This window comes from Parasediminibacterium schistidii (assembly GCF_046546515.1).
Classification (GTDB): Bacteria; Bacteroidota; Bacteroidia; order Chitinophagales; family Chitinophagaceae; genus Parasediminibacterium.
Map to the genome: position 1 here is coordinate 1 of NZ_JBKHKJ010000018.1, position 57,671 is coordinate 57,671.

46 protein-coding genes, 1 tRNA gene and 1 pseudogene (1 of these 48 running past the window's edge) are annotated in these 57,671 nt (G+C 39.5%); 16 read left to right on the forward strand and 32 right to left on the reverse strand.

Going from position 1 to position 57,671, the window contains the following annotated elements:
• Positions 1-1,322, reverse strand: a 1,322-nt coding sequence (locus tag ACHFIY_RS11420) for a citrate (Si)-synthase, eukaryotic (RefSeq protein ID WP_410846227.1), incomplete at its 3' end; no start/stop codon positions are given.
• A 1,414-nt stretch (positions 1,323-2,736) separates the two neighbouring features.
• Here ACHFIY_RS11420 and ACHFIY_RS11425 point away from each other — a divergent pair.
• Positions 2,737-4,143, forward strand: coding sequence for a T9SS type A sorting domain-containing protein (locus ACHFIY_RS11425; protein ID WP_410846228.1), 1,407 nt, complete (start codon positions 2,737-2,739; stop codon positions 4,141-4,143).
• Between the two features lie 213 nt (positions 4,144-4,356).
• Entirely contained in the window at positions 4,357-6,090 is a 1,734-nt protein-coding gene (gene ggt / locus ACHFIY_RS11430) for a gamma-glutamyltransferase (protein WP_410846229.1), read from the forward strand.
• A 139-nt stretch (positions 6,091-6,229) separates the two neighbouring features.
• Here ggt and ACHFIY_RS11435 read toward each other — a convergent pair whose 3' ends face one another.
• Complete coding sequence (locus ACHFIY_RS11435) at positions 6,230-6,640, reverse strand: OsmC family protein (RefSeq protein ID WP_410846230.1); 411 nt, start codon at positions 6,638-6,640, stop codon at positions 6,230-6,232.
• A 43-nt stretch (positions 6,641-6,683) separates the two neighbouring features.
• Here ACHFIY_RS11435 and ACHFIY_RS11440 point away from each other — a divergent pair, with 43 nt between their 5' ends.
• Positions 6,684-7,514: a hypothetical protein gene (locus tag ACHFIY_RS11440; protein WP_410846231.1), complete on the forward strand. Its 831-nt coding sequence runs from the start codon at positions 6,684-6,686 to the stop codon at positions 7,512-7,514.
• Here ACHFIY_RS11440 and ACHFIY_RS11445 read toward each other — a convergent pair.
• Positions 7,489-7,776, reverse strand: coding sequence for a hypothetical protein (locus tag ACHFIY_RS11445; RefSeq protein WP_410846232.1), 288 nt, complete (start codon positions 7,774-7,776; stop codon positions 7,489-7,491). The genes ACHFIY_RS11440 and ACHFIY_RS11445 overlap by 26 nt on opposite strands.
• Here ACHFIY_RS11445 and lipA point away from each other — a divergent pair.
• A complete protein-coding gene (gene lipA, locus ACHFIY_RS11450) occupies positions 7,775-8,704 on the forward strand; it encodes a lipoyl synthase (RefSeq protein WP_410846233.1) in 930 nt (309 codons plus the stop codon). The two genes, ACHFIY_RS11445 and lipA, sit on opposite strands and share 2 nt — an antisense overlap.
• 238 nt (positions 8,705-8,942) lie before the next feature.
• Positions 8,943-9,548, forward strand: coding sequence for a DUF4294 domain-containing protein (locus ACHFIY_RS11455; RefSeq protein ID WP_410846234.1), 606 nt, complete (start codon positions 8,943-8,945; stop codon positions 9,546-9,548).
• 77 nt (positions 9,549-9,625) lie between these two features.
• On the opposite strand, the gene aat is transcribed toward ACHFIY_RS11455, so the two are convergent.
• The 7 genes from aat to ACHFIY_RS11490 all read right to left on the reverse strand — a co-directional run bounded on the left by aat (position 9,626) and on the right by ACHFIY_RS11490 (position 15,835).
• Positions 9,626-10,270 carry a leucyl/phenylalanyl-tRNA--protein transferase gene (gene aat, locus ACHFIY_RS11460; protein WP_410846235.1) on the reverse strand — a complete coding sequence of 215 codons (645 nt, stop codon included), beginning with the start codon at positions 10,268-10,270 and terminating at the stop codon, positions 9,626-9,628.
• A gap of 22 nt (positions 10,271-10,292) precedes the next feature.
• Positions 10,293-10,601 carry an ATP-dependent Clp protease adaptor ClpS gene (locus ACHFIY_RS11465; RefSeq protein ID WP_410846236.1) on the reverse strand — a complete coding sequence of 103 codons (309 nt, stop codon included), beginning with the start codon at positions 10,599-10,601 and terminating at the stop codon, positions 10,293-10,295.
• Positions 10,602-10,864: 263 nt separating this feature from the next.
• Positions 10,865-11,974, reverse strand: coding sequence for a lipid-A-disaccharide synthase (gene lpxB / locus ACHFIY_RS11470; protein ID WP_410846237.1), 1,110 nt, complete (start codon positions 11,972-11,974; stop codon positions 10,865-10,867).
• A 111-nt stretch (positions 11,975-12,085) separates the two neighbouring features.
• Positions 12,086-13,354 (reverse strand): MFS transporter, encoded by a 1,269-nt coding sequence (locus ACHFIY_RS11475; RefSeq protein WP_410846238.1) that lies wholly within the window; start codon positions 13,352-13,354, stop codon positions 12,086-12,088.
• A gap of 1,048 nt (positions 13,355-14,402) precedes the next feature.
• Positions 14,403-15,035, reverse strand: coding sequence for a deoxynucleoside kinase (locus tag ACHFIY_RS11480; protein WP_410846239.1), 633 nt, complete (start codon positions 15,033-15,035; stop codon positions 14,403-14,405).
• A 22-nt stretch (positions 15,036-15,057) separates the two neighbouring features.
• Complete coding sequence (gene folK, locus ACHFIY_RS11485; protein ID WP_410846240.1) at positions 15,058-15,552, reverse strand: 2-amino-4-hydroxy-6-hydroxymethyldihydropteridine diphosphokinase; 495 nt, start codon at positions 15,550-15,552, stop codon at positions 15,058-15,060.
• Between the two features lie 49 nt (positions 15,553-15,601).
• A complete protein-coding gene (locus tag ACHFIY_RS11490) occupies positions 15,602-15,835 on the reverse strand; it encodes a hypothetical protein (protein WP_410846241.1) in 234 nt (77 codons plus the stop codon).
• Positions 15,836-16,083: 248 nt separating this feature from the next.
• Here ACHFIY_RS11490 and ACHFIY_RS11495 point away from each other — a divergent pair, with 248 nt between their 5' ends.
• Both ACHFIY_RS11495 and ACHFIY_RS11500 read left to right on the forward strand, forming a co-directional pair.
• Positions 16,084-17,310, forward strand: a complete 1,227-nt coding sequence (locus tag ACHFIY_RS11495; protein WP_410846242.1) for a 4-hydroxy-3-methylbut-2-enyl diphosphate reductase — start codon at positions 16,084-16,086, stop codon at positions 17,308-17,310.
• A gap of 108 nt (positions 17,311-17,418) precedes the next feature.
• Entirely contained in the window at positions 17,419-17,958 is a 540-nt protein-coding gene (locus tag ACHFIY_RS11500) for a hypothetical protein (protein ID WP_410846243.1), read from the forward strand.
• A 196-nt stretch (positions 17,959-18,154) separates the two neighbouring features.
• Here the strand turns inward: ACHFIY_RS11500 and ACHFIY_RS11505 are convergent, their stop codons facing one another.
• The 4 genes from ACHFIY_RS11505 to glmS form a co-directional block, all read right to left on the reverse strand.
• Positions 18,155-18,460, reverse strand: coding sequence for an RNA recognition motif domain-containing protein (locus ACHFIY_RS11505; RefSeq protein WP_410846244.1), 306 nt, complete (start codon positions 18,458-18,460; stop codon positions 18,155-18,157).
• A 177-nt stretch (positions 18,461-18,637) separates the two neighbouring features.
• Positions 18,638-18,711, reverse strand: a tRNA-Arg gene (locus tag ACHFIY_RS11510).
• Positions 18,712-18,786: 75 nt separating this feature from the next.
• Positions 18,787-21,027 carry a DUF4954 family protein gene (locus tag ACHFIY_RS11515; RefSeq protein ID WP_410846245.1) on the reverse strand — a complete coding sequence of 747 codons (2,241 nt, stop codon included), beginning with the start codon at positions 21,025-21,027 and terminating at the stop codon, positions 18,787-18,789.
• Positions 21,028-21,141: 114 nt separating this feature from the next.
• Positions 21,142-22,980, reverse strand: coding sequence for a glutamine--fructose-6-phosphate transaminase (isomerizing) (gene glmS / locus ACHFIY_RS11520; RefSeq protein WP_410846246.1), 1,839 nt, complete (start codon positions 22,978-22,980; stop codon positions 21,142-21,144).
• A gap of 77 nt (positions 22,981-23,057) precedes the next feature.
• Between glmS and ACHFIY_RS11525 the strand changes: the two genes are divergently transcribed.
• A complete protein-coding gene (locus tag ACHFIY_RS11525; protein ID WP_410846247.1) occupies positions 23,058-23,663 on the forward strand; it encodes a GNAT family N-acetyltransferase in 606 nt (201 codons plus the stop codon).
• Positions 23,664-23,687: 24 nt separating this feature from the next.
• Here the strand turns inward: ACHFIY_RS11525 and ACHFIY_RS11530 are convergent, their stop codons facing one another.
• The 5 genes and pseudogenes from ACHFIY_RS11530 to ACHFIY_RS11550 form a co-directional block, all read right to left on the reverse strand.
• Complete coding sequence (locus ACHFIY_RS11530; RefSeq protein ID WP_410846313.1) at positions 23,688-24,059, reverse strand: magnesium chelatase subunit ChlI family protein; 372 nt, start codon at positions 24,057-24,059, stop codon at positions 23,688-23,690.
• A pseudogene (locus ACHFIY_RS11535) lies at positions 24,048-24,173 on the reverse strand (ATP-binding protein); the annotation flags it as partial. The gene ACHFIY_RS11530 and the pseudogene ACHFIY_RS11535, both read right to left, overlap by 12 nt.
• A 967-nt stretch (positions 24,174-25,140) precedes the next feature.
• Entirely contained in the window at positions 25,141-27,537 is a 2,397-nt protein-coding gene (locus tag ACHFIY_RS11540; RefSeq protein ID WP_410846248.1) for a hypothetical protein, read from the reverse strand.
• Positions 27,534-28,661 (reverse strand): hypothetical protein, encoded by a 1,128-nt coding sequence (locus ACHFIY_RS11545; RefSeq protein ID WP_410846249.1) that lies wholly within the window; start codon positions 28,659-28,661, stop codon positions 27,534-27,536. Before ACHFIY_RS11545 ends, ACHFIY_RS11540 begins: the two co-directional genes overlap by 4 nt.
• Positions 28,662-28,672: 11 nt before the next feature.
• Positions 28,673-29,683, reverse strand: coding sequence for a hypothetical protein (locus ACHFIY_RS11550; RefSeq protein WP_410846250.1), 1,011 nt, complete (start codon positions 29,681-29,683; stop codon positions 28,673-28,675).
• A 590-nt stretch (positions 29,684-30,273) separates the two neighbouring features.
• On the opposite strand from ACHFIY_RS11550, the gene ACHFIY_RS11555 reads away from it, so the two are divergent.
• Positions 30,274-30,822, forward strand: coding sequence for a hypothetical protein (locus ACHFIY_RS11555; RefSeq protein ID WP_410846251.1), 549 nt, complete (start codon positions 30,274-30,276; stop codon positions 30,820-30,822).
• Positions 30,823-30,929: 107 nt separating this feature from the next.
• Here ACHFIY_RS11555 and ACHFIY_RS11560 read toward each other — a convergent pair whose 3' ends face one another.
• The 3 genes from ACHFIY_RS11560 to ACHFIY_RS11570 all read right to left on the reverse strand — a co-directional run bounded on the left by ACHFIY_RS11560 (position 30,930) and on the right by ACHFIY_RS11570 (position 35,009).
• Positions 30,930-33,926 carry a type IV secretory system conjugative DNA transfer family protein gene (locus ACHFIY_RS11560; RefSeq protein ID WP_410846252.1) on the reverse strand — a complete coding sequence of 999 codons (2,997 nt, stop codon included), beginning with the start codon at positions 33,924-33,926 and terminating at the stop codon, positions 30,930-30,932.
• On the reverse strand, positions 33,926-34,414 hold the full coding sequence (locus ACHFIY_RS11565; RefSeq protein ID WP_410846253.1) for a hypothetical protein: 489 nt from the start codon (positions 34,412-34,414) through the stop codon (positions 33,926-33,928). Before ACHFIY_RS11565 ends, ACHFIY_RS11560 begins: the two co-directional genes overlap by 1 nt.
• Before the next feature lie 208 nt (positions 34,415-34,622).
• Complete coding sequence (locus ACHFIY_RS11570) at positions 34,623-35,009, reverse strand: META domain-containing protein (protein ID WP_410846254.1); 387 nt, start codon at positions 35,007-35,009, stop codon at positions 34,623-34,625.
• 342 nt (positions 35,010-35,351) lie between these two features.
• On the opposite strand from ACHFIY_RS11570, the gene ACHFIY_RS11575 reads away from it, so the two are divergent.
• Positions 35,352-35,576, forward strand: a complete 225-nt coding sequence (locus tag ACHFIY_RS11575) for a helix-turn-helix domain-containing protein (protein WP_410846255.1) — start codon at positions 35,352-35,354, stop codon at positions 35,574-35,576.
• A 110-nt stretch (positions 35,577-35,686) separates the two neighbouring features.
• On the opposite strand, the gene ACHFIY_RS11580 is transcribed toward ACHFIY_RS11575, so the two are convergent.
• The 3 genes from ACHFIY_RS11580 to ACHFIY_RS11590 form a co-directional block, all read right to left on the reverse strand.
• Entirely contained in the window at positions 35,687-36,064 is a 378-nt protein-coding gene (locus tag ACHFIY_RS11580) for a single-stranded DNA-binding protein (protein WP_410846256.1), read from the reverse strand.
• A gap of 22 nt (positions 36,065-36,086) precedes the next feature.
• Complete coding sequence (locus tag ACHFIY_RS11585; protein ID WP_410846257.1) at positions 36,087-36,299, reverse strand: hypothetical protein; 213 nt, start codon at positions 36,297-36,299, stop codon at positions 36,087-36,089.
• 721 nt (positions 36,300-37,020) lie between these two features.
• Positions 37,021-37,227, reverse strand: coding sequence for a hypothetical protein (locus tag ACHFIY_RS11590; RefSeq protein WP_410846258.1), 207 nt, complete (start codon positions 37,225-37,227; stop codon positions 37,021-37,023).
• Positions 37,228-37,585: 358 nt separating this feature from the next.
• Here ACHFIY_RS11590 and ACHFIY_RS11595 point away from each other — a divergent pair, with 358 nt between their 5' ends.
• The 5 genes from ACHFIY_RS11595 to ACHFIY_RS11615 are packed head-to-tail and all read left to right on the forward strand — an operon-like array spanning position 37,586 to position 42,450.
• Positions 37,586-38,839: a hypothetical protein gene (locus ACHFIY_RS11595; protein ID WP_410846259.1), complete on the forward strand. Its 1,254-nt coding sequence runs from the start codon at positions 37,586-37,588 to the stop codon at positions 38,837-38,839.
• An 11-nt stretch (positions 38,840-38,850) separates the two neighbouring features.
• Positions 38,851-40,095 carry a glycosyltransferase family 4 protein gene (locus tag ACHFIY_RS11600; RefSeq protein WP_410846260.1) on the forward strand — a complete coding sequence of 415 codons (1,245 nt, stop codon included), beginning with the start codon at positions 38,851-38,853 and terminating at the stop codon, positions 40,093-40,095.
• Positions 40,095-40,967, forward strand: a complete 873-nt coding sequence (locus ACHFIY_RS11605; RefSeq protein ID WP_410846261.1) for a hypothetical protein — start codon at positions 40,095-40,097, stop codon at positions 40,965-40,967. The genes ACHFIY_RS11600 and ACHFIY_RS11605 overlap by 1 nt, the downstream gene beginning before the upstream one ends.
• Positions 40,960-41,913, forward strand: coding sequence for an ATP-grasp domain-containing protein (locus ACHFIY_RS11610; RefSeq protein ID WP_410846262.1), 954 nt, complete (start codon positions 40,960-40,962; stop codon positions 41,911-41,913). Before ACHFIY_RS11605 ends, ACHFIY_RS11610 begins: the two co-directional genes overlap by 8 nt.
• A gap of 9 nt (positions 41,914-41,922) precedes the next feature.
• Complete coding sequence (locus ACHFIY_RS11615; protein WP_410846263.1) at positions 41,923-42,450, forward strand: ATP-binding protein; 528 nt, start codon at positions 41,923-41,925, stop codon at positions 42,448-42,450.
• A 946-nt stretch (positions 42,451-43,396) separates the two neighbouring features.
• On the opposite strand, the gene ACHFIY_RS11620 is transcribed toward ACHFIY_RS11615, so the two are convergent.
• From ACHFIY_RS11620 to ACHFIY_RS11630, 3 genes are read right to left on the reverse strand one after another with little or no spacing between them, the layout of a single operon-like run.
• Complete coding sequence (locus ACHFIY_RS11620; RefSeq protein WP_410846264.1) at positions 43,397-44,026, reverse strand: DUF7002 family protein; 630 nt, start codon at positions 44,024-44,026, stop codon at positions 43,397-43,399.
• Positions 44,027-45,673: an adenylosuccinate synthetase gene (locus tag ACHFIY_RS11625; RefSeq protein WP_410846265.1), complete on the reverse strand. Its 1,647-nt coding sequence runs from the start codon at positions 45,671-45,673 to the stop codon at positions 44,027-44,029.
• Positions 45,655-47,034, reverse strand: coding sequence for an ImmA/IrrE family metallo-endopeptidase (locus ACHFIY_RS11630; protein ID WP_410846266.1), 1,380 nt, complete (start codon positions 47,032-47,034; stop codon positions 45,655-45,657). Before ACHFIY_RS11630 ends, ACHFIY_RS11625 begins: the two co-directional genes overlap by 19 nt.
• 191 nt (positions 47,035-47,225) lie before the next feature.
• On the opposite strand from ACHFIY_RS11630, the gene ACHFIY_RS11635 reads away from it, so the two are divergent.
• Complete coding sequence (locus ACHFIY_RS11635; RefSeq protein ID WP_410846267.1) at positions 47,226-48,119, forward strand: ArdC family protein; 894 nt, start codon at positions 47,226-47,228, stop codon at positions 48,117-48,119.
• Between the two features lie 420 nt (positions 48,120-48,539).
• Here the strand turns inward: ACHFIY_RS11635 and ACHFIY_RS11640 are convergent, their stop codons facing one another.
• From ACHFIY_RS11640 to ACHFIY_RS11655, 4 genes are all read right to left on the reverse strand, one after another.
• Positions 48,540-50,192 (reverse strand): peroxidase family protein, encoded by a 1,653-nt coding sequence (locus tag ACHFIY_RS11640; protein ID WP_410846268.1) that lies wholly within the window; start codon positions 50,190-50,192, stop codon positions 48,540-48,542.
• A gap of 928 nt (positions 50,193-51,120) precedes the next feature.
• Positions 51,121-55,086, reverse strand: coding sequence for a galactose oxidase-like domain-containing protein (locus tag ACHFIY_RS11645; RefSeq protein ID WP_410846269.1), 3,966 nt, complete (start codon positions 55,084-55,086; stop codon positions 51,121-51,123).
• A gap of 1,130 nt (positions 55,087-56,216) precedes the next feature.
• Positions 56,217-57,638 (reverse strand): UvrD-helicase domain-containing protein, encoded by a 1,422-nt coding sequence (locus ACHFIY_RS11650; RefSeq protein WP_410846270.1) that lies wholly within the window; start codon positions 57,636-57,638, stop codon positions 56,217-56,219.
• Positions 57,628-57,671, reverse strand: the 3' portion of a protein-coding gene (locus ACHFIY_RS11655; RefSeq protein WP_410846271.1) for an ATP-dependent nuclease. It continues 1,672 nt past the right edge of the window; the window shows 44 of its 1,716 coding nt (coding positions 1,673-1,716); the start codon falls outside the window, past its right edge — the gene reads right to left on this strand; it ends in the stop codon at positions 57,628-57,630. The genes ACHFIY_RS11650 and ACHFIY_RS11655 overlap by 11 nt, the downstream gene beginning before the upstream one ends.

Below are 57,671 nucleotides of genomic sequence, written 5' to 3' on the forward strand. Positions count from 1 at the left end.
TAATCCCATATTTCTCCCTTGCCATCAAGCCATAGTTTCACAGCTTCGGTGGTTACGCTTTTTGGCCTTTCTAATGGGAAAGCCAAGGCCCTATCCCAGCACAAGCTAGCAAGAACGCCCAACGCCCGGCTTACAGCAAAGAGAACCGTATAAAACTCATATTCTACCATGCCGTAGTGTACCAGTAATGCACCACTATGCGCATCTACATTTGGCCATGGGTTTTTTATTTTGCCTAGCGATTGCAAAATAGGTGGAACTGTTTCGTAAATATTCCAAACAGTGCGGCATAGCTTGTCTTCTGGCATATGTTTTTTTCCAAACTCCATTTGGGCAGTAAACCTTGGGTCTGTTTTGCGCAGCACTGCATGGCCGTAGCCTGGTACCACCTTCCCGCCAGTCAATGTATCTTGTACATACTTTTCAATTTGTTCTTTCGCTGGCAAGTCAGTATCTAGTTGTTCCTGCATTTCAAAAATCCATTTTATCACTTCCTGGTTGGCCAAGCCATGCAACGGGCCAGCCAAGCCATTCATGCCTGCGGCATAAGAAAGATAAGGATCGCTCAATGCGCTGCCAACCAAGTGCGTGGTATGTGCAGACACATTGCCCCCTTCATGGTCAGCATGTATGGTCATGTATAACCGCATCAGTTCTTTAAAGCCCTCGTCGTCATACCCTAGCATGTGAGCAAAATTGCCAGACCAGTCCAGCAAGCCATTTGGGTTGATATGTTCGTTGTTTTTATACTTCCTTCTATATATATATGCGGCAAGTCGTGGCAAGCGTGCAATCAAATCCATTGAATCGTCAAAAACAACGCTCCAGTAGTCTTTCTTGTTCATGCCTTTTGCATACTCTTTTGCAAAGACACCTTCAGTTTGTAAGGCCATCACGCCAATTACAAACATGGTCATAGGATGGGTGGTAAGTGGAAGTGCGTCAATTGCTGCAAACACATGCGCTGGCACATGGCTGCGGCGCTGCCAAAAGCCAGTTACATTTTCAACATCATTTTTAGTAGGCAGTTCGCCAATAAGCATCAAGTAAAACAAGCCCTCGGGCAATGGTTCGCCATCTTCAATAAATTGTGGCAGTTTTTCCTGTAATTCAGGTATGGAATAACCCCTGAAACGGATGCCTTCTTGTGCATCCAGCAAACTTGTTTCCGTAACCAAGCCTGTAATGCCCCTCATCCCTTGATAAGCCTGTGCCAATGTAACTTCTCCAATTTTTTTGTTGCCATGTTCCTTTAGTAATTCTTTAATAACTGTACTTTCAGCATCAGCCTTTGCTTTAAACCGCTCTTTTAATAATTCCATTGTCCTTTATTGTTTATAGTATTTGAGTTCCTGATTTACAAACTATACTTCCTTTAGCTTCTTTGCCTGTTGGATTTTTTAAACTAAACAATATTTTGTACAAAAAATACCATGATTGTGTATTTTAAACACATTAATAAGTTCATTTACCCACCATTCCATGGGAGTTTTACGATTTTTTTAAGACTGCGATAAAGATAAAAGAACTTTCAATTGAACAGCAAAAGAAAAAAAGAAAGATGTGGATTATTTGTTGAACAATGGGTTCAGCAAACGTTGCCGCTGAAAATTAAGGCATTTTTTTTTTGATACATGTCAGCTTTATTGCCTCTTAGGCATAAAAACTCAAAAAAAGCTAACAATTAAAAAAAAGAAAGATTTACAGTGGGAAATAATGTTGCCCTTCATGCATTTCAAAATTTCGCCTTTTTTTTATTTGGCAGAAGTACGAAATATTTAATCCTGCTAATATTTAATTCATTGCCATGCTCTTTGCTGTCCAGCAAACATCCTATATGGGGGCATTTTTGGATGCTCATGGGGGCATATTTCCCCCATATAGGATGTTTATTTTGGGCTATATACCTAGGCATGCGAATTTTACATTAAAGGAGCAACTAAAGGCATCTTGGCCTTGCCTCCCGCATCAGATGTTAGTTAGCTTAGAAAAATGATAATCCACCATCAAAATCTTATCAGTTTCTTATCAATAAATTATTATTCTATTATAATAAAACTATCATTCCATTATCAACACATTATCATAAAATTCACTTAAATTATCATAAAAATGAGGCTTAAAAAACACAAATAGTTGAATATCAATTAGTTACATGCAAAAAAGGGAAATAGCAAAAAAATAAATCACTAAAAAATAAGAAAATAACCTATTTCAAATCTCCGCTAAGCTCTTCGCATTCCCTCCCTTATTCTTACCCCCCTCTCCTTTTGGAGCTAGAGTATATAAACATCTTTTTTAGTTCTTTTAGTGTAAGCAAAATAAATAGATGCAAGGGAAATCTATCATAAAATCACTTGCATTTTGTCAAGTTTTGGCTCCCCCTCGCCTTTGTTCTTGCTCCCTCTCCCTTCGGAGAGGGCTGGGGTGAGGTCGGGGGTTGGGGGTGAGGTCTTCACACTAGCCTTTGGAGAGGGTTTGGGTGAGGTCAGGATTTAGGCTGGGGTTTTCACAATCTTATAGTAATGCTTCTTCTAAATAAAAAGTGCAGATTTGAAATGAAACCGATGCCCTGCAAGCGTTTTATATTGATATTGACCTGTTAGATTTGGCAAGTTTTGGAGAGTTAACAAATAAAAAAACTGTAGTTCAATGAAAAACTTTTATAACTCAGAATATTACTTAAATAATAACAATATTTTTTCTACTTTTATGCAACAATAAACGATTGATTGTATGAAAAGAAACTTTACATCCTTGTTATGCCTGTTAGCAATTGCCCCACTTACAGGTTTTTCTCAGAACATTTTTAGTGGTGAAAGGGTACAAATTGTAGGCTCATTCCAAGGCTACACCACCACACCCTATGGAACAGACTACCGCACCACCACTTACAGGCGGGTATCGATAGATACCTCAAACCCTACCGATGGCCGAGGGCAATGGGCAACCACCATCAATGTGCAAACAACCAATGGTGATGTATTGCCTATGAACATGCCCGGTGGCGGCGGCGCTGGATTTTTATTTATAACTGGCCCTACAAGCTCGCCTTATCAAAACAAGTGGGCTTTCAATGGCGTAGGCCAAGCAGCATTGAATGGCATTAACACTGTTGTGTACAATGGCACTACAGACATGGGGCTAAATATGGGATCTGCTGGCTATTATACTTTTGTATTTAACGATGCTGGCTATAGCAACACCAACGCTAAATTTTTTGTTGGGGTAACAGACACTGTTCCTGTTACACCAAAGCGTGCTAGTGAATCTCTTGTATTTTTATTAAACGGCAACAACGATAGTGTCGTTGTTATCAATGTTGTTGTTAATACCAAGCCTTCGGCCAATGAAAATATATTCGTCCGTTATACAAAAAACATTTCAGGAGATTTTTCAGGGAAAGATTCTACTTTCATTACCCGAGCCATCCCCAGTTCTGATACTACTTTTTCTGCAACAGTGCCTCCTCATGTAAAGTATTATGTATTTACCAGCACTGTTAGCTTGGCAACACTTTCAACCACAACGGAAAGCAATAAATCGCTGGCAGCCATAAGGTACGACGACAATGCTGGCAAGGACTATATCACCCTTTCGGGGTTACCTGTTGCACTTAGTGCTTTTGATGGCCAATTAAGCAACAATACCATTGCCCTTTCATGGAAAACAGCCACGGAAGTAAACACCGCAAGCTTTGAAATTGAAAAACTAGACGGCACCTGGAAAAAACTAGGCATTGTAGCTGCCGCCAACAAACCCAATGGAAGCACTTATACATTCATTGACAAAAATTTACTCGCAGTAAATACCTACCGATTAAAATCAATAGATAAAGATGGCTTGTTTGTATATAGCAAAGTAGTTGTTGTGAATGCACCAAACAACAAAGAATCCATACGGGTTTACCCAACAGTTATTAAAGGTAGGCAAGTAAACATTGCATTAAACAGGTTAACCGCAGGAAAAGCAAATATTAGCCTTGTAGCACTTGACGGCAGGGTAATGCAAAGAAGTACCCTCAGTATATCTGCTGGCAGCACATTGCTTCCTTATACTATGCCAAGCCTGCCTAGGGGCAACTATATCATTAAAGTAGAAACAGAGGCCAACAAACAATCTTTTAAAGTAGTGGTGCAATAAGGAAGGTTTTTAAAACAATGCTCCCTATTTTTTATAAAGTCAATTTATAAATAACAAATAAAGGGGTACAATTTTTCAATTGAAAAAATTGTACCCCTTTATTTGTTGGCTTTCTACCCAACTTTGCCAATATTCTTACAGTTGCACTATTACATCCTTGGATTATTAACACTGTATAATGTATATTTCAATTTGTATCAAGTAAATTTATTTATGAAGAAAAGTTTATTATGCCTAGGTGCTATCGGCCTGCAATTATTAACTGCACAATTGGTAAATGCACAAAGCAAAACAGCTATTGTAGGTGCTGGCAAAGCAGTTGACCCCTACAACTACGCAATTGTAAAAACAGCTGAATTTAAAAACGGGTCTGTTAGCTGTGCCCACCCCTTAGCTAGCATGGTAGGCGCAAGTATCATGAAACAAGGTGGCAACGCATTTGATGCCGCCATTGCAGTACAGTTCGCCTTGGCAGTTGTTTACCCAGCGGCAGGCAATATTGGTGGCGGCGGTTTTTTGGTAGCCCGCACCAAGGAAGGAAAAAACATATCCATCGATTTTAGGGAAACAGCTCCTGGCAAAGCTACTAAAGACATGTACTTAGACAAAGATGGCAATGCCATAACCAAACTATCTAAACTTGGGGCTTTGGCTAATGGTGTACCGGGAACTGTAGCAGGTGCATTTGAAATTTTGAAATATGCCAAGCTACCTATCAGCACATTAATACAGCCTGCTATCGATATTGCCGAGTTTGGTTTTGTAATTTCTGAAAAAGAAGCAAAAGGACTAAATGGCACAAAAGAGTCTTTTGTAAAAAATAGTACTATGCCTAGTGCTTATGTAAAAGAAACCATTTGGAAAACAGGCGACACCTTGGTTAATAAAGACCTTGCCGAGACCCTCAAAAGAATAAGAGACAACGGCCAAAAAGGATTTTATGAAGGCAAAACAGCACAGTTAATAGTGGATGAAATGAACCGTGGCAATGGCATTATCAGCTTGCAAGACCTGAAAGACTACAAAGCAAAAAGCCGCACAGCCCTCCAGTTCGACTATAAAGGCTACACCATTATTGGTATGCCGCCACCAAGCAGTGGCGGTATTATTATTTGGCAGATGATGAAAATGATTGAGAACAGGAACATTGCCCAGTATGGCTTTCAAAGCCCTAAAGCCGTGCAATTGATGATTGAAGTAGAGCGCAGGGCTTATGCCGACCGTGCCGAGCATCTTGGCGACCCTGATTTTTGGAAAGTGCCTATGAAAACACTGAGCGACAATACTTACTTGGCCAAACGCATGGAAGATTATGACAGCACTAAAGCCACGCCTAGCAAAGACATAAAAGCAGGTACTATACATGAAAGCAATGAAACCACACACATTAGCATCTTTGACAAAGAGGGCAACATGGTAAGCGTAACCACAACACTCAACGGTGGCTATGGCAACAGGACGGTGATTGGCGGCGCAGGGTTTATCATGAACAATGAAATGGACGATTTTAGTGTGAAGCCCGGTACGCCCAATATGTTTGGGGCATTAGGCGGTACCGCCAATGCTATAGAGCCACACAAAAGGATGCTTAGCTCCATGTCGCCTACGTTGGTTTTAAAAAATAACAAGCCATATATTGTAGCTGGCACGCCAGGCGGCACTACCATACCTACATCTGTTTTTCAAACGCTGGTAAACATGCTGGAGTTTAACATGAACGCAGAAGATGCGGTGAACAAGCCAAAATTCCACCACCAGTGGATGCCCGACCAAGTAGATTTTGAGCCTACATTTAATAAAGACACAAAAACAGCCTTGGAAGCAATGGGCTATAAAATGACGCCCCGTGCCCAACTTGGCCGCACAGAAGTTATACGCATATTGCCTGATGGCAAGAAAGAAACTGCCGCCGACAAGCGTGGGGACGATAGCGTAGCGGGGTATTAAAATAATCAGCTTAATGATTACTAGCTTATAATGATAAAATGTAAAAGGATGGGCTTTTTAATTAAAAGTCCATCCTTTTACATTTTTCCTAGCCGTTGGTGTCTCACCAACAGCTAAGAAAATTCATAACTCATAATTTTTAATTCCCCCACTTAAACTGTATATCCAATTCCATATCCGGGTGCAGGCTTCTTTCCACGGGGCATGTGCGGGCTACCCTTTCCAGTATTTCTTTTTGGTGGTCATCTGCCACAATCCCTTTTGCAAGATACACATGGGCTTTAATACCGCCTATCCTTCTTGGTTCTACCTTCATTATTTTGGTAATTTCCACACTGCTACCCTCGAGGTTAATGCCCATGGTCTCTGCCTTAATGCCCATGGTGGTAAGCATACAACTGCCTAAAGCCGTGGCTACCATATCGGTAGGGCTAAACCTTTCCCCTTTGCCATGGTTATCTACTGGCGCATCGTTTTCTATTATAGACCCACTAAGCGTATGTTTCATTTCAGTTCTTAACGCCCCTTTATAAATTACGGTTGATGTCATTGTATTAATTTTACATAAATTTACAATTACAAATATATACGTCGTGAAGCATTTTGTTACAGCAATACTTATTATAGTCCCTTTTTTGTTATTGGCACAAAGCCAGCCTACCACTACTACCTCCACCAGCACAAGGAAACAACGTGCAGCAGCCCGCAAGGCGCATATTGACGAACTGATAAAACAAGAAGAGGAAGGTGCTTTAATTTATCAAAAACAAGGGCTTTTTGGGTTGAAATTCAATACCGATGGGTTTGATTTCCTGTATGAGCATGGCAAGTACAAGACCATTACCAAAACAAATATATGGTGGCTGCAGCTAGGCGAAAGGAAACAACGCAACCAATACAAGCAGCAACCTTCCAGAGCAACCTACGCTGGCCTCGGCATTGCAACAGTAGGCAGTTCTTTTGCTTTAGGCAAAATAAACAACTTTTACCATTTACAGCTTGGCTTTGGCAAACAGCGGCTTATTGGCGGCAAAGGAAGCAAAAATGGCGTAGCTGTTTCTGCCATTTATGGTGGAGGGATTGTCGTTGGCATTTTAAAACCATATTATGTGCAGTACTATAATCAAACCACTGGCACACAGTCTGATATTAAAAGTACCGATTCAGCCTTTTTAGATGGGGGCAATATATTAGGTGCTTCTGGCTTCTCTAAAGGGCTAAATGAATTGCAGTTTGTGCCGGGTTTACATGCAAGGGGGGCAATAAGGTTTGACTATGCGCAATACAGGGAAATAGTATCGGCTTTGGAAGTAGGTGTTCAAGCCGAGTTTTATACCCAAAAAATACCATTATATGTCTTGAATACAGAACACAATCTGTTTTTCAATGCTTATGTTTCTATTGAATTTGGGAAAAGGAAATAAAAAGAACTATTTGAATGGGAAGATGATGTTCCTTTGTTTTATAAATACCCTGTGAGTATTTGTTTTTGCCACAAAGAAAACCAAGTTTAAAAGGTATCTGGTAATATAAATCTAGTTCTTTTTTTCTTCTTCTTTCCTTCGTGCCACTTTGAGCTTTCGAGCCTTTGTGGCGAAAAAACACTTGAGTAGAAAAAATACTTGTACACACGCAAAATAAAATGGCTTTGTTTTCGTTTACATAAGCAGTAAAAATACTTTTCATGCAAGAATTACCTGTTGTTTCTGCTATACCTACTGATACAATTATTAAAAAGCCAAATTGGCTAAGGGTAAAATTGCCCATTGGCGAAAGCTATAAGCATGTGAGGGGGTTGGTTGACAATCATAAATTACATACTATATGCGAAAGCGGCAATTGCCCCAACATGGGGGAATGCTGGGGTGAAGGCACCGCTACTTTCATGATACTGGGCAATGTATGCACCCGTAGCTGCGCATTCTGTGCAGTGGCAACAGGCCGCCCAGAAGCTGTGGACTGGGACGAACCGCAACGCGTGGCAGAGGCCATACACCTAATGAGGGTGAAACATGCCGTGATTACCAGTGTGGACAGGGACGAGCTGAAAGATGGTGGGTCTATTATATGGCACAACACCATAAAAGCCGTAAAAGCACTGAACCCTAACACTACTTTAGAGACTTTAATCCCAGATTTCAGGGGATTTGCAGACCAGATACAACGCATTATAGACGCTGCCCCGGAAGTGGTGAGCCACAACATGGAAACAGTGGAGCAAAACACTCGGAAGGTAAGGATACAGGCAAAATACCGCAGAAGCCTAGATGTGCTAAGGATATTGAAAGAAGGCGGGATGCGCACCAAGACGGGCATGATGCTAGGCATTGGCGAAACAAAAGACGAAGTAATAGAAAGTATGGAGCATTTGCGTGCCGTGGACGTGGATGTGCTTACGCTAGGGCAATACCTGCAACCTACCAAAAAACATTTGCCTGTGCAGCGCTATGTGCATCCTGACGAGTTTGCAGAGTTAAGGGAAATAGGCTATGAGCTAGGTTTCGATTATGTAGAAAGTGGCCCACTGGTACGCTCATCTTACCACAGCGAAAAGCATGTTTACCAAGGCTACGGCAGGAACAAATGGATGGATGAAAAGCGAATAGCAGTGTAGGATTATATAGCTTCAAAGGCTCGAAGGCTCAAAGCAGCACTAAGAAAAAAAGAAAAGAAAATTATATGCTTCTGCCTACTTTTTTCTTTTTAACCTTTGGGCTTCTTTGAGTCTTCGAGCCTTTGTGGCAAAATAAAAAAATATTTTCATTTGCTTCATGTTATAAAGGTTACTTATTTTAGTACTGGGAATTATAATAGAGAGTAAATAACTTTTCCATTCTCAACTTAAAAGTGCCATGAAAATATATGTTGCCACGATAATAGCCCTTTTACTTTACACACAAGCTGCAAAAGCCCAAAAAATGGGTATTTACGACACCATAAAAGTATATGCCTATATCACGCCCCAAGGCGATACTATACCTAGTGGCAACTTGTGGCCAGTTATGGTAGAAACGAAAGTTTCTCCAAAATGGAAAAAATACTGGGTAGAATGGACAAGGTTGCGCAATGCAGTGTATGTTACCTACCCGTATGCAAAAGCAGCCAGCAGGACTATCAATGAAATCAATGCACGGCTGGTAAACGTTACCGACAAAGACCTAAGAAAAGTCATCATCCACTCCAAAGAAGCTGAACTAAAAAAGCAGTTTGGCGATAAAATAACGCAGCTATCAGTTTACCAGGGCAAGGTATTAATGAAATTAATCTACAGGGAAACTGGCGATAATTGCTACGAAATCATTAAAGAATACAAAGGGGGCTTCAATGCAGGCTTTTGGCAGTCGGTAGCGTTTGTTTTTGGCAGCAGCCTAAAACAAAACTATGATGCTACAGGCAACGACAAGGTAATGGAAGCCATTGTAAAAGATGTGGAAAGGATGTATGGGTATCATAGTTAGTCGTAAGTCATAAGTGGTAATTCGCCAGTAGTAAATGGCAAATGTTTTTTGACTTACTACTTATCACTTACCACTTTTTAAATAAACTGCTCTAAAATGTGCATGAATTGTTGCCGCATAATCATTTTTGCCCCAAGGCTTTCCAGATGTTCTGTATAAACTTGGCAATCTATCAATACTACTCCTTCTGCTTTTAATTGTTCAACATACTTTATAAACGCATATTTGCTGGCATTGCTTTGGTGGCTAAACATGCTTTCCCCAAAAAATAATTTACCCATGCGTATGCCATATAACCCGCCTACCAATTCGTTATTAGCCCATACTTCTGCACTGTGCGCATAGCCAAGTTCGTGCAGGGCTATATAAGCATCTACTATTTCAGTTTTAATCCATGTGCCATCCTGCCCCTTGCGTTCTTTGGCTTTGCAGGCATTGATAACAGCAGGGAAATCTTTATTAACGGTAAATTCAAATGCATTTCTTTTTAGCAAGGTTTTCATGCTTTTGCTTACCACCAATTCATCAGGTAGTAATATAAACCTGGGGTTTGGGCTCCACCACAGCGGTATTTCGCCATCATACCATGGGAAAATCCCTTTTTGGTAAGCCAATAGCAAACGTGGCACTTGCAAGTCGCCCCCAATGGCCAGTAGCCCATCTTCCATTGCATCTTCTACTGGTGGGAACCAAAGTTTTTCATCTAAAACATGCAAGGGCATACGCTGCTATTATGATTTGTAATTACCTTCTTACATTTTGCTCAATGGTTGCCCCAATGCCCCTTTCTGTAATGGCCTCGCACATAGGTTTTAAAGTGTCGTAGCTGCCTACTTTTACGGCATACTTGCCTTTGTAGTGTATCATCATGGCACATTGTTCGGCCTGTTCTACTGAGTGGCTGCATACTTCTACCAATGTTTCAATTACCCAGTCAAACGAATTTACATCATCGTTCCACACGATAATGCAATAGTTGGGAGTGTTTTCAGTAAGCACATCTACATCGCCTTGTTCCCATGGCATTGTTGCAATATCCTTTGTCTTTTCCATATTTTGGTATTGTATATTACCTGATGCAAAAATATAGGTTATTCTAAACCCTTTGGGAAAGTTTTTACCACAAGGTTCTCAAGGAATAAGAAACACAAGGTACACAAGATTATGGGGGACTTATAAAGCCCGCAAAGGATTTTAAAAATCCCAAGTGTAACGCACAACTTAAATAGCAGGTATTTTGCTTAGTGTACTTTGTGCAAATACTACGTGTTCCTTGTGGTTATATTCTTTTGCTTGCTTACACTAAAAGATAAAACCTACCCCACCATTTCATAAATGCTTTTTGAAGCATTCGCAGAGGCATTGCCTCCTTCCGAAAGCAATTTTTTTAGAGCAGCATAGTCTTGCTGCAATTGGGTTTCTTTTTCTGTGTCACTTAATAGTATAGCCAACTCCTTTTCCAGGTTTTGGGTGGTCATTTCATCTTGTATCAGTTCTTTTACCACCAGCTTATCCATTATCAAATTCACGAGGCTTATGAATTTAATCTTTATCAGCCGTTTGCCTATTTGGTAGCTTATGTTGCTGCCCTTGTAGCAAACTACTTCTGGCACGGCAAATAATGCTGTTTCCAAAGTAGCGGTGCCGCTGGTTACTAATGCTGCTTTGGCCTGCATCAACAGGCTATAAGTGCCATCCCCTATCGCTCCAACATTGCTATACGGGCTTAGGAAAGGTTCATAAAAACTATCTTCCTGCCCAGGGGCTTTTGCTACTACAAATTGGTATTGCGGGAATTTTTTGCTTACGGCCAGCATCACAGGCAGCTTTTTTTCTATTTCTTGTTTGCGGCTGCCCGGCAGCAGTGCCACTATTGGCAAGCCTGCCGGGGCTTTTGAGTTTGAATGGGCTTTCTTATAGCTATCAATTACTTCTACTAGTGGATGGCCTACATATTCCACATCCCAGTCCCAAACATTTTTAAAATAATCTTTTTCAAAAGGCAGTATCACTAGCATTTTATCGATGCACAGTTTCATTTTCTTTACCCTATTGGCCTTCCAAGCCCATACCTGTGGTGATATATAATAGGCTATCTTGTAACCCTGCTGCTTGCCCCATTCCGCTATGCGCAGGTTAAACCCTGGGTAATCTATCAATACCAAAACATCGGGCTTAAAAGCAGTAATATCTTCTTTGCAAAACCGAATATTTCGTAGGATGGCAGGCAGGTTTTTCACTACTTCCACAAAACCCATGAAAGCCAGCTCCCGGTAATGCTTAACCAGTGTTGCACCAGCAGCCTCCATCATATTGCCACCCCAGCAACGGACATGGGCATTGCTATCAAGCAGGTGCAACTGCCGGATAAGGTTGCTGCCATGCAAATCGCCGCTGGCCTCGCCTGATATGATATAGTATTTCATGATGGTTTAATTTCGTGAGAAAGTTGACCGTTAAACGTTAACCGTGAATCAACATCCTAATTGCCCAACGGTATGACTTCGGTAATCGGTCAACGGTACACAGTTCTCGGTTCAATATTCCATTTCCCTCAATGCTGGGGCTTTGAACCAAGTAGTTGCTACTACCAGAAGGGTCATGCAGCCGCCAAAAACAACGGAAGGTATTACGCCTAGCAACTTGGCAGCCACGCCGCTTTCAAACTGCCCTAGCTCGTTGCTGCTGTTGATAAACATAGAGTTTACGCTCATTACACGGCCACGCATACTGTCAGGCGTTTTGAGCTGCAAGATCGTACCACGGATAACCACGCTAATGCCATCTAACATGCCACTTATTGCCAAGGCAACAAAGGATAGCCAAAATATCTTGGACAAGCCAAAGGTAACAATACAAAGCCCGAAGCCAGCAATTGCGTACATAAGTTTTTTGCCCTGCCCTTGGCGGATGGGCTGCAGGGTAAGGATGATGATAATAATAACAGAGCCAATATCGGATGCGGCATTTAGCCAGCCAAAACCTACTGGCCCTGCTTTTAAAATATCCTTGGCAAAAACAGGTATCATAGCCACTGCGCCGCCAAACAAAACGGCAAACAAATCAAGCGAAAGCGCCCCTAATACTTCCTTCGTGGTGAATACAAAACGAAGCCCTTCCTTCACGCTTTCCATGGTTTTCTTTTCGCCGCTTCCCTTCATTGGCGGCTTAGGTTTCAAGCGGAAAAGAAAGGAGAAGCCCAGCATGGTAAGCGATGCTACTACTGCCAATGCTCCCGTGTTGCCTATCCCTGCTATCAGGAAACCTACGCCTGCATGGCCTAAAACAGATGCTGAAAGCCAGCCGCCCTGGTTCCAGGTAGTGGCATTCTGCAATATATCTTTAGGCACAGTGGAAGCAATAATGGCATGGAAAATAGGGCCAGTGAAAGAACGGAAAACCCCAGTAAAAAAAATGATAATGTATATGCAAAACACAATAGCGTGGCTACTGAACATGACAGCCGAAACCTTGGTAGAAAGGGCAGCCAGCATCAATACTGCAATAAAGTACAATACAACACCCCGTAGCATTAGCTTCCTTTTCTCGCTGATGTCTATCACATGCCCCGCATAAAGTGATAAAGAAACGGCTGGCACTACTTCGCTCAAGCCTATAAGGCCAATAGCAAATGGGTCTTGTGTTAACTCATAAACCCACCAGCCTACCAAAGTGCCCAGCATACGAAGCCCCATAATGAACAGGAACCTGCCGATGAGGAAGTTCCTAAATTCTGGCACCTGTGGTGCAGCAAAAGCGTTGTATGCTTTAGCAGGCGTGGGTTGAATGTCTTTTTCTATGTGCATAATAGTTTTTTAAAGGTAGTAAGTGATAAGCTGTAAGTTGTAAGTCATAAGTGGTAAGTGTTAAGAAATAAATATATAGGTAGTTTACGCTCCCACCGCCTACCACGGGTTGCACCCGTGGCTACTTTTATTCAACCCTTTCAGGGTTTTAGGCAAATGCACCTAATTTGAAATATTTATCCTTTGGAGAAGATTTACTTATTATATCTTACTCGCTCTACCTTACTTACGACTTACTTACGAAGGGCTTTACCCTTCGCTGATGTAGGGTACATAAAAGTTTTTCGCTTTTTATTGAAAAAACACCCTAGTACCACCCTGCCCGCCATTTATCCCAAAAAGCCGAAACAAACACCCCACGGGCAAGAAGATGGGATGCAAACCGAGAACACTTATACAATTTCTACACTATTACTTTTTCTGGGTTTTTTATTAAAATAGTTTCAGTTTTGACAATTTTCGGTCTTTTTTCCTATTCGCATTTTTTTGAAAAATCGTTACCTCGCCTTTAAGTCATTGATTATCAACAATAATAGCAAAATTTTATGCGTATTTTATGCCTATTTTGTGCTTATTTTTTGAGTGATTCGTGCATACTTTTTGCGTATTTTATGCTCATTTTGTGCGTAATTTTTGCGTATTTTACAGCCATCAATACAAGGCTAATTTTTTAAGCTAAAACTATCTTAATATTAATAAAAAAATAACTTTGATGCAAGTACTAGTTGATAGCTTTTAAAATGCATTTAACCTGATTTTTTAACAAGTGCATTTCTGGGACAAAGATAAGGTTTTTAAAGATTAGGGAATATCGCCACAAAGCGAAAAACTCCTATACAACCAATTTGCCACTAATGCACGAATAACACTAATTTTATTTATAAATTGGTTGTTTCTAGCTAAACATCAGTTGCTTAGCGGGAGACTTTTATGCACCCCTGATGTATTCCGCCCTTTCAGGGCTATATTATGCACATTATATAATTACACTGTTTAAAATATAGCTTATCTTACTCCATTGCCATTTTACTTACGACTTACGATTAAACTACGGTAAACTAAAATAGTGTTGCCCATTATCATAGTCCCTTTCTAGTGCTTCCAGTACTACCTCCATGTGCTTAGGGTTGCCCAAGAAATCGGCATTGGAGGCATCTATAAAAATAGTTTTTATATTGTGCTCCTTTATATAACTGGTATAGGTTTCCTGTATTTTAAACAGGTAATCGTTCGGGATGCTTTGCTCATACTCCCTATTGCGTTTTTTTATGTTCGCCTGCAATTTATTGATGGGTGCGTGCAGGTAAATCAAAATATCGGGGAAAGTAACCTGCTGGTGGATAATATCGTACAAACGCTGGTACAGGCGGAATTCCTCCTCAGGCAAAGTAACTTTTGCAAACAGCAGGCACTTGGTAAATAGGTAATCGGAAATAATAGCTTCTTGAAAGAGGTCATTATGGCGCAATGTTTCCTTCATTTGCTTATACCGCTCCGCCATGAAAAACAGTTCCAACGGGAAGGCATATTGCTGCGGGTTTTCATAAAATTTAGGCAGGAAAGGGTTATCGGCAAATTCCTCCAATATAATCTTGGCATTAAAATGCTTGGCCAATAAATGGGTAAGGGTGGTTTTCCCTGCGCCGATATTGCCTTCTACAGTTATAAAACGATACTTCATGTGGCTTCAAAATTAGCTGCCATCAGGTTGCGGCAGGGGTAATTTTTTGCACATTCAGGGTATCGGGGCATTCATCCAGCAATTGTAGTATGTTTTTTTGCAGGGTTGGGTGCATTAGCATTGGGGCTATTTCGGCCAAAGGCAACAAGGCAAATCGCCTTTCGTGCAGAAAAGGGTGCGGTATAGTAAGCAGGGGGGTATTGTTTACAACCCCATCTATCAGTAATATGTCAATATCAATAGTCCGTGGTCCGTATTTCATAGAGCGTACCCGCCCTATTTGTTCTTCTATATGCAGCAAAGCCCGCATCAAATCCTCTGCTGGCAATGAAGCATCCAGTTCTATTGCTTGGTTGTAAAAAGAAGGCTGGCTGGTAATGCCCCAAGCTGCGGTTTCGTAAATGCCAGACTTATTCACAATGTTGCCGCACTGGGCTTCTATCAACTGCTGGGCTTGCGCTAAGTACGCTAAACGGTTGCCGAGGTTGCTGCCCAATAAAATATAAGCATGAGGCATAGGGGAAGGATATAGGTAAATAAAGTTACATTGGTAAAACGGTGTACTATCAAATATATACGCCTGTTTGTATGCGTCCTACTTCATCTATCAACTGTTTAACGCCTTGTGTGGTAAGGAGCGAAGAAAAGGTTAAAGGCTCACCAAACACATTTTTATCTCTTTTTAGCCAGTTATAAAATGCATCTTTACTCGAAAAAGTTTCCAACCCCATTTCTACTAGTTTTTCTAAATGTACAGTACGTTCTGTGTCATTAGTAACGTATTTTTGGGAGCATTTCATTTACCATTATTTACATTCAAATTTACGATAATCCCCTTATTTATTTAAAATTTATTTTCAGGATAATTTGCGTTAAGTCTTTTTAAGTGCTACTGTTTGTAAATCTGTTATTGTATCAACTCCTAGAGCAACTTAAAAAAACTACTCCTCTTTCTTCTTTCTTTCTTAGTGCAACTTCGAGCCTTTGTGGCTATTGTAAACATACTAACTGCGAACTTTGTACATTTACCAACGTTATTTACTACACCATGAAGCAATTTACTATCCCAAATATTTACCGTAGCCCACTTATTAGTGCCATAAAACAAAAACGCAAACAGGATGACAAATTAAAAAAAGACTTTTCTCCTACTTTATTAAACTTTGGCAATTTGCACATTTACCTTGCCCGCCATTTCGGGTTTTGCTACGGGGTAGAAAATGCCATTGAAATTGCATTTAAAACCATTGAAGAAAACCCGGGAAAACGCATTTTCCTGCTTAGCGAAATGATACACAACCCACAGGTAAATGCAGACCTGCAAGCACTTGGCGTGCAATTTTTACAGGACACTTATGGCAAGCAATTGATTGGTTTTGATGCTATTAGCAAAGATGACATTGTGCTGATACCCGCTTTTGGCACCACCCTAAGCATCGAAAAAATGCTGAATGATAAAGGGATTGCCACCGAAAAATACAACACCACCTGCCCTTTTGTAGAAAAAGTTTGGAACAGGAGCGAGCAGATAGGCATAAAAGGCTACAGCATTGTGATACACGGCAAGCCAAAGCACGAGGAAACAAGGGCTACTTTTTCACACGCCGCAAGCCATAGCCCTTCTGTAATAGTAAATGACATAAAAGAAACCATTGAACTAGCAAAATATATCACAGGGGAAAAAGATGCCTCCCATTTTGCCAGTGAATTTGCCGGGCGTTTCTCGAAAGGTTTTGATGTTGGCGAAGACTTGCAACGCTTTGGCGTGGTGAACCAGACCACGCAGCTAGCCAGCGACACGCAAGCCATTTCAGATTATTTGAAACAGGTAGTAAAACAGCATTACCAATTGTCAGATGCCACTATTGGCGAACGCTTTGCAGATACAAGGGACACGCTTTGCTATGCCACCAACGACAACCAGACAGCCGTAAATGGCTTGCTAGCCACCGAGGCGGACCTTGCATTGGTAATAGGCGGCTACAATAGTAGCAACACATCGCACTTAGTAGAATTGTGCGAGCAAAAGCTGCCCACTTATTTTATTGATAGTGCCGAAAGGATGATTAGCAAAGAAGAAATAATCCATTGCAATTGGGTAACAAAAGAACAAACTAATATTAAGTATTTCCTGCCAGCGCATACACCAGCAAAAGTATTAATTACCAGCGGTGCAAGCTGCCCCGATGCAGTAGTAGAAGCTGTGATTAAAAAATTAGCTGGGTTTTATGGTGTAGAAAGCCTTTTGGATACTATTGGGAATCAATTTGAGTAAGAAATCAAACAGAGTCAGCATAATATTTTTTGTGAAAAACGGGTTAATTAGCAATCTGCTAATAGTAAATGGTATGGATTTGGCTTGAAAATGACAAACCTTATTCACATGAAAAGAATAGTTCTATTACCCTTAGTAGTCATGATTATTGCTTACTCGTCCTGCAGTTCTTCTAAAACGTATTTTAGTAATAATATCAAGGATAAAGTAGAAGCGTCAGGCACGCCGCTTACCAAGCTTCAATATTATATAGACAGGGACGTAGAATTGTCCCGGGAAGTATTGCAAGGGGAAACAAAAGTTACAAGTGGGGTATTACGTGTAGAAAATGGCAAGAATTTAAACATCATTACTTTAAAAAAGAACACCCCTGGTGTGTGCCTGAAAACACAGGATGGCAAGCTGCTTATCTCGTTTGAGGACGGGGAAAACAAATACCTCACTTTTGGAAAAACAAAGTATGCCACCAACAACGACCCGTTCAGGGTGCTTGCTAATAGCTGGATAGGCAACTATGGGTTGATTACCTATGAAGGCAAGCAATATTTTATACATTCTGGCGGCGATGCCAGCATCATGATAAAAACAAGCGAGCTAAACATGGAACAGGTAAACAAACATAAAATGAAGGGTAGGACTATATCATAGTGCCAAAAAATGCAAAATCTAGAAGGTTTTAGAAACCTTCTAGATTTTTAAGGAAAGCCCCTTAGCATTTATGTTTTTTTGCTAAAAAAAACATAATAATAGATGTTTTTACGCGTATCGTATAACAAAAAGGACTTTTTTCTCCTTTTTACTTCGTGCTACTTTGAGCCTTCGAGTCTTTGTGGCGAAAAAAGTTTTAAAACCTTCTCCTTGGTGGTGCACTCTTGTTTACAAAGCCTGTTCTTGGTGCGCCAGTCCGTGGTTGTTCTTCTGCTGCTTTCACGGCAATTTTTTTTCCAAACAAACTTACGCCATCCAGTAAATCAATCGCTTCTTTAGCTTCGGCGCTATTGGCCATGTCCACAAAGCCAAAGCCCTTGCTTTTGCCCGTTTCCCTGTCTTTAATAATAATTGCAGAAACTACATCACCATACAGTTCAAACATTTCTTTTAAATCCACTTCGTCCAAGTTGCCGGAAATGCCACCCACAAATAGCTTCATAATATTATTTTAAGGTAAAAGTAAAAATCCCTGTTATTTTTATTTTATTCAGGATTGAATAATAATTAAATTTCAAATTAACGCAAATGCACTAGCAAACAGCAAGCCATTTTGTTATCACAATTAAAATATTAGCAAAAAAACTTCAAACCCTGTATTAATGAGGTTTTGATTATGTGATTCGGATTGGATTCGAACCAATGACCCTCATCTTAGAAGGATGACGCTCTATCCAGCTGAGCTACCGAACCAATTTGGGATGCAAATTAACGGAAAAAAAGCAACTCATTTTTAATTCGTAGTTCAAAATTAAAAATTCAGTTACGCTATGCCGTTTCCATATCTAGTTGAAACCTTTTTTTCAATGCTTTCATTTCTTTTTTAAAGGTTTCCAGTTCTGCATCCTGCCCGTTGATAAAGCTATTGTCTTCTAGCTTGCCAATTACTTCGTCCATTTCCTCGGCATTGTCATACACCATGGCACGGTAAGGGCTTTCGTAATCCTTTGCTCTAGATTCGTAAATACTCTTGGTAATCCATTCCTTGGTAGCAATGGCAATATCCACTATGGTATTCAATTGTATATTGTCAAGCGCTTTCAAATCCCAGCCTTTTATTTCTGCAAGGCTTGCTAAAGCATGTTTCAATTTCTGTTCGCTATATTGCGTGCCTTTCTCGGCATACCATTGGTGTACTTCGTCCCAGCCACACAGTTTGCCTTCTTTTACATTTATTTTAAATTGCCCTACATCATCTTTTAGCAGCAGTTGCCCGCCAACATTTATCCAATCTTTTCTTTTTAGCTTGGCTGGCAATACGTTCATTGCATCTTCCAGCGACTTAAAAGCGTGTTTTTGAAGAAAGCCAATTAACTGGCAACAACCATAATAAGTAATTAATTCTTCAAACAAATGGTATGCTTTTGCAGCTTTTATAATGATGGTTTTCCGCTTTGCATTTTCAAAATCATCAGCTACTATTTCCAACGTATCTATTATAGGGTTATGCTCTTGCAATAATTTCTTTCCTACAGCAACTAGCTCTGCTGTTGTTGTGGCATCTGTTATTAATTCTTCTCTTAATAAATAAGCCTTGCCAATTGTTTTTTCCAGATAAGTACGGCTACTAAACATTTCATTTACCGTGTCTGGTGCCAAGAATTCATACTCAATATGCTGTATCTTATCAACACGCTTGTCCCTGTCTATGTATTTCCAGCTATTCCTGGCAAGTGCATACATGTTGTACATAAACCAATAGCCCGGCATTACTACCAATTGATTCTTAGATACATCGTTGGTAATTAAGGAAAAAGGAATAGGTATATTTAATTCCGCAGGATAATCGCCTTTGCTAATCATGGTAAAAGAAGCAAACTGGCTATTGTGTTTCAAGCTTACGCACAAACCCGGCCAGAAGCCACGGCCCGCAACTACTTCCCCATCTGCCCCACGGCTATTGTGGTTGCTGCCAATGGTTGCCCCTGCGGCTATATTGCTTTGCCCCATGATTAATGCCGCACACAAAAAAGAATTGTTGTGGTGCTGCTCATGCGCTGGGAAAATAAGCGAATTGAGCACCTCGCAGCAGGATATGGTGGCATTGTTGCCCAAATAGGAGTTGATAAGCCTTGCCCCATATTTCAGTTGTGAGTTAGAAGCCATGATAAAACGAACCGCTTTCACGCCATAAAATATACGGCACCCAAAACCCACAATGCCATTTACCAGTTCTACCCCTTCTCCTATCTGTGTCCTGCCTTTTTCACCGCTGGAGTTAATGGTGAGGTTCTTTAGCTTATTTGCACCTTTTATGTATGCGTCCTCGCCTATCCATACGTCTTTCACAATACGGCAGTTTTTTATTACCGTCCTTGCCCCAATTTTGCCGTAATAGCCCCTTTCATTTTTGTATTGCTCTTCTGTAAATTCTTTAAATTTTTGCAGTAGCGCATGGTCGTCCCTGTACTTGCTCCACAAATAAGCATCGCCCGGTAGCATATCGTTGAAAGGGATAACGCTTCGCCCCCCATTCTCGTTGCACAGCTCCAGCCATATCCTTATGCTTTCGTCCTCGCCTTGCTTGATGATACCATTGCCAAATTTTGCATGGTTTGTAGTAACCAGTTCATTTACATTGATGATGATTACTTCGTTGCCAATAATTTGGTGTGAGAGGTAATTTACATTGTCTATACATACATTGTCGCCAATGTCGGTGCTGATGATGGTGGAGTTATACAACCCAACGGGTACTTTCAAATCACTAAAATCAAGGAAATAAGGCTCCAGCTTGCTAATGCGCACTAGGCCATAAAACTTGCAATTCTTTACCAATGCAGGGTTGAAAAATTCCGACACAAATATATTGTTCCAGTTGTCGCTTGTATTGTTGTTACGTACCAACCCCTCTATTTCAAAAGCAGTCAGGTGCCTGTATTCGATACCGCTCCTGTTTTGAAGGTTGCGATACACATATTCGTCCTGCCCTTCTTTCAAGTATTCAGATGGGATGAAATCGTACCCCAACTCGCTAATGGGTGTCCTCTTTATATTATTCTGGGGCATTTTCCTTTGTTTTGAATTTTAAGTTTTAAATTTTAAGTTAAGACACAATTGTTTTTTAATCCAAAACATAAAACTTACCCTTACCACTATCAATTATCAACTATCAATTATCAATTACTCCACCGTTACGCTCTTCGCCAAATTCCTTGGTTTGTCCACATCAAAACCTTTGGCTACGCCCACATAATAGCTAAGCAACTGCAACGGCACCACGCTAAGCAGTGGGGCAATTACCTCATCGGCATCAGGCACAAACATGGTATCGTCGGCCATTTCTGGTATAATGGTGTCTGTAGCAGTTGCAACGGCTATCACTTTGCCTTTCCTTGCCTTTATCTCCTGCACATTGCTTACTATTTTTTCATAGTACCTATCCTTCGTGGCAACAAACAATACAGGTAGGTTTTCATCTACCAGTGCTATGGGGCCATGCTTCATCTCGGCCGCAGGGTAGCCCTCGGCATGTATATAAGACACTTCTTTCAGCTTCAAAGCACCTTCTAATGCCACTGGGAAGTTGTACCCCCGACCCAGAAACAGGAAGTCCGTGGCATCTTTATATTTCTCCGCAATGCGCTGTATGTTGGATGTATCTTTTAAAATTTCCTTTACCTTTTCTGGTATTGCTTCCAATTCTTTTATTAGTTCCAAGTAGCGGGCTTCTGTAATAGTGCCTTTTGCATGGGCAATTTTTAGTGCTATCATGCTTAGCACGGCTAACTGGCCTGTGAATGCCTTAGTACTTGCCACGCCAATTTCTGGGCCGCTATGGGTATAAGCACCTGCATTGCTCAAGCGGGCTATACTGCTGCCAACGGCATTTACAACGCCAAAAATAAACGCACCTTTTTCTTTCGCATTTTCCAAGGCAACCAAGGTATCGGCCGTTTCGCCGCTTTGGGAAATAGCAATGATAATATCGCCTCTGTTGATAATGGGGTTGCGGTACCTAAACTCACTTGCATATTCCACTTCTACAGGTATGCGGCACAGCTCCTCAAACAAATATTCTGCTACAAGCCCAGCGTGCCAGCTAGTGCCGCAAGCCACCATTACAATGCGCTGCGCATTTTTTAATATTTCAATATTATTGTCAATGCCACTTAAATTAATCTGGCTCGAACCTACAAGCAAACGCCCACGGAGGCAGTCGAAAATAGTTTCTGGCTGTTCGTTTATTTCTTTCAGCATGAAATGCTCGTAGCCGCCTTTTTCAATGGCTGCCAGTTCCATGTCTAGCTTAGTAATAAATGGCGTTTGCTTTTCATTGCCCAAATTCTTCAAAATCAGCTCATCTGCTTTTACTATTGCTATTTCGTAGTCATTTACATATACCACTTCTTTGGTGTACTCTATAATAGGCGAGGCATCGCTTGCCAAAAAGTGTTCGCCTTTGCCAATGCCAATTACCAATGGGCTGCCCTTGCGGGCTGCGATAATGGTATCTGGGTCATTTTTATCAATTAATAAGATACAATACGCACCTACAATACGCTTCAACGCGATGCGCAGGGCTTCTTCAAGTGTTGAGTTATTGTTCTTCTTAATGTCCTCGATAAAGTTCAGCAGCACTTCCGTGTCCGTATCGCTGCTAAACGTGTAGCCCTTCTTTAGCAAGTCGTTCTTGATAGGCACATAATTTTCTATGATACCGTTGTGTATCATCGCCAAGTCGCCACTGTTGCTCGTGTGCGGGTGGGCGTTCCTGTCGCTTGGCTCACCGTGGGTAGCCCAGCGGGTATGCCCAATGCCAATATGCGCATCCAGGTTTTTATCTACCACTTCATCTTCTAGTTCGGCAACTTTACCCTTCTTTTTATATACTTTTAAGGTATTGTCTTTTATCAATGCAACACCGCTGCTATCGTAGCCTCGGTATTCTAAACGTTTCAATCCTTTAATAATAACTGGGTAAGCCTGCCTTGGTCCAATGTATCCAACAATTCCGCACATATAAATTAATTAATTATCGTTTTATAAATATAAGGATTGTAATTACTTTTATCATTAAATAAAAACAAGCCGATAAAATGCAGCCCCCTTTTAATTTCTCAGAACAGTATTCCCTCGAAAACGAGCGTGTTTTATTAGCACCTTTAGATGGCAATAATAGTACCCAATTATTACATTTTGCCCTTGGGGGTATAAATATTTGGCCTTTTAGCCTTATGCCTATGCTTGGGGAGGCAAATTTTAAGAAATATATAGATTTTGCGTTGCTATCACGGGTGCAGCAAACGGCTTATCCCTTTATTGTTTTTGACAAAGTAGCAAAGGAATTTGCTGGCAGCACCCGGTTTTACGACATACAATTGGCCAACCAAACCCTGCAACTGGGCTATACTTGGTATGACACCAAATTCCAAGGCACAGGGCTGAACAAAAACTGCAAGTTCCTGCTGCTTCAATTTGCTTTTGAAACAATGGGCATGGAAAGGGTAGAGTTCAGGGCAGACAACAACAACAAACGCAGCATAGCCGCCATGCAAAGCATTGGCTGCACCATAGAAGGCATATTGCGCAGCAATGTACCCAATGCCGAGGGCGGCAGGCGGGACAGCATTGTGCTATCTATTTTAAAAAGCGAATGGGAAGGAGGGATAAAGGAAAGGTTGGGGAGGAAGATTGGGAATTGATAATTTTTCAATTAGAAATGTGGTTTACCCAGCCCATCCTTCCCTGTCCAAACTACGGTAGTGGATAGATTCTGCCAAGTGTTCTGGTTTTATTTTCTCCGAGGCGGCTAAATCGGCAATGGTGCGGGATACTTTCAATATCCTGTCATACGCCCTTGCGGAAAGGTTTAGCCGTTCCATTGCTTTTTTTAGCAATGCCTCGCCCACATGGTCTATCACGCAAATTTCCCTTAGCTGCTTGCTGCTCATTTGGGCATTGGCATATACGCCATCTTCTTTTTCGTAGCGTGCAGCTTGTATTTCCCTTGCTTTGATTACCCTGTTGCGGATAATTTCAGACGATTCGCCTTGGGTGGTTTTGCTTAGCTCGCTAAAAGCCACAGGCACTACTTCCACGTGCAGGTCTATCCTGTCTAGCAAAGGGCCAGATATTTTGTTCAGGTATTTCTGCACAGTGCCGGGTGGGCAGGTGCATTCTTTGTCTGGGTGGTTGTAGAACCCGCAGGGGCATTCCTGCGTTGCCTTTTTCCAAACTAGAACGGACTGTCCGGAAGCCTATGGGAGCTGGGTATGTAGACGAACCATTGACCTTTGCAGACAGGTTCAGGAACAAGAGATTGGAACTAGGATGGCTCCAAAAAGATGTGGCAATATTTATTGGAATTTGCGAGGATTCAGTTACGGGCTGGGAGAATGGAAGGAGTGAGCCACAAGGACGATACAAGGATTATATAGCTGCTTTTTTTAATCACACAAAAAGTTAAAGATTATCCTATCTCAACTTATATAACAAAAGATAATCAAATTCACTGTGCAATTGTTACACTTTAGAGTAATGACAAAAAAATGGAATTCCCAACATTTAATATTACTATTTTTTGTAGACCCAAAAAGCAGGAAACGTAAGTTTAGTTTACGTAGTGTTTGGGATGGGATTTTGGATAAGTTGCGTAACAAAGAAATGGTGAGGCAAGGCCAAAATGCAATGGCTACACTCTATATCATAGCCAAACGGTTAAATGGTGCAATAACCGTTCACTGAAAAGTTATGATGGGAACAAAAAAGTCAAAGGTATCAAACGGCATATTGTAGGAGATTAAAATGGGTTTTAATTGGCTGTGATGGTAACGGTTGCTCATATGCATGACAGCCAATGTGTTTTAATGTTGATGCGTTTTTGAAGGATGCTTTTTGTAGTATAAAATGTATTTTGGCTGATGGCGGTTACAGTAGGAGGTCATAAAGTGGGTAAAGCAAAAATTTAGCTATGTATTGCAATAGTTTTAAGAAAAGACAATAAAAAGTAAGGCTTTAAGCCAATAGGTAAAGGATGGATTGTGGAAAGGACATTTGCTTTGCTTGGTTTGACAACGACAGAAGATTATGTAGAAACTATGAACTACTGATGGAGTCGACTGAGGAAATGACCAAATTGCCTGCCATAAAGCTTTTATTAAATAAAATTTAAACAGGTTCTTAATTATTCTTATAAAGCAAATCAATTCTTTCGTCTATCTTTTCCTTTGTTTTTATATATTTTAACTTCAGCTCTTGTTTAGTTGTTAGCTCAACTGCATAACTAATAGCTTCATTTGCTTTTTCTAACTTAAAATGTATATCAAAATCTTTTATAAAAAAAGACTCCATGAATTCTAACGTTGCTTCAGTATCATAATATTCTGACAATTCGGTTTTGAACTTTCCATTTATTTTTAATTTATTTAATCTATTTCTAGCTTCCTTTATAAATTTCATGGCAATGGTATAGGTTTTATTTTTGTTTAACAACAATTCTTCACCTTCACTTTCTTTTAATAGCAAGCATGCTTTTTCCGTAAAAAGCACACAAGTATTATTACTATTGCAATCAAGTAATTTTTTAAAATATATATATCCATCCTCAGTAGAATAATATTTTTTAAAAAAAAGCATATACTTACTTTCTGAAATATTTATGTTTTCAATTATTTCATCTATTTGCAATAATGTTGGGTCTTCATAGATTGTACAATATTTTGTCAAGGCGAAACCATGATAAAATCTAGGATCATCAGGAAAGTTTCTAATGCCTTCAAAAGCCAATTCAATTGATTCTTCATAACGCTTAATTCTTCTTGTGACCCAACATAAAATATAAAGGAAATCAGCATAAAATATATCTGTTTTTACTAGATTTTTTTTTATTTTATTTAACCACTTGAAAACTTTAATGTCCTTATTAACTGCATTCCTGTCCTGTAAGGCTATATTAGAGTTTGGTAATATAAGAAAAATTAATGCCTTTAAAAGCTGTTGATCTATTTGATACTCTTGTTCTGATTTAATTTTAGTCAGCGTAGTAATTAAGTCTTTAAGAGTATCATAAATATTTGAATCATCTTTTTTCTCATCCCCCAATACTAATTTAATTAATTTATTAATTTCTTTGCCATATGCTTTATAATTTTTTAATTGAAGAAATACAGGTAATATCTGATAAGTTCCTTCAATATTATCAATCCCCTTAGACCATTCAAAAGAAGTAGTATTGCAACGAATCTCTTCAATTCCAGTTATAAATCTTGAGTTAAAATCAACTTCATCTACAAGTCTATCTAATAACTTATGCCGTTCTTGAAAATTTCTTTCAAATTGGGTTTGGTTACTTTTTATATCACTAAAGTAATTTAAAAGACCTTGACTTCCTCTTTCGGATAACATTTTAATAACATCGTCATAAATTGAATTATTCATATTTTTAAAAAGACCTGTATTTTCAAATGAATTACGTATAGAGTTATAATTTGAAAAAAACGCTTTATACTCGCCATTAAATAAATCATTTATATCATAATCACTGTCATTATTATTATAATTCCTAATTTCACCAATTAAATGACTAGTCGCATTTAATTTATTATTAATTTGGGTGCTAATTTTTTTAAGTGTTTGCAATTTTTTAATTGTTTTACTATAATCTCCTTTATTTTCATTATCAAGTGCCGCACACATTAAATGAGCAAATATTTCTTGTGTTGTTGTATACAGACTAATCTTTTCATTATTTATATATGGATAATCAATAATATCAAAATCAAACAATTTATCCATTACAATTTGAGTAATTGATGGGGCATCGGTCACGAATAGGAAAATATGCTTATGCTCCGAACCATACTCTTTTTTTTGTATTCTTCTATTTATAGCAATTATTCTTTGTATAGCCTTTGAATCCCTGTCTCTACTACTTGGATTTACTGTATTAGAAACATCTACAAAAACACGAAATATTTTATCAATTTCTTCTTTTTCTCCTTTCTCTTCTTCAAAAAGCTTATAGAAAAAATTGGGCAATTTTGGTGAGACCTCAAAGGTTATCAACTTTTGAGAAATTAAGAATTCAAATTTTTTTAATCCATTAACCCCTAAAAGAACCTCTGCGATTCTTAACGAAAAATTTTTACTTATATCATCCCTAAGTTCTTTATATTCTAAATTCAAGTTCACAAAATCTTTGCTCTTATTAACCCATTTATTGACTAGAATTTCAGCATCATTAAACGCTAACTTTTCAGCTGCTAATGCGACCCTTGTCATCCCCCTCAACTCCAACACATATTCGTCAAGAATAATACATTGAGGGCTAGGAAATTGTGACTTGAAAAGATTAAACAATGTGGCCTGTTCATCAAAAATATATTCCTCCGTTAAATTCCTATTTTTTGCTCTACGTTCATTCTCTTTTATTATTCCTCTTGGAAAACAATAATTACCAATAAGATCGGCATCAATTACATAATGAACCTGCCAACCATCTGCTTTAAGTTGCTGCAATTTGATTAAAGAATCAAAACTACTTTCGGATAAATCACTTAACAATGTATCAAATCTCATTCTAAAATAAAATTAAGTAAGTATAATGCATTTTCTCGAACATAATTTTTATCGTACTCCAAAGCTGATTTAACTTTTTTAAACTGCTTAATCAACGGGACACACAAATTTTCATCAATTATTTCATGGTTATAAATATATGAAGAATCATAACAATCCAGATTCTTTGCCACCGAATATTTATTCTTCTCAATAATTACATTTAAAAAATCCCTTTTATTTGATGCAATTAAAAAATTAGCCCAATCAGCAATGGTAGAAAATCTTTGTTTATCAAAGTAATCAGTATCAAATATTGAATTTAAAGAAATGGTAACAACCTCAACAATGAAAGATTCGTTTGAATCAACATCTGAAAAATCGTTTCTTCTATTAAGATATTTATTAAATCTCATAATAATTAAATTAAATAATTTAATGTGGGACACCTCATTATAAACATTTGAAAACCACTCATAAAAATGACTATAAAAAATAGATTTTCTGTTATAATAAAACTCCCTTAACTTATCTTCAATTAAAGTAACTACAAAAGGTATTTGTTGTTCTGAGTATAAATTTGATGTCAATTTAATTGTAGATGAGATTGAATTTAGAAATACATTTTCTTCATAGTGAAGAAACATAAACCTTAAATAGTTTCCCATAAGAGCAATATTATTGGGAAATTCCTTCCATCCAAATAATTCAAAGTGCACTTTTACCTCTTCTCTTTCTTTAACATCCAATTCAAGCCTAGCATAGGCTTGTAATATTTTTGCCTTAACAGAATCATGATTGAATATAAGATCATTGAGTTCAGGGTTAAAAAATATTTTCCTTAGAATTTCTTTCGCTTTAGGATTTTTGATACCTACTAATACATTTATAATTCTAATTATTTTTTCAGCATCATTGTAGTTTCCATATAATTTATTTAGCACTCCACACAATGCTGAATCATATTCTTTAGTAGAAATATTATTTTTTTTTAGAAAAAATACAATATCAATCAGTATGTCTCCTTCAGGGGTTAGATTATTTAATGGATAAGCTATTCCATAATATAAAATATCTTCTATCCAATCTATCCAATTTACATAATTATAATTTCTCAATATATCAACAGCATTAATCTCACTCATAATCTAATTATTTATGCAGCTAAAAATCTCTCCAAGGCTGCTTGAAATATTGATAAATCGGTAGCTTTTAATATTAATTTGTCTAATCTATTGAAATCATTAATTTTAAACAGATATGAATCAAATATAGCTTTATTGAATTTTTTATGGGCTCTCTCCTTTACTCCACTACCTTTTCCAGAAACAGGGAAAGTTTTACCCCAATCATTGTCTTTTTTATATGAAAGAAAAAATTCATTTCCATTCAACAAAACTCCTTCGCCACTAATTTTACCCCAATCCCCTAAAAGAGCAGTTGGTTGTAACATTTCTTCTGAGAAATTAGACGGATATTCGATTGTTATATATTGGTTTTTATTCTCTTCAGAAGGTAATTCATCGCCAATATAATAACCAATTTGATCTAAAACATAAGCAATATCTGATTCTTGAATAGGTATCTCAATATCAAGTTTATCCAAAGCAAAAACCCAACCAGTAGAACTTGACAAATTTGCAATTCGAATCTCTCGAAAACTTTCGTCCACTTTGAATTCCTCATAAAATCTTTTGTTATTATGAATAACTTCTATATCAAAAGTTATATCTGGATTACAATGCTTATTTTCAGGAACTATACGATTAATAAAAGTATCAAAATTTGTTACTCTCATATATTCTTGTGGATCTTTGCTAATAATTTCAGGTTTACAATTATGCATTCCAAATTCTTTAACAGCCAAAGCAAACTCAATATATGGTTCAATACTAAGACCATCAAAAGTAACCGGCTTACGTATTTTTTTTATATCAAGGATAATTTGTTGATAGCTTGAAATTAAATGGGTTACTTCTTTTTTTGTTGAAAACCTTAAATGATAAGCTTTAATATCAATACCTATGCACATTAAAAGTCGGTTTGAGAAAATGTGTTTGGAATTCAGTAATTTGTCCAGAAAAGACTTGATATCTATATAATTTATATCCATCTTATCTGGTGCTAAATTATTTAATACATAGTTATAAACATCTTCTATAGTCATGTCTTAAAGTGAGTTTTAGAATAAATTTCAGTATGTAATTTTAAATGTTAAAAGTAATAATGCTAAATTAACTTAACCAATATTATTTAGATTCCATAAAAAATCATACAATTTATTTAAGAGCCTGTTTAAAATTTATTTTGTAGTACATATAATTATGCAACTCAGTTTTTAATTAAAAAGAAAAGGTTATTTAAGGTCACATTTGTCTGCAAACAACCTTTTAATTAACAAGAAACATATAAGTGCTTTTAGCAGCATAGATTCCTAAACCCGTAGTATTTTATTTCAATAGTTTGACAGTACAATTATTTCGTTAATTTTTGCGAGAAATGCTCAAAGTCGGCTGCAAAAAATTGTTTTTTCGTTTAAAAATAACCTATAGTAATTAACAGTTGTTAAATATAAGTAATTATTTTTCAGAAATCATAAAAAAATAATGAAATATCAAACTTAATACTGGTATTGCATTATTTTAAAGAAGTTCAATGGTATAGCAATAATTATCTGCTTTGTATTATGCCTTTTAATAAGCTGTATAAATGATTGACATTTTCATATACTTTAAATATAGTATATGAAAATATAATATGAATATAGGCAAAAAAAATCCTTTAGATAATGCACTTGCCATTACTCGAAACTATGAATTGGTTAAAGATGCATTAAAAGAATTACAAACAAAACTCTTATCTGATTCATCAAAGAATCATTACGCTGTTTTATTATCATCAAATATTAACGCATCTTTTTGTTTAAATCAAAAAGATGTGGATATATATAGAGAGGATAATTCTACAACTACAGGAATCTACAAAATTTGTAAAGTAGAACTATTATATTCAAAATTTATCGACAAGAACCAACAACCTTGCCATGATTTTAAATGTACTTTTATTACAGACAGATTAGCTGTGACGAAAATTCAGTCCTCATTAGGTATTGACACTTTAGCTAAAAATAATTCTTTTATGCAAGGGATTGAAGCAATTCGATTTGCTGATACAAAAAAATATTTTTTTCGTATCGGCAAAGGAATTTTGCATCTTTATTTCTTAAACGAGGATGAATTCTTTCAATGCAGGGATTTAGTGATCGCTTTATGGAAAGTGCTATCAGAACTAAATCTAAAAGGATAACAAACTCCTATCTTAGCTGCCGTAATGGGCAGCTTTTTCTTAGTAAAATTCTATTTTTAAAAGATATAGAATACTAGTTGTGCAAATAATTTATCCATCAATCAAATTCATTTTTTGAGCACAATATTCTCTAAAATTGTTGCAACCGATTGCCTCTTTTGTCCTATTGATAATTTATCCATTTCTGCATATTGCACATTTACTCTATATCCCTTCATTACAGTTTCCTTAGTTTCAAACTTAGTCTGGACAAATAATGTCTGCATGTCTTCCGAAAGAATAACCCTTATAGTGGTTCCTATAGACTTGGAGAGCAAAGCAGTTTTCTCAATTAATTGTTGTAAAGTTTTATCATCAACAGTTATACACCAAATCTCCATGTATTTTGCTTCTATACATTTTTTAACGTTATGCCATTCCCACTCTGCATCGGTTGTGATTGAAACCTCGCAAGCTATTTTCCTCCCATCCCTTTCAAGGGACACGTCCACCTTTCCGCCGTTCGGCAAGACCTGCTCTATCGTGGCCTTGTAGCCATGCTCTTCTGCCATTTTCTTCACTTGCAGCTGCAATGCCCGGTGGCGTTTCAGTTCCTTCTGCTGCACGAAACGCTGGATCGTTTCCTGCTTTTGGTCTTCCGTCAACTCGGCAATGCCTTCCTTTGCAGGGGAAACGGGCAAAGGATTTTTTCCGTCCCCTTTTGGAATGTCTTGAACTTCTTGCCTTGACGTTTGCACTATCGGGTCCGTTACACCCTCCATGTTATCGCTTTCGCCTTTGGGCAAAATCTCCTTTCCATATTGCCGCCTCGAATAGGCCACGATATCGTCAATCTCCTCCTGCGACAGCGGCAACTCGTCCAAAGGGTACGTCGAAAGGGTGAAGTCGCAATCCGGCCGCTCTATCCGCGCGATTGCCTCGCCACGGCCCAGTTGCTGCAAGTCCTCTGCCGCAAACGAGGAGAAGCTGCTACCGAACAATTTGGCATCGTATTCCCCCAACCGGAAGCATATCCTCGTCCCGGCATTCGCCAGCACCTCTCCTGCAAGCCCGCTATCGTTTTTTTGCAGTTGCTGCATGCCTTGGTGCGCCAGCACCAGACCCACATGGTATTTCCTGGCTCCACTCAGGATGGTATTCATTGAAGGCGTTATGAAATGCTGGAATTCGTCAATGTACAGGAAGAAATCCTGCCTGTCTTCCTTCTTCTGCGCTTGCCGGGACATGGCTACCTGCTGTATCTTGGACACGATGCAGGTGCCCAGCAGGTAGCTGTTCTCGGCCCCAATCAGCCCCTGCGAAAGCTTCACCAGTATTATCTTGCCGCTATCCATCAGGCTTGCGATGTCAATGCATTCCCTTTGGGATACCATGTTGCGTATAAGCGTCGGGCGCAGGAACGTGTCAAGGCGGGTGAGGATTGGGCCGATAGAGGAGGTTTTCAGCAGCGGGTATTCCTTCTGCCAGTAATACCTTATATGCTCGTCCTCGACCGTTTCCAAGAATTTCTCCCGGTAGCCTTTCTCGATCAGGAAGCTGCGGAGGTCTATCAGCGTGCCGCCCCTGCTGCTTTCGAGGAAGGCAAGGATGGCATTGGCAAATACGGAATTCATCTGGTCGCCCCAGCTGGTCGACAGCCGCCTGAAGGTTGCCACCAAGTCCGAAGCCAGTATCTCCTTCTCTATGGCAGAATGCGCCTTCAGCAGGTTGAAGGGAATGATGCATCCGGTATCGGAAGGGTCGACAATCACGATGTCCGATTCCCGGTGGGCAGGCACGTGCGCCAGTATGGAATCTATCAGGTCGCCATGGGGATCCAGCACTGCGCAGCCGTTCCCGTCCCACATGTCCTGCACAATCATGTTCAAGAGCAACGTGGACTTCCCCGTCCCGGTAGCGCCTATGACATGGACGTGCTTGAGCCGCTGCTCCATGCCCAAGCCTGCTTCCGTATCCATCCCGAAATGGGAATTGATGCCCAATGCGTGGTCATGCCCCATCGCAATTTCGGGCGCGGCTTTCGTCCTGCGCCGCATATGCCCAAGCTTGTCGGAAAGCCTTGCGTTCGGCACGTGCAGCAGGTTGGACAATTCTTTCAGGTTCAAAAGCATCCCCGTCCGGTGGGAAGCCCGGCGCAGCATGTCGCCTGTCCTGTCCCCGAAGGAATAGCGCGGGTCAAGAAGCGGCATCAGCGCGTTGGATGGGGATTTTGATGCATGGACCAGCGCGGTGCCAGCCTGCTCCATCAGCTGCATCGCCCTTTCAGGGCTGTCCGATTGCGTGAGCAGGCGGATAGTGCAGGCAAGGAATTGGGCGGATGCCTTTTCCCTCGCAAGGCCGGGCATTTCCGGAGCATTGACGAAAAATGAGCCGCCCTTGGGGTCGGTCACGGAACGCACCACGCTGTCATGCCACTGGTTGACAGTGCCAGCGCAAAGCACCTGCAGCACCGCCCGCTCATTGCCTTTCAGGCTGCCGATGACGGCGAAAAGGCTCGTGTACGAGTCGTGCGGAGACCTCGTTTGCAATGGCCTGACGAATTCCTCTTCCAGCCCGAAATCGGTGACGGCAGTGGGGCATACCTCATCGTTGACGAGGTTTTCCCCCTCTTCCGTCGTTTTCACGACTGTGCAGCCGGGGAGAAAGGCTTTCGCCTGCTGCTCGGCGAACGGCGCATCGGTTGCCGAGCATACCAGCTGCACCTCTACCTTTGAAGCCGTGCCCACGATCTCGAAGCTGAACGGGTGCCGGCAGTTTGAAAGCAGCACCAATAGCTGCTCCATGTCCCCCAGAGATGATGCGTACCCCTTCGGGGCGAAGATGCTTATCCTTTCGAGCAATTCGTCGCAACCGGAACGGAATGGCTCCTGTTGCCCGATTTCGGGCGTTTCAAGCTCTATAGGCTTTCGTGGGCGAAACGCATCGGCAAGCCTGCTCAAGAGCGTAGGCCGCTTGCCGTCGTCTATGTATTCCCGCTGGCGAGACCTGAAAAACGGGGCAAAAGGGGGCTCAAGGTCGACGGGGTAGTCCGCAAGCTCCCAGCCGCGTCCCCGCCGCTCCCATTCGTAGAATTGCCGGGTAAGCTCCGCTGCCTTCTGTCCCATCAGCTTTCCAGTTTGTATGGCTGTATCTTCTTGGCTTCCTCGGGAAAGCGGAAGGCGTTTGCGGCATTCATGCTCTCCACGGCCTTGAGGACGATGCCGTGGATGCTTTCCTTGAACATCGTCTCCGTGTCCATCTGGAAGTAGGTTTTCGACTCCGACTTCTTGGCAAGCCAGCCGCCGATAAGGGGGATTATAGCCAATAGCTCCGTCAGCCACCCCGGCGACTGCGTGAGCCACCACGACACGAAGAAGCTCTTCCCGTACGGGGCGGCGCAGATGTCAAAGGCGTATTTGCCCGTGCTGACCCGCAGGTACTCCCGCTTCCCGGAAAGCAGTCCCTGGGTGCGGGACACGACCGAGCAACTGACGTTGGGAAACTTGTACTCGCCAATAAGCGTCTGGAGGGATTCGTAAAACTTCTTGGAAGAATACTGGAAATCTTCGAAATGGTGATGCCAATGGGCATCGATAGCCGGATAGTTTGCCATGCGGTCGTATTTGGAGGTTTTGATAAGCAAGAAACATTGCCGGATTATTGCCCCGGCAAGAGGGCTGTCAAGCCCGTGAACCTATTAGGAAGCCAAGTTATGGGATTCCCGCAACAAATCAAAACTTTTTTCGGCATTGCCCATAAGCAGCGAAGCCGCCCACGGTTCGTGGGCGGCTTCAAATTCTGCAATTGGGATTGGGCGAGTGTTATTTCTGCAAATTGGTCCATAGCTGGTCGAGCCCGCTTGCATCCGAGGCAAACTCGTAGAGCGTCAGGTTGTGCGCGTCCATATTCTGTATGGCAGATGTGCTAGTGATTCCGTTGACAGTTACTGTCAAGCTGTTGCCGCTGACGGAATATCGCCCCGAACCGGTGCTTCCTACCACGTTCCCGTTGCTCTGAAAATCTACGTACGATCCCGCCCCGTAGGGCACCGTGTCCTTTTCGATCCGCCCGCTTCCAGTTGGCGTGTACCATTCCACCGTGTTTACCACCGTCCATTTCCCAACTATTGGATTTGGCTCCGAATCGCTCTTCTTGCAACCTGCTAATAACGTAATGCACAATACTGCGCTTAGTAATACTTGTTTCATTGTTTTTCTTGTTTATTTTCCTGTATGTGTGAAATAATGCTTTGATTGCCTTGGAAAGCCTGCCCTTATGTGGGGCTTGGCTTTTTTATTGCCAAGCCATTCGGGTGCCCTCCGCCAATGTCCAGGAATTGAAATGGCTGGAATGGCAAACCATGCACTATTTTCCCTAGGGGGCAGTGAGCCAAAATGATTTTCCGATGCAGAGATGCAACCTTTTCTTTCATGATGCAGTTTTTATTGTTTTGCGTTTTGCTAGTTGCTTCTGCATACGAAGGTACGAAAAAAATCTTTTTGTAGGCATATATGCCTACAAAAAGATTTAAATAGTTTTCACCTTGCGGCGTGAACAATGCGGAAGACAAAAAGACAATGAAGCTGTTCGGCCAGCACTTGCGCCGGCTGCGCGATGCGAAAGGGATGTCAATGGAAGAATTTGCGAACACCTGCGACATGGAAAAGAGCCAGGTGTACAGGATCGAGAACGGCAAGACGAATCCCAGCCTGACGACCCTCAATGAGCTGGCTGCTGGACTTGGGATTAAACTGTCCGAATTGGTGGAATACTAAACAACAAATAATTTCGATAATTGCAAATCAAGCTGCCGCATCGAATGCGGCAGCTTTTTACGACTGAAAAGCGTAATAAACAAAAGCAAAGGGGCAAAATTGCCCCTTTGTCAGAACGGCAGGTCGTCCGCCGGCTCTGCGACTGCCGCCGCCTTGGGCTTTTCTTCCTTGATTTTGGGTTGCCCGCTATGCACCTTGATGCCGTTCGCATGGAAATTGAGCGATGCAACCGCATCCCCGTCCATGTTCTTGTACACCGACACGCTTGTCCTCCCAGAAAGTTCCACGATGCCGCCCTTCCTTATCTTCTCGGCAACTTTGTCATTGAGCCAGTACGAGCAGCTGTAATACGTTGCCAATTGCTTGCTTTCGCCACTTGCCTTCTCCCTGTAATAGTCGTTCACCACCACTGTGAAGCTTACCACTTTCCTGTCCCCCTTTACTGCGCGGACTGCCGCATCCTTTACCACCCTTCCCGTGATTTCCATGATTTTTCTTTTTAATTTATGATTACTGGTTTGAAAACAAAGTGATGCCGCTAGGGTGCGGCTTGTTCGGCTTTAGCCTGTTGCCGTGCCTTTTCACGAGGTAGTAGACCGTGATGTCCTCGTTGAGCGTTATCGCCCAAGCGGCCTGCAAGGCGCGCTTGCGGGTGTATTTCTTCTTCCTTTGGATTTCCCAAGAAAGCACCATCAGGTATGACAAACGGGTATTACGTTCCATGATTACTGTTTTAGGTTATGAGAATGACGCTCGGCACACGCCTCGCTCATATACCCGTAGCAACCAGAAATTGGGGATGCGGAGACGGGAGAAAGCTTCCCTCAAAAAAATACTACCGCCTAAAATCAAGCAGCATTCGATAAAGCGAGTGGAGATTTTTTTGCGGGAACCGGGGCAAGCGCAACGCAGTGAAGCGCAGGGTTTCGTACGACGGAGCAGCACAATACTTTTGCGGAGAAAGGCATAGAGGGAGAATTCCAATAATATTCAACATGAGGCATACAACCAGCTTATTGCTTAAGCAATTTTTCTTTTTTCAAATATTTAATGTCTTGGGGTAAAGCAGCCTTGAGCCAAAGGAAGCCAAGCCGTGCCGAAAGCTTGGAGGCACTGGGGCAAAGGGAGCCCGGAAAGACACGGGAGGAGAGGGACGACACGGACGTGGCTGCGAGCAGCCGCCAGATGGCGCGGATAGTAAAGCGACCAGCGGGAGCGGTAGACGCACAGTGGAGGCACTGGCAATCCGTGGGAGGGCAAAGCACTAAGCGGAGGTTCTTGATTGCCAGTGCCGGAACGCAGAAAGGATGAGGAAAGTACAAAAAATTCCGAAATCCGAATGGGCATTGTCGCAATGATTTTGCTGACTTTTTATCAAACACAAACGCAGCGAATCCGAGCAACGAGACTAAGAATAATCTGTAATGTTTTTTTTAATTAATTGTCAATTGATGCACAATAGTGATCCGTCATGGTCTATCAACTCATCATTACTGATACGGATAGAATAATCGTTTTTAATATCTAGTTGACCTTTGCAAGCAATACATAAAGTTGCAAATAGTAATTTATCTTCAAAACTTTTTGATTCTTTTGCTTGTAGATTTTTTTTAAACCTATATCCTATCGATTTTGTACTGTTCTTGTTCATCTTTTTCAATTTTACTTATTAAAAAATGGTTAAATAATATAGGAGATTTTGGACATAAAAAATCCGGCACATCTTTCAATGTCCGGCGTAAACAAATTTCAATTACTAAGGTTGACAATTGCTTCAATATAGCTTATTCTACCTATTGCTAATCTGTTTACGTCAGATGATGCTGAAAAAGGGGGTTATTGTGGGTCTCAACCACAGTAGCCCCTATTTTGTTAAGATGTGTCGTAATAATTCATTATTTTAGCATTTGCATTGAGAAAACACAAAGCTATTTTATACATGAGGTATATCAACAAAAATGCTTTTCCTTGCTTAAGTTTGCTAAACACTGCTAAATAAATAGAACAGTATGGAACGTAAACTGCGGATACCTGATCCTATTATTAAATTAGTTGTAAAAGAATGCGGGATTAGAAAAAAAAAATTTTCGTTTGCTGTACTACGCAAAAGCATTAACGAGTTTATAAAGGCAGATTTAAAGGCTATTGATATTGTTCTATTCGAGCATTATGAAACAACGCAACCATCAGTCGATACTTACACAAGAGCATTTGGAGAAGCACCCCCTAAGTATGTTGCTCATGGAAGCAATATGTTGTTAATAGATTTATTATGCTATTATGCAACGAAGGAAAGTTGGCCGGTTCTTTCCAAAAAATTAGGATTATCGGAGGATGACTTATTAGTTAAAGAACCACTATCTATAATAGCGGCTCAATCATCCTTTAAACCAGATAACAATGTTGATAAAAAAAGAATAAAAAAAAATACTCATTTATATAATGATATATTAATTTTTGGTGACAGGCTCAAATTTCTATACAATGAAAATCAAATTCAAGTAGGTGTTGACGAAGCAAATGCTGGCTATACTAAATTCAAGTCATTACTCAATTTATATCCTGCAATTCTCAATCGTATTTTCAAATTTAATATGAGAAATAAGAGGTACGAAAAAGTTAGAAAGATAATTGATGAAATAAGCAAAAAAGAGCTATCGGATAAGGTAATCACATGCTGTAAATTGGCTTTATGTGAGTGCGAAATCAGACAAGCATATTCAGCTTATCAACTTCATCCGAAAGCACAAATAGAGAAAATTCTTCTTGCAAAAGAAATTTTAGAGGCTGTTCCAGAAACTCAACACATGTATCCAGATTACTTATATTGGAATGGAAGATGCGATTTGGATTTTTGGTATGCAACAAATGGAACTGATCCCGCAGATTTAAGATTATCTCTACATTGGTTTGATAAAGCATTAGTTGAATGCTATACTTGGTGGTCACATTTTTATAAATGCATTATTCTCAAACTGCAAAAGAAACATATAATACTTCAAAACGAGTTGAAAATTTTCACTATTGAGATTATTAAGGAAAGTGAAAAATTCCCAAAAAAATCATCATTAAGAACATTTAGAATTGCATTATATCTGTTTAACAATGACCCAATTGGTTTGGAAAAATTTCTAGAAGAAAGCAAAAATTCAATTGTAACTTCAAATTCCGAATCAACTATTTACTATCACAATAAATTGATTTTCTATAATGAAAGAGAAAACCGAGATATGTATAGAAAAATTTTAGAAAAGTGGATTTAGAATTCATAATAATGAAAAAAAATATTATCTCGGCATTTCATCATCAATTTGCTGGTGGTTCAAAGAGCACAAGCCGTCTCTTGCATTATTTATCCCAAAATGGGCACACTGTAGATGTCTTCGCCTTTGAAACACCGCAATACTTTACCTATACAAAAAGTACAGTACGAACACATATATTAGGCATGGATAATGTTAATTCTGAGGTAATTGATAAAAGCTTACTAAAAAATTATTTGTTTACTGAAAAAATAATGTCAAGCCTTTTAAAGACGGATAATCCAGTATTATTTGGAGCAAATCTGTTCCCATACTGCAATATTTTACTTGATGCAAAAATACAGATGCAGCACCAAAAGAACATAGCAACGAAACTTATTGTTCATCCAGTTGGATCTGATATCTGGCAAGTTGGGTCACAAATGAAATCAAGGGTTAAATGGTTGCTAGAAAATCCTCAAGTGGATTCAGTTATTACATACTCTCATACCTTTATTGATGAAATAAAAGAATATTTTGATATTGACAGGGAAATGAATGTCGTGCCTCCCGTTCTTGAAAGAGAAATATTTTACCCTTTGAACGAATTAAAGATATCTGAACGGAGAAAATTACTTGGAATGAATGATGATGTATTCATTATGCACCACCATAGCAGCATGAGAAAAATAAAATGTCCTGAAATTATCTTAGACATTGCCCAAAAAGCAGCTCAGGGCATTGCCGATAAATGTATTTTGGTTATGACGGGACCGATTCCATATGATACGATTTCACGCTTACATTTGAAAAGCACAAAAATTAATGACGTATTTATCTATAAAACAGAATTAAGAAATCTCATTGTATATTGGACGGGCATAATATCGAATGTAGAATACGTAATGCAAATTTCTGATGTGGAATTAAATGCAAGTTTGCATGACTCGTTTAACCTTGCATTAATGGAAGCAATGGCCTGTGGTATCCCAGTAGTAACTTCGGATGAGGTTGGGATAGGAAATCACATAGGAAAAGCCAATGGTGGTGTTTGTTTTCCTGTTAAGAAATTGAAGTTTGATGAATTGAATAATGTTTTAAAATCTGGTAACTCAAAAAATCATTTGTTTGACATTGATTATGCTGTCAGCGCAATAATAAACATTGCAAGAAATAGGGTCGCAGCTAGGTTAGATGGTCAAGAGGCAGCGAGATATGTTTCGGAAGAATTTAGTTTTGATAATGTTGCAAGAGAATTTTATAAATACATCATGTAATGACAGACTTTAGTACAATACAATTACCTGACAGCATTCGGCAACTCTCCCTTTATAGAAGAGATCGTATCTATCAACTGCTTTATATTTTGCAAGGCAATAAATTGGTATCAGGTGTTTTATTGGGTGGTTCTCTTTCATATAAAAATAAGGTGTCTAATTCAGATGTTGACTTATTCTGTCTAATAACTCAGCCGGACATATTTGAAAATAATCTAAAAGAGTACATTGCTGAATTGAATGACATAGATGAAATTATTTTTCAAGGAAGTTTTCCTTGGACCGAAAGACTCTTTACAGTTTACTTTACGGAGGATATGGATTTCAGTATTGATTTATGTCTGATAAGTTCCGGAAATGCCCAAGTTTTTTTTTGGGAGCCGAACGGTTGCATACTTTTTGATAAGGAAGGCACCCTCACTACAATCAGAATATGCCAAATGGCGAGCCCTTTTTTTACAATGCACCCTTTTTTGAAACAGAATCCTTTTTCTTTATCAGTAGTTACATTAAAGAAGATTGAAAAGAACCTTTCAAGAAAACATTTGTGGAATGCATTAGAACAATTGAATGGATTACGAAGATATATCATGCAGATAGTCCGACTAACCGTGATTAAGGATACTAATTTCCTTGGCAGGGTTGACCGGGATATAGAGGATGTTATTCCATCCGTAATGAATGATGCCTTTTCTAAAACTGTTGCCGTTTATGATGCAAATAGTATTGCTGAAAAAGCTATCCTATTGATTGAATTTCTCTTTGAGCTACAAGGTTATTTGAAAATGAGCAACGAAAACAATGTTAGTGAATGGATAATTAAACAATTAAAACATGAATTAAGCAAGCTTCAAAATTATTTATATGCATAATTCTCACTACATAAAGATTATTACAGAAGCTGCAAATGCAATGGGAATTGACGTTGAATTGCTTGCTGAGGATTGGGCGATTGAGCTGAAACGAGGTGAAAGTACCAAATACATAATAGGCTATTTATTTCCATTGAATGATGCGACTACTTGTAAAATTGCCAACAATAAAAACTTATGTAGCGAAATATTGTCAAGGAGAAATGTCCCAAATGTACCACATCAAATTACGTTTAGCCCATCCAAATTGGTGGAAAGAAGAAAAACTATAGGCAACTCGGGGTTGTTTGAAAATTTTATTTTTAAATACGGCTTTCCATTCTTGGTAAAGCGAAACAATTCCTCCAAGGGCCGGGGGGTGTTTCTAGTAAAAAACGAAGCCGAATTTGAAAATATTCTCTCTAAGCTTTATTCAATTGACGACGCATTTAGCCTTTCCCCTTTTAGAAAGGAAATTCGTGAGTATAGATGCATCGTATTAGACGGAGAATGCCTGCTTGTTTACGAAAAGCAGATTCCATTTATTATTGGTAACGGGATAAGCACCATTTTAGAATTGCTTGCAGCGTTCATTAATGATTTTAAAGGAAAAATGAACAGCAAAAAACCCGTATTTGACGAATCAATGGCCTTGAGATTTTCTGAAATACCTACTAAAGGTGAAAAGGTATTTATGCAATGGCAGCATAATAGGTTTCTCGGAACAACATATAAAAAAATAACCGATGTAAGGATTGTGGATCTTGCAATTGAAGCAGCGGAAGCAATTGGGGCACGTTTTGTTAGCGTTGACATCATTCAATCAGAAAAATTTGGACTCGAAGTATTGGAAATTAATGCTTCAGTTGTCATTCACAGCCCTATCATATCAGGATCAGAAGGTACACAATTTGATGGTACAGGTAAAATATTTCAGCTAGCAATAAGGAAGGCTTTTAAAATATAATATATTTATATGAAAATACTAGTATTCGGAAATATTGCTTCAGGAAAGACAACTGTAGTAAGAAGATTAAAAGAAGAATACTCGTTTCAAGACGTTTCCATTGACAATTATAGAAGAAAATATGGTGATGGTAGTAGTAAAGGCGAAGCATTGGCAAGAATTGAGTTTTACCATACAGCAGGCAAAAAGGGAGACAATCTGATTATTGAATGCCTTGGCGTAGGAGAAGTTGCAGATAAGTTGTGTGAACTGTTATATGAAAGCAAAGAACGCATAATCTGCTTGATTTTGCTCGTTAAAAAGGAAGTCTGTCTTTCAAGGCTTTCTCGCAGAAAGTGGGATGTTCCATTTCCCCACCTTCCAGAAAAAATATACTCTCTAATTGAAAACACCCAATTAAAAATAGAAGCAGCTGAGATTGAGTCTAAGTGGAACAAAATTGAGAACATTACATTTGTCTCAAAAATTAATAATAATAGATATGATCTTGAAATGATAATATCAGAAATGAAGTATATTATTAAAGAAGTAATCTAGAGCCTGCATAAATTTTTATAAAATAAATCGCTAAAAACAATTGATTTAGGTTTTGTATTAGTTTTTACAGAAATGAACCAACCTTTTTAAGTATATATCAAAGAGGTTTAATTGATAAGTAAAGACAAATTATCCACTGTTTTTTAGAATTAAATTCGCATTTATCTAACTGCAATCTTGTAGTTACCCTTCCACCAGTAGCGTAAAATTCACCATTTCCCTACCTTCGCTTATGGCAACAACCAGCATTTTCACCGCCCTCCTCTAGAGGGAGAATTCCAATAATATTCAACATGAGGCACATAAAACTGCTTATTGCTGACTCAAATTTTCCTTATTCAAACACTTATATTTATTGTCTTGGGGTAAAGCAGCCTTGAGCCAAAGGAAGCCAAGCCGTGCCGAAAGCTTGGAGGCACTGGGGCAAAGGGAGCCCGGAAAGACACGGGAGGAGAGGGACGAGACAGACGTGGCTGCGAGCAGCCGCCAGATGGCGCGGATAGTAAAGCTACCATCGGGAGCGGTAGACGCACAGTGGAGGCACTGGCAATCCGTGGGAGGGCAAAGCACTAAGCGGAGGTTCTTGATTGCCAGTGCCGGAACGCAGATGGCGGCCGCAGGGCTCGCATAACGCATGGGCAACGGGCGGGCTGGGCGGTATGGCAGGCGAAGGCATATAGCGGAAGGATGGAGCGGAGCCTTCGCCTGCCATTGCGGACAGGACGCAGGGAGTTGCCCGAACGGAGGAACGATGAGGAAAAAGCGTGACAAATTCCCAACCCGAAGGGCATTGCAAGTATGCCAAATGCCATGAAAGTGCCACAGCAGCACATGGGCATTGTTGCAATGATTTGGCGGGCTTTTTATCGAAGAGAGATGGAGAGAGTCCGATTTACCCTGCTATTTAACACTAACATTTACAGATATTGAATTTAACGGGTTATGCTCATAAAAATCTTGTTTCCCAAGGCCCAGCAGGACTGAAAGAAATAAAAAAAGAATCAGGAAAATTAAAATAGCTAGGGAAAGTTACTTCGGCCAACTTTGAAATGCCTTTGCTATAATCACCGATAGAAACAAAGGTATTTGCTCCTCTTTCAGGGGCTTTACCTCCAAGAATACCCAAGGGTCTTGTAGCACCAGAGTTAAGATGACATAATTCAACCAGCGGGTTTAATTGAATTGCAGCACTTGTATCAATTTTAAAAATTACCGGGCATTCATTTTTATATCTTCCAAAATGAATGTTTAATCTTTTCAAGTTAGGCCAAAAAAAAACTCTTGAATTAAGTAAATGTATAAATTGGCTTCTATTCCAACCATCTGTTAAGCATTTATCTAATGCGGCATTAAGTGGGCGTTGATCCCGTATACAAATCCTTTTTCCATTAATGTCAAGACTAATATGCTCAATTCTCCTATTCGTTTTTAAAGTCTCTCTCTCAGAATAATTCGAAAGGTCGATAAGCCTATTAGTACTATAAAGCTTTTTGGTTTCATAAATAAAATCTAAGTTCCTTTTATCAGTTAAATGATATATATAAGGGACTTTGTTTAACAATTCATTTTGCTCCATTTATTTCCAGTTTCTACGATCAATAATTGCCCTATAGTCAAAGCCGATTCCAATAAGTGATACTTTTACACCAGAACATCGTTCAATTTCTTCAATTAATTGTCTTGTTTCAGAAGTCAATTGGTCATATCTTCTTGCTTTTTCGTTCTTGATTGATATATAATCTGTAAATGTTAAAGCTATGTCAGTTGGCGAATTTAACTCACAGCCACGTCTAAACATTTCCCAACTAAATTCTGCAATCCGTCTGTCGATTTTAGTAGTAGTGGTTTTTTCTTTTTGGATTAATTCCTCAGCATTTTTTCCGGATCTTTTTGCAACAGTTTCCATATCAATTTCTTGGCTAACAAAAGTACCAGAAGTACCGCCAACCCTAATAGGGTATGTTCTAGTTACCATAATAATTTTATTAACCCTCTTAGGCGAAATGCCAGCTTCTGATAAGCATCCTGAAACGCTAGTATCCCGAGACGTCACATAGGGATATATTCCATGATGCAAGCTTAATCCGCTCCCTTGAGTACCTTCTAATAAGATTTTCTTATTATTACGGTACATATCTTCTAATATTTGGGCTGTATTGCCAATAAAAGGCTTTAACTTATTATTGTATTTAGCTTTATGTTTATCATCAGCATTTAAACGAGCTAAAATATTGTTAGAGGTTGCATACCCGACACCTTGAGCTGTAGATCCAATTGTTTTTTTGACTTTTTCCTCCTCAGAAATGTCGTTCTCTGATATAATAATAGCGTTTTCATCAATAAATAAACGACGAGAAAATTCATCTTCCACTTTATATTTTGCTATTTCCTCTAATAATTTATTGGCATTTATTACTGTTCCCGGTCCAAGTAATATTTTAGCGTTTTGATTTCTCCATGTGCCTGAAGGTAGCAAATGAAAAACATGCTTAGCAGGTTCTTCGTAAACTGTATGCCCAGCATTTGGGCCACCTACTCGCATCAGGCAGTCATAAAATGGGGCAATATGCCCGGCAATTTGCCCTTTTCCTTCAGACCCAAATTGACCACCAACAATTACATCTACTAACTCGTTTTTTGTAGGCGCCAATAATTTAAAAAAACTAGCTACCCTAATTAATACATCTTCCTTTGTGCAACGCTCCGAATCGATAACAAGATCTGCTTCTTCTTCAAGGGTATTTACTTGCGCTTCGGTTTTGTCTTTCTTTGCTGCTATATATTTTTGTTCGGATTCTTGTTGTGTTAAACTTTCAAATTCATTCCTTTGATAAAAACGTCGCTCAAGTATCTTTTTTGAGGCAACTAAGTGTATGTGAAAAACAGAATAGCTGTATGCTTTCCGAAAGCATTCGATTTGCTTTAAAATTCTAACAGAATCTACGACATACAAATTATGCTCTGAAAAAGTTTTTGAGAAAGATTCATTAAAGTTATCCAATACCCATTTTCCACCACCAGAGCTATCCAGGGATTCTCCCAATTTTTGAAAAAAGTTTCTTTCGGGCTTTTTGCCTGAAAGCTTTTTGTTCCCTATCTCTTTAAGCACCTCCCTAGTTTTTAATACTTTAAATGCAAAAGTATTCTCAAGACCTTTTGACAACGTTGATTTTCCGGCAGCAATTTCGCCGCTTAATAAGAGAATTATTTTTCTTTGGGCCATGTGGATTCTTCTTTAAATAGTGTCAGACTTGATTTTGTTTTTATATTAGGAACCTTCCCTGGAAGCATATAGATTGATACTTTTATATTTTTTCCAATAAGTTCATCATGAATAATCCCCATGATCATATTCCAATCGCCTTTAGCTTGACCTGCACCAATCATAGGCATATGAACAGTTGCCCCGATTTCCAATGCATAATCACTCAATTCAATTAGGCAATCCCTTAGGCTAGGATATTTTAGCGGGATTTCGCCATTTTTTTCAAACAGCCCTTTCTGGGCAAGCATTTGGCATATGTAAATATCTTTTTCTACTCTGAATGTATTCGTTTGGCCTAATTTAAATCTAGATTTATCCTCTTGCCATTTTTGCAACTCTGTTTTAACTAAAGGGAAATTCTTGGATAATGATTTACCGAAGCCTAATCCTAATCCTCCACTAGTGTTCACTACCTGTGCAATAATCTTAACACCTTCTCCTCTAGGTTTAGTTGCATCCCCAAATTCTAAAGTTATTTTCTTATCCTGTAGGTTTTCTTCGTAGGATCGTGGCGTAACAATAATCCCAACCCTCGCCTTGTTCTCTTTTCTTAAAGGAGATATTCCTATGCAATAAATATCATATTCATTGCCCAAGAAATCCCATTTTACAGTTTCTCTGGCAGACCAACCTGGAGCAGTGCATTCATATGCGTTAGATCCTTGCGGGATTACAAAATCATTTGGGATTTTAAGGCCAAATAAAGCTGACTCTTTACAATAATCTACCGCTAATTCATTGGGGTTTTTAAAATAGCAAATTATAACAGCACAAGGCTTGTCAACAACTTGAACAAACCGAAGAAACAAAGACTCAAGGGATGCTTTATATCCTTTTGCAAGTTCTATCAATTCTTCTAAGGTTATTTTATCAATTTTATTTACGTCATTTGAAAAAACAGCATAAGGCAATTGAAGTTCAGAAGCACCTATGTTACATAATTTTTCTAATTCTCTATTTTCCCTAGGGTCATCTTCCCTATCCCTAATTTGATCACCGCAATCTGAGAAGAAAGTATGAGCTATCTCATGAGCTACTGAAAAATTTATCCTAGTTGGCTTTTGAAAAGGATTATATTCTATAATAAAGCCATTCTTTCCTTTAGGAATTGTTCTTGCATCTAAAACTCCATCATTCGGTATAATATCAATATTCAAGAACTTTGCTAATTCAATTGCATTGAATGGGGGACCTGACCATCCATTTTGCAAAGCATTTAAAACAAGGGCTCTTGCTCGTGATCGTATTTCATCTTCAGGATTGGTGTTTCCTGATTCATTTATTAAATTCAAAATTGATTTATGCGCCCACTTACTCATAAGAACCACTTTTCCCTAGTTACTAATGCATAAAAGTACAGTAAAATTAATTTCATTGGGAGTTATTCTTTTTCTAACAAAAAAGTATAAATAATAACCCTTTATGATAAATTCCTCTCCCTTATTTTCTTTTTCACATATTGGTACACTGTTAAAGAATCTAGTTCTTTAACAATCAAAAATGTACCAACATGTCGCAAACAACAACAATTGACGCGTACCAAGCCGTCACGGACAGGATTATCGAACTTCTTGAAGCAGGCACCGTACCGTGGCAAAAGCCTTGGGTCGAGGCAGGGCTTCCCTGCAATGCAGAAAGCAGGAAGCCGTACAACGGCATCAACGTGTTCCTGCTCGCCTGTCTTGGCTACGAAAAGAACCTTTTCCTGACCTGGCAGCAAATCCAGCAATCTGGAGGCAAAGTGAAGCGGGGCGAAAAGGGGCATATAATCGTCTTCTACAAGAAAATCCAAAAGAAAGACGAAGGCAAAGAAAATGAGGATGCCAATGAAACCAAAAAGTCAAAGACAAAAGGATTCCTCCGCTATTACAAGGTATTCAACGTGGCGCAATGCGACAATTTGCCCGAAAAGTTCACAATTGAAGCCATGGCAGAACCGTTCTCCCCAATCGAGCAATGCGAAAGCGTCATTAATGCGATGCCTCAATGCCCGAAGATTACAGTCAAAGGGGAAAAGGCATTCTACGACCCCTTGGCTGATTCAATCCAAATGCCAACAAAGAAGCTGTTTCCGAAGCCCGAAAGCTATTACGCTACCCTCTACCATGAGCTTGTCCATAGCACTGGCCACCAGTCGAGGCTGAACAGGAAGGAAGTAGCAGAAAAGATAGATTTCGGATCGGAAAGCTATTCGCTGGAAGAACTGGTCGGGGAAATAGGCGCAGCATACCTGCAATCATTCACGGGCATCGTGAACGACTCGCACAAGAACAGCGCAGCCTACATTAGCAGTTGGCTTGAAGTATTAAAAAAAGACAAGCATTTCATTTTCACTGCCAGCAGAAGGGCGCAGCACGCCGTTGACTTCATCCTGAACAGGATCGAGGCGAAAGAAGCGGCATAATCCGTTCGAAAGCAGCAAAGCCTGAGGTTTTACCCTCAGGCTTTTTTCTTATAAATAATTCGCTATAATTATCTATATACATATCTATCTATATACAAAATTGAATGGTTAAAAGTTGATACAGATTGGCTTTCCAATGGCTTAAAAAAGAAATTTGAGGAATAAAACAACTGTTCTTTTGTAACATAATCTTTTGGTGGAAACCGTCTTGCTTTGAGGTTCGTCCACAACCTTTCACTAAATAAATATTCAATTATCGTGAATAAGGCTCACTTTGCCTAGATTGGAAGCATAGCCGCGGCCTTCTTTGAACGATGTGTTTTGCATTGTCCAAAACCACAACTGGTCTGTTTTTATTTGGAAAGAAAACAAGCACAAAAGCTTTATCACAAAATCCGATGTGATATTTTCAATTACAAACTAATGCTTTGCCTGTGTTATCAACTCTACAATTCCAAATCTACCATTCTTCATAAAGCCTGGAATAGGTGTCCAAAAAGGATCCTGATTCAAATAAGAATATTGATCTGCTTTCAATAAGCCAATAAACACTTCCCCAACAATTCTTCCTCCAACATTTCCTAGTTTTACTGGAATTGAATTGACTTCATTTTTTAACTCGTCGGTTATTTTTTTTCCTTTTATTATCTCATTTGCTTCGTTGGTAAAATTTTTAAGGGATTCTGCTAAAACATAGAACCAAAGAGGTGTATTACCTTTTATTGAATCCAACTCTTTAAAATCAGTAATAGCCTTATTTTCGGTGAGCCCGTCAAATGTAGCTTTGCCAATCTTCAATTCATTATCCGGAATTACTTTTAATCCCATAGTTTTAGCCACAGATTGCCCTGAGGGGAGTCCTAAACGCATACCGCGGATCAAATTCAATTCTGCTAAAGAGGGCATTGGCGGGATATGATCCGCAACAGCTTTAGGTAGATTTCCTAAAGGATTAACCAATGACGTATCAATTTTATATGCTGATTGCATTTTTTCTTTTGATAATGGGCTGGCATTATTTCCAAAATCAAAAAACAATCTCCAGTCAATAGCCATATTGCTTGCAAATTCTCCGAATCCCACCAAATCAGGAAAAACCAAAAACCTTTCATCATTAGGATCTACAGGTTTAGGGTTCTTTCCTGGATTTAGCCGATAAATTGGCCGGACCATAGAATGACCAAATCTATACGCAGCTCCCGAAAATTCTATCGGCATAAATATTTCTTTATGCCAGTTGAAGAACTTTAATTTCGGGGGTTCCTCATTGATTGTTTTTCCATTGGTCAGATTCGGGAGGATTTCATTGACCATATCTTCGCCAAGTATTGTTGGCAAAAAATCATGCAAAATAATCCATTGATAATGCCATCTTACAATATTTTGAACTGTTTCAAACGACGCATCTAGGCCATTGTCCTTTTGATAATCAACCACACGGTTATGAAATCTCAAAAACATACCATGCAATTGAGAAACTATCACATTTTCATCATTACGAGAATCTCCGGTCAATGCTCTTCTTGTATTACCGTTAGGATTATTCCTAGGCAAGTCTTGTGAAGGGGTATCTATCTTGGGATCTAATGAACTCTCATTGCCAGTCAATGGTTTTCCCAACAACATCTTTACAATATTGCCATCCATAGCATCGAAGTCATACATATAAGGCTGATCAGAGGGGCCGCGACCATAGAGAGAATCTAAATCAAAACGAGGCGTACGAAAATCCACCAAAGAATCAGGGTCATTTTGTTGCTGCAAACTACTTGCTGGATCGAAGGTAATATCATGGTCAAGGAACTGTCCCAGATACGTGTAGCCTGCAGCAATCCCTTTATTCTTTTTATTGCCTGTGTTTTCCTCATCATCAATCTTAGTTTCAGGGGTTTGTGGCCCATTATTAGAATCAACCATTTTTTTAGCTAAAAAGGATAATGTTTCCGGACTGTGCTTAGCAGCAGCCAGTGTCCTGAACATGCGTCCAAATCTCCCTTCAAAAGTAGAAGATTTCAAGGTGCTGTTTAGCCCCCTTATAATACCATGTTTAGAAAATGCTTTTAATTGTTTCATTTTTGATTATCTTCTTACCTACTCTATTCCGTTTTCGGCATCCCGTAGCTGGTTTAATAAGTGGCGGCCACACTTTTACAGTTTAGTTATTTTTTTAAAATATATCAATAATTATAAGTATCAAATACTTGTACTGCTTACATCAGCTTAAAACTCATAACATATAATTAATAACACCCGTGTCTAAATATTTTATTTGGTCGACATAAATTTCTTATTTATAAATATTAGTAATTGGTGGAAATTGTTGAGTAATGACCCTGAGACAATACAGATTATCCCTAAAAACATAAGCCACTTTTCAAGTGGGAAAGATATGCGGTTGATAATTATCAGTATAGCACCTAGTAGACTAATTAAAAATGGAGTGTACCCAATAAATTTTGATCTTTGGTATAAGATGAATAAGTGTAATCCGAAAAAAAGCACTAGAATTGGTAATAACCACTTCATATAAGGCAATTGTGATAATCCCAAACTGCCAAACATGCTCATATAGGCTGCCCAACATAATGGGCATTTTGGGAAAAAGGCAATCAGCATACCCAATAAAGCTGATGGTAGGCTAATTGCTGTTTTCTTTGTGATCAAAAAAAATCGTTGCTTTATGTTACTAGATTTTTTGTTGCATTTACAATTCTTGTTGGCACTTGCTAATATATTCATATTCGAACCAATTATTTTTAATAAAATGATTAGTTTTTGTAATGCTGTTGAGATGTTTAACAGAGCAAATGAAGAGCTAAATTATTTAAGTAATAATAAACCTAGCAAAAGTTCAAGCATACATAAATCATCTATTTTAAATAGTAAAGGCTTGCTTTATAAATTATATTAATCAGGCAGACCTTGACTATTTAAAAATTACATTGTTGCTTTATTTAAGCAATCCAAAATCCTTGTTTTTATTGGTAAAACAAGGATATGATTACTTATCCGGCTTAAAATCTCTTACTTCCAAAATGTATCCATTTTCATTTTTCTTGAGTGGGCCAGTGATTGTCACATTGAAGGAACCTCCATACGCCCTGACATCATTCTCAAGATTATGCCATGCATCTTGTTCAATTGGATCCAATGGTTGCGGTGATCTATTGGTATGGTCCCATTGAATTTTATCTTCCTTGACCATGGGATAAATCAGCAATTCCTGCCTAGTTGCACTGGCTTGCATTTTCAAGTTACCACCTTCATGAATATTCACAGTACCCCTTATGGTTACTTCTACGCCCCTATAAAGATGTGTGCCATTGGCGACCTCTGCGAACTGGGATGGCCATTTATCAAGATCAGGTAATCCTTCATTTTCGAGATAAACAAAGGCTGTGGAATCTTGCGCATTAGGTATGGGTCTAACCAATCTTACACCAGACAAACGCCCAAGGGTCTCATACGCACCGGCCCAGCAAGAGGATATCCCATAGGGGCATGTAGCAGTAACGCCAATTACTATAGGCGGCCTTGTTTCTTTGCTTGCAATAGCTGCATCCTGTTCGAAAGGGCTCATAACCTTAACGGAAAGTGGTTTAAAATTACTTGAGCCTGTTTCTAATAGTACATTTGTAATAGCTTGGCTGACAGTAGGGGTAATCTGTATGATTTTAGCTATGGAAGGCACTTTTTGCTTATTTAATACAAATAACATATAATGGCCTGGAGGACATACATTGCTGTTTTTTGGTGCAGTAATCGTTATTTTTACGTTATCCTGTTGAAATTTCAGAAAGTTAATACGTTGGTTGGTATTAAATGAATGCGTAACGGAAGACAACCTAATCCAAGTTATCAAACTCACTTCTTCAAGTTTATCTAACTCTATTTCAAATGAAGTTGAGTATTTGACATTTAGAGGTGCTGTTTTGATTACAGGACGTGTACCCTTGAAAAGGTAGGGTGGGGAAAATAGTTGCGCATCAGCATGGGTATCTTTTGGGGAATTTGCCTCACCGTCAACAGGGGCATATTCCCCACCGCCCCCACTAAAAACACGCCCGTCGGGCAACAACACGGCCGTAGAGTGATAGCAGCGGTCTACAGCTTCGGGAGCCATTTGAGTCCAAGTATCACTAGTAGCATCCCAAAGCTCAGGAATATGAACAGGCATTCCAGGATCAAGGTCATTAAAACCCTCCCCTTGGGATCCTCCAGTAACCAACACAGTACCATCAGCAAGTATAGTAGCATTATGCTGCCGTCGATGAAATTTCATATTAGCAGCAAGCGACCATGAGGGATTTTCCGTGCTAAAATCAATTTTTTCTGCGACATTACTTACATTTTGGATTTCTGGTGTTCCATTATCGGTTCCACCACCACCTCCTCCCCCAATAAAAATGATTTTCCCTTCATCATACATTACTGAAGGTGCATATTCACAGTTTCCGGTAATGCGTTCGCCAAGCTGAACCCAGTTGCCTGGTTTTCCCGATGAGAAGTTTTCAAAACGAAAGGTTCCTTTTCTTGGACCGGACATAAATAAGTCCCCATTTGGAACAACATGAAATCGCGGAAAGAGTGGGATACCTATAAATTGGGCAAGATCATTCCAGATATTATTTTCAAGAATTTGTGAAATCAGGTTACCTGTATTTGAATTTGGAGGAGGCTTAAGGGGACCTGTCGAAAAAGTGCCTCCACACACAAAAGCCCCACCGTCTGGAAGGGTTATAACTGTTGGATACCACCGACCATTGTTCATAACAGGTCCCGTGGCCCAAGTATCCTTAAATGGATCATAAAAGGTAGAACATTCTATACCTTGACTGTCAAAAAAATGCCCCCCAGTTACCAACAAGCGACCGTCAGCCAAAAAGGTATGACTAGAGCAAAAAAGATTTATATCCTTACCATTATGATCTTTGGGATTATTGCTTGTTGCTTTAGTAGGTGCCTTAGGATCAGCAGGATCCCAAAGGAAGGCATGTGTCTCATGTTGGTTTAGCGAATCAAAATCAGTGGTACCCGGAGGATTGCGACGCCCCCAAAACAAAACCTTTCCAGTAGGTAGCACATGTGTATGTATAGGAACATTTGGCAGGTCAATTTTATCTGACCACTTGCCAACAATAGCTGAATCACTCGTAGATATGGCAATCTCTGTTGTCTCTGTGTTTAAGATAAAGGGAGCAGTATAAGTAACTGATAAAGTATATGGAGCATCTAGAATTTCCCCAGATGTATTTGACAAGGTCAGACGTAATTGGTAGAAACCTTCTGCCATAGTGACAGCTGACAGAGCAGTATCCTTTGGCGTCTGAATTGTTAGAAATTGTTGGGCAGTGATTTCGCCATTTGGTGCCACTAACTCAAGCAAGATTGATGTGGTATCTTTCCATCCTGTAGTCACTGGTTTCAATTGTACTCGAATTGGGGAGTTTGAGGCACACCAGACTCGGCCAACCTGCACTTGTTTACCATTTTGAGCGGGGGGAATGTCCAAATCTGCAGCACCTTCAAAATCTTGAGTAACAGATTTTGTGGTGATTTCAAAACCTCCGCCTTGTCCATCGACACTATAGCAGACATATCCCAATCCATTTATATTTTGGGGAATGGTAATCGTTACATTTCCGTTGCCGTCGGTAATCGCATTAGGTGCATGTCCGCTATAATCATGCAATACCTTATTCGCTCCAAACCCAGTCGCTACAGTGATAGTTCTGGAAATACCTGGATCGTTGTTCAAACCAACGAGTAAATGCGCCCCACCCATCCGCTCGTAAGCGAATACATCAAAGTCCTTCCAACGTTGTTGGGTAGATCCAGAAGCAAGTTTTTCATGGATCCAGATTAGGTTATCAATCTGGGGTTTCAGTTTATACCCGTCTGGTCCCATGTCATAATCCCTATAATAAACACAGGGATAACCCTCTGACGTCAAAATATAAGCATACCCGAGAATTTTATTAAACACAATGCTATCAGAATTGGACAAATCGGTATCATGGTTTTCGACAAAAGTCACAGAGTTCATAGGTGATATTCCAGTAAGTCCAGCATGGTCTAGGTCAGACATATTGAAACGACCAGGATTGTTGCACATTGAGGTTAGGATAAACTTTAAAGGGAAATCGAAAGCACTTGAACGCCCGCCCATACCCTTGGGATTGAAAACCCAGCCATTTACTAAAACTCTATTTCCGTCAAAATACTCACCTACTGCAAACTTCCCTGCCATTGACTTACTCTCTAGAAAAGGTCGTAGGAAATCCGTTGAGAGACCTTTTACGTCGTCAAGTCTATATCCTTGTACATCAAGTGCCCTTGTCAGCCAATCCGAGGCCGCAATCAGGTTATCAAAAACATAATGTAGTGGTTTTGCATTAATCGGAGCTAATTCACGACCAAAAGGTTTATCATCGGCTGGCGAACCGCCTAAATGTGAATCACGGTCAACTTGGGGTAAAAAGTTCAAAGGATTTTTCTCGAAACGTCCGATACCAAGAGTACCATCGGCACCTGGATACCTGAATACAAAAGGGGGCATTTCAGACGGTATTTCATCTCCGCTCCGGTGGTGTTCCACCATATCCAGATACACATCTAAACCATTGGCACGAAGTGTGGCTACACATCTTTGCAATTGCTCGCGGCTTCCAAATCGGGTCTCTTTTACAAAATCTTTAATGCTATGAAGATTGTTAAGGTTTTTCTGCTCCTTGGATCCGATATCATAGTCATCATACGGCCCATAGCCATCTGCACTTGGATTGATCCCAGAAGAAGTCTTTAAAACTGGAGGCAACCATACTGCCGAAAAACCTGCTTTGCGTAAGGAATTGGCCTCTGTAGCCAAGTTGTCCCACCACCAAGGTACTGAAGTGTTACCATCTGCAGGAGAAGGGACAGCATTGTTCGGCTTTTTCTTGTAAAAGCCCTGAAGAAGTACACCCATAACTTTTATATTAGTTTTTATGAATTCATATATTTACGCCGTTTTTAACGCTCTTTAATAAAAGGGACAGCTAATTTTTCCAATAAAAATTAAACAATACCCTTAGGTAATATTGCAATTGCATTTTAAAGTTGTCATTCCAATGCCTTAAAGTTTAGCTCCCAAAGGAGCATCAATATCAATCGTCAATGAATTAGCATTTCGACTATTAGGGTACTACCTGTAAGAATAAAAAAAATTGAAGTCCCCACCAGTTTAAATTCAGTTATGTTTTTATGCCTGTATTTTTCCGTTTTTCGGCATCTTAAGACTGTTTTAATACAGTAGCAAAAGCACTTTTTTTAGAGTATGAATCAAATGCGAATATTTATTCCGCAAATGTGCATAGCTTTAAATAACCCTAAAATATTTCCTCCATTAAATCCCTATGGCTAATAAATCTTCATTCTATTGGTACTTCAAAAACTTAATCGTCTGGTATCAGTTAGCCGTTTCGTTGTTCCTTTATTAAATCCAATCCTATATTATTAAACAAAGAGAATGAAAATTATTATTACTGCCAAATAAAATAAAAAAATATTTTTCATCCTTTTTCTTTCTGGCAATACGTGGCAGTAAGCTAAGTTCTTGGTTATACAATTGATCTATCACAATAATACGGTGTTCAATAAAACGCCTTTGTATTATCTATTAAATATCAACTACATACACGACATTAAGTTGCAATTCAAGCGAATTCACATAAAATATCCCCTTTCCAATTCTCCGCTATCCTTTAGGTAATGAAGCAGTACGGTCTGCCGAATATCCTGAAGAAACATCGAAATCTGAATAAACAGATTAATATGTCGCGCGCCTCCTCGGCATGGTCTGCTATGACCGCATAGGCCTGTGGGAAAAGTCAATCCTCGCGATATCAGGTATCCTGGTTGCCTTTAACCCTCAAGATTTCACTAAGTTCCATTAGACCATTCTCAACATCCATTGGCAATGCAGAGGATTTCACCCCCAAAGGGGTGCTTGTAATCGGAACCGCATTTGTCACAATTGGTATATATACCAACTTTTCAATACTGCTAAACTGTTTTTTGCCTCTCTTTAAACATTGGATTATTGCTTCAATAAATTACTTAGTATTTAGGGGATATGATTGGCGACACCCCAAATACAACCAGCTTTTTACTAGCCCTGGTCAAGGCAACGTAAAGGTTCTTGGGGCTGGTGAATTTGTTTACATTGAGAATAATTACGGTTTCAAATTCAAGCCCTTTGGTCAGCAAGGTGGTCCCAATGCACCTGCCAGACACTTTCCTTCCCATTTTCCTGACACGGTTTCTTTTTTCCACCATTGAATCATATGCCGTATTCTTATTGATAAATGCCTCCTCTAGGGCAGCGCATAGCGAATTTAGCAGCTCTTTTCGATGGCATCTCACTCCCTTGATGGAAAGGAAATGCCTAAGCAGCAGCGAGCATCCCAAATATTTCTGGCCAGCCTCTTTGGCAAAGAGATACATTTTGCGTATTTCCTGTGATGCTTCTTTCCATTCCTTTGTCCTTGCGACTGCCCCCTTGAAATTAATCCATTTGTTCAATTCGGTCTTGCTAAACAATGCCATGCACGCTGCATACAAGCCAATTTCCACTGCGCCATCCTGCATTGCGTCGAAAAGCTTAGCGAGATTGTAAAAGTCCTTATCGTCTATGGCCTCGACAAGCGTAATGGGGATTTTGAAGTTGCTTATAACCCTTTTTCTCGGCTCAATGCTGGAACTTTCAGGATGAATGATAAGAACGTTTTTCTCGCTTAATATCCTATTAACCTTTTGGTAATATTGGGTTTGGGGATTGTATATGTCGCTTTCTGAATCTATCTTAATGAATTGTATTGCTGGGTACTTCCTAATATCAACATCCCTCTTGCCCTCAATATCCGCTCGTATTTCCTTCAGCTGCTTGCCTAGCGGCTCATTTATGTTCTTCCACCTCCAAGGCTCTTCTAACTTATACGAATTGTGATAAAAATCGCCCATCTGCCCGGCGTCTTCGAGATTTGACATCGCAGTATCGCCAAAATTAAAAATCCCCTGCAAAGGATCGCCAAAAATTCTCGTAGGAAGCATGATTGCCAAGGCATCCACTAGCTGGTGCTGTGATAAAGTGCAGTCTTGATATTCATCTACGAACAAACCGGAATAAGTCGCCTTTATAACCTTGCCCACCAGCGGCGACGCTATAATCCTTTTCGCCTGTTCGATGGCAAATGCATAATGGTTCGGATCATCCAAGCCAGGAACGTCAGCACCCTTGTAATAAGCCTGCAAATATTTCTGGGCGTATCCCGTGATTGTTTCGATATGGAATTTGCTTAAAGGGATTTTCGCCTTCCTTATCTTTTCGGCAATTGAAGCTATTCCGGCATGCGTGTGGGTCAGGACAAGCTGCCTCCCTTCAGCATGCAGCAGGCATTCTGTGATTAGGTGGGTCTTGCCATGCCCGGCAGGGGCAATGAGCATGCTCTTGGGCTTTGATAGAAATTCGCTATGATTCATTCTGGTCAATCCATTTTGAAAGGTCTTCTAAGT

Excerpts from the sequence above, each read along its gene's own strand:
- folK (WP_410846240.1), bottom strand. The coding sequence starts at position 15,552 with ATGCCTCATGCTTATATTTTATTGGGCAGCAACCTCGGCAACCGTTTA.
- ACHFIY_RS11640 (WP_410846268.1), bottom strand. The coding sequence starts at position 50,192 with ATGAAACAATTAAAAGCATTTTCTAAACATGGTATTATAAGGGGGCTA.
- ACHFIY_RS11475 (WP_410846238.1), bottom strand. The coding sequence starts at position 13,354 with ATGCACATAGAAAAAGACATTCAACCCACGCCTGCTAAAGCATACAAC.
- ACHFIY_RS11495 (WP_410846242.1), top strand. The coding sequence starts at position 16,084 with ATGAAGCAATTTACTATCCCAAATATTTACCGTAGCCCACTTATTAGT.
- ACHFIY_RS11580 (WP_410846256.1), bottom strand. The coding sequence starts at position 36,064 with ATGGAAATCACGGGAAGGGTGGTAAAGGATGCGGCAGTCCGCGCAGTA.
- ACHFIY_RS11620 (WP_410846264.1), bottom strand. The coding sequence starts at position 44,026 with ATGGAGCAAAATGAATTGTTAAACAAAGTCCCTTATATATATCATTTA.
- ACHFIY_RS11585 (WP_410846257.1), bottom strand. The coding sequence starts at position 36,299 with ATGGAACGTAATACCCGTTTGTCATACCTGATGGTGCTTTCTTGGGAA.
- ACHFIY_RS11635 (WP_410846267.1), top strand. The coding sequence starts at position 47,226 with ATGTCGCAAACAACAACAATTGACGCGTACCAAGCCGTCACGGACAGG.
- ACHFIY_RS11590 (WP_410846258.1), bottom strand. The coding sequence starts at position 37,227 with ATGAACAAGAACAGTACAAAATCGATAGGATATAGGTTTAAAAAAAAT.
- ACHFIY_RS11615 (WP_410846263.1), top strand. The coding sequence starts at position 41,923 with ATGAAAATACTAGTATTCGGAAATATTGCTTCAGGAAAGACAACTGTA.
- ACHFIY_RS11565 (WP_410846253.1), bottom strand. The coding sequence starts at position 34,414 with ATGGCAAACTATCCGGCTATCGATGCCCATTGGCATCACCATTTCGAA.
- lipA (WP_410846233.1), top strand. The coding sequence starts at position 7,775 with ATGCAAGAATTACCTGTTGTTTCTGCTATACCTACTGATACAATTATT.
- ACHFIY_RS11605 (WP_410846261.1), top strand. The coding sequence starts at position 40,095 with ATGACAGACTTTAGTACAATACAATTACCTGACAGCATTCGGCAACTC.
- ACHFIY_RS11545 (WP_410846249.1), bottom strand. The coding sequence starts at position 28,661 with ATGAGTGAGATTAATGCTGTTGATATATTGAGAAATTATAATTATGTA.
- ACHFIY_RS11480 (WP_410846239.1), bottom strand. The coding sequence starts at position 15,035 with ATGAAGTATCGTTTTATAACTGTAGAAGGCAATATCGGCGCAGGGAAA.
- ACHFIY_RS11465 (WP_410846236.1), bottom strand. The coding sequence starts at position 10,601 with ATGGAAAAGACAAAGGATATTGCAACAATGCCATGGGAACAAGGCGAT.
- aat (WP_410846235.1), bottom strand. The coding sequence starts at position 10,270 with ATGCCCTTGCATGTTTTAGATGAAAAACTTTGGTTCCCACCAGTAGAA.
- ACHFIY_RS11515 (WP_410846245.1), bottom strand. The coding sequence starts at position 21,027 with ATGCCCCAGAATAATATAAAGAGGACACCCATTAGCGAGTTGGGGTAC.
- ACHFIY_RS11525 (WP_410846247.1), top strand. The coding sequence starts at position 23,058 with ATGCAGCCCCCTTTTAATTTCTCAGAACAGTATTCCCTCGAAAACGAG.
- ACHFIY_RS11555 (WP_410846251.1), top strand. The coding sequence starts at position 30,274 with ATGAATATAGGCAAAAAAAATCCTTTAGATAATGCACTTGCCATTACT.
- ACHFIY_RS11425 (WP_410846228.1), top strand. The coding sequence starts at position 2,737 with ATGAAAAGAAACTTTACATCCTTGTTATGCCTGTTAGCAATTGCCCCA.
- ACHFIY_RS11490 (WP_410846241.1), bottom strand. The coding sequence starts at position 15,835 with ATGAAATGCTCCCAAAAATACGTTACTAATGACACAGAACGTACTGTA.
- ACHFIY_RS11500 (WP_410846243.1), top strand. The coding sequence starts at position 17,419 with ATGAAAAGAATAGTTCTATTACCCTTAGTAGTCATGATTATTGCTTAC.
- glmS (WP_410846246.1), bottom strand. The coding sequence starts at position 22,980 with ATGTGCGGAATTGTTGGATACATTGGACCAAGGCAGGCTTACCCAGTT.
- ACHFIY_RS11595 (WP_410846259.1), top strand. The coding sequence starts at position 37,586 with ATGGAACGTAAACTGCGGATACCTGATCCTATTATTAAATTAGTTGTA.
- ACHFIY_RS11445 (WP_410846232.1), bottom strand. The coding sequence starts at position 7,776 with ATGAAAAGTATTTTTACTGCTTATGTAAACGAAAACAAAGCCATTTTA.
- ACHFIY_RS11650 (WP_410846270.1), bottom strand. The coding sequence starts at position 57,638 with ATGAATCATAGCGAATTTCTATCAAAGCCCAAGAGCATGCTCATTGCC.
- ACHFIY_RS11645 (WP_410846269.1), bottom strand. The coding sequence starts at position 55,086 with ATGGGTGTACTTCTTCAGGGCTTTTACAAGAAAAAGCCGAACAATGCT.
- ACHFIY_RS11455 (WP_410846234.1), top strand. The coding sequence starts at position 8,943 with ATGAAAATATATGTTGCCACGATAATAGCCCTTTTACTTTACACACAA.
- ACHFIY_RS11625 (WP_410846265.1), bottom strand. The coding sequence starts at position 45,673 with ATGGCCCAAAGAAAAATAATTCTCTTATTAAGCGGCGAAATTGCTGCC.
- ACHFIY_RS11550 (WP_410846250.1), bottom strand. The coding sequence starts at position 29,683 with ATGACTATAGAAGATGTTTATAACTATGTATTAAATAATTTAGCACCA.
- ACHFIY_RS11540 (WP_410846248.1), bottom strand. The coding sequence starts at position 27,537 with ATGAGATTTGATACATTGTTAAGTGATTTATCCGAAAGTAGTTTTGAT.
- ACHFIY_RS11570 (WP_410846254.1), bottom strand. The coding sequence starts at position 35,009 with ATGAAACAAGTATTACTAAGCGCAGTATTGTGCATTACGTTATTAGCA.
- ACHFIY_RS11630 (WP_410846266.1), bottom strand. The coding sequence starts at position 47,034 with ATGAGTAAGTGGGCGCATAAATCAATTTTGAATTTAATAAATGAATCA.
- ggt (WP_410846229.1), top strand. The coding sequence starts at position 4,357 with ATGAAGAAAAGTTTATTATGCCTAGGTGCTATCGGCCTGCAATTATTA.
- ACHFIY_RS11560 (WP_410846252.1), bottom strand. The coding sequence starts at position 33,926 with ATGGGACAGAAGGCAGCGGAGCTTACCCGGCAATTCTACGAATGGGAG.
- ACHFIY_RS11505 (WP_410846244.1), bottom strand. The coding sequence starts at position 18,460 with ATGAAGCTATTTGTGGGTGGCATTTCCGGCAACTTGGACGAAGTGGAT.
- lpxB (WP_410846237.1), bottom strand. The coding sequence starts at position 11,974 with ATGAAATACTATATCATATCAGGCGAGGCCAGCGGCGATTTGCATGGC.
- ACHFIY_RS11610 (WP_410846262.1), top strand. The coding sequence starts at position 40,960 with ATGCATAATTCTCACTACATAAAGATTATTACAGAAGCTGCAAATGCA.
- ACHFIY_RS11435 (WP_410846230.1), bottom strand. The coding sequence starts at position 6,640 with ATGACATCAACCGTAATTTATAAAGGGGCGTTAAGAACTGAAATGAAA.
- ACHFIY_RS11600 (WP_410846260.1), top strand. The coding sequence starts at position 38,851 with ATGAAAAAAAATATTATCTCGGCATTTCATCATCAATTTGCTGGTGGT.